Source organism: Streptomyces sp. CB01373, from assembly GCF_002803075.1.
Taxonomy (GTDB): Bacteria; Actinomycetota; Actinomycetes; order Streptomycetales; family Streptomycetaceae; genus Streptomyces.
The window spans coordinates 309,704-353,441 of record NZ_NNBK01000006.1 but is presented as its reverse complement, the minus strand read 5'-3'; the positions used below and the strand labels follow the sequence as shown (position 1 = coordinate 353,441).

Below are 43,738 nucleotides of genomic sequence, written 5' to 3'. Positions count from 1 at the left end.
TTTCTCGACCTGACTCCCAGTCAGCGGGGTTTGTCTTTGCGGCTGTTGGGCCGTTCCGACGAGTGAGACTTTAGCGGATTCCCTGCTCCCGTGCGAATCGGGGGCGGCGTCCTTTCGGGCGCGGAATCCTCATTCCATGAATACGCACACCGATGAAACGACAACAGACAGTACGACTGTCGTCGATCAAAGGGTGGTACCTAGGAAAGGTTGTCCGGGGACCGACCGGAGTCGGCTCTCACGTCGGGCAACTCGGAGAACGTTACGTAGCCCGGCGAGGTGTGTCAACTCACGGACGGACGGCCCCCCGGAGTCGTATCGTGGGGCCATGACTACGCGTACGTGCACCCATCTGTGGTGGGCCGCCTGACAGGCGGCCGTACTCACGTATGCATCCCACGGCCGCCGCCTCGGCGGCCGTTCTCGTATCTCCCTCCAGGACTCCGGGGGCCGGCCGACCGGGGACGGCGGCCTCGACCAGGAGGTGGAGTGTGGAGAGGACTCGGGTCTTCAGCGGGATCAAGCCGACGGGACACCTGACGCTGGGGAACTACCTGGGCGCCATGCGGCGCTGGGCCGAGGTGGACCAGCACCGGTCCCAGGCGCTGTTCTGCGTCGTCGACCTGCACGCGCTGACCGTGGACCACGACCCGGCGCGGGTGCGCAGACTCAGCAGGCAGGCGGCGACGCTGCTGCTGGCGGCGGGGCTCGATCCGGAACTGTGCACCCTGTTCGTACAGAGCCATGTGGACGAGCACGCCCGGCTGTCGTACCTGCTGGAGTGCGTGGCCACGGACGGCGAGATGCGGCGGATGATCCAGTACAAGGAGAAGGCCGCACGCGAGCAGCAGCGGGGCGGGAGCGTGCGACTGTCGCTGCTGACGTATCCGGTGCTGATGGCGGCGGACATCCTGGCGTACGGAACGGACGAGGTGCCGGTCGGTGACGACCAGACGCAGCACGTGGAGCTGACCCGTGATCTGGCGGTGCGGTTCAACCAGCGTTACGGGCACACGTTCGTGGTGCCGAAGGCGACGCCTCCGAAGGTGGCGGCGAGGGTGATGAACCTGCAGGACCCGTCGTCGAAGATGGGGAAGTCGGACGACTCCGGGCCGGGCATCGTCTATCTGCTCGACGAGCCGGAGGTCGTGGAGAAGAAGGTCATGCGGGCGGTGACCGACAGCGGGCGGGACGTCGTCTACAACCCGCAGGAGCGTCCCGGCATCGCCAACCTGCTGGAGATCCTGGCCGCCTGCCAGGGTGGGAACCCGGAGGCCCTGGGCGGTGTGTACGAGTCGTACGGCGCCTTGAAGAAGGACACCGCGGAGGCCGTGGTCGAACTCCTCAGGCCGGTACAGGCGAGGCACAGGGAACTGTGCGCGGATCCCGCCCATGTCGAAGGGGTGTTGCGGGCGGGCGCGGAGAAGGCCAGGGAGATGGCGCGGCCGAGAGTGGACGCGGCGTACCGGGCGATCGGGTTGCTGCCCGCCTGAGTGAGGGCGGCGGGGCGGGCGGCCTGCCTCGGCCGCCCGTTGCCGGAGTCAGTTGTTGCCGGAGGCCAGCTCGCGGCTGCGGTCGCGGGCGGCTTCCAGCGCGGCGATGAGCGCGGCGCGCACACCGTGGTTCTCCAGTTCGCGGATGGCGTTGATCGTCGTGCCGGCCGGCGAGGTGACGTTCTCACGGAGCTTCACGGGGGGCTCCCCGCTGTCGCGCAGCATCACCGCGGCGCCGATCGCGGACTGGACGATCAGCTCGTGGGCCTTGTCCCGGGGAAGGCCGAGGAAGATGCCGGCGTCGGTCATGGCCTCGACCAGGTAGAAGAAGTAGGCCGGGCCCGAGCCGGACAGGGCGGTGCACGCGTCCTGCTGGGACTCCGGGACGCGGAGCGTCTTGCCCACGGCGCCGAAGATCTCCTCGGCGTGGGCGAGGTGTTCGGCGGAGGCGTGGGTGCCGGCGGAGATGACGGACATGGCCTCGTCGACGAGGGCGGGGGTGTTCGTCATGACGCGGACGACCGGGGTGCCGGAGGCCAGACGCTCCTCGAAGAAGGAGGTGGGGATGCCCGCGGCGCCGCTGATGACCAGGCGGTCGGCGGGGACGTGCGGAGCGAGTTCGTCGAGGAGGGTGCCCATGTCCTGGGGCTTGACGGTGAGGATCAGGGTGTCGGCGCTCTTCGCTGCTTCCGTGTTGGTGACCGGGGTGACTCCGTGGCGGGCGCGGAGTTCTTCGGCCCGTTCCGGACGGCGGGCGGTGACCAGCAGGTCGGCGGGTGTCCAGCCGCCCCGGATCATTCCGCTGAGCAGGGCTTCGCCGATCTTTCCGGTGCCGAGAACTGCGACTTTCTGGCTCATGGGGTTCATCCTCGCACCGGTGGTCCGGGGCAGGGGCGGACTGTCCGGTTGGCGGGACACCCTCCACCCCCTAGGCGGTGCGCCGCCTGAGGGTGGCCGCTCCCAGGCCGAGGACGAGCAGGGCGCAGCCCGCGACGACCAGCGCGTCGCGTACGAAGGCCGTCGTCACGTCGGTGTGGCGCAGGACCTCGTTCATGGCGTCGACCGCGTAGGACATCGGCAGGACGTCGGAGACGGCCTCCAGGGCGGGGTGCATGTCGGACCGGGGCGTGAACAGGCCGCAGAGGAGGAGCTGGGGGAAGATCACCGCCGGCATGAACTGGACCGCCTGGAACTCGGAGGCGGCGAAGGCGGAGACGAAGAGGCCGAGGGCGGTGCCGAGCAGGGCGTCGAGAAGGGCGACCAGCAGGAGCAGCCAGGGTGAGCCGGTGACGTCCAGGCCGAGGAGCCAGACGGCCAGTCCCGTGGCCAGCGCGGACTGGACGATCGCGAGGGCACCGAAGGCGAGCGCGTAACCGGCGATGAGGTCGCCCTTGCCCAGCGGCATGGCGAGGAGGCGTTCGAGGGTGCCGGAGGTGCGTTCGCGCAGGGTGGCGATCGAGGTCACCAGGAACATGGTGATCAGCGGGAAGATGCCGAGGAGCGAGGCGCCGATGTTGTCGAAGGTGCGCGGGCTGCCGTCGAAGACGTAGCGCAGCAGGAGCAGCATCACGCAGGGGACCAGCAGCATCAGTGCGATGGTGCGCGGGTCGTGGCGGAGCTGGCGCAGGACCCGGGCCGCGGTGGCGGTGGTGCGGGCGGCGCTCAGGGCGCGGGGGCGGGGTGCGGTGGTCGTGCTCATCGTGCTGTCTCCTTGGCGCGGCCGGCCGCGGCCGCCTCGTCGACCAGGTGCAGGAAGGCCGCCTCGACGGTCTCGGTGCCGGTTCGGGTCCGGAGTGCTTCGGGGGTGTCGTCGGCGAGGATGCGGCCCTCGCGCATGAGCAGGAGGTGGTGGCAGCGCTCGGCTTCGTCCATGACGTGGGAGGAGACGAGGAGGGTGGCGCCCCGGGTGGCGGCGATGTCGTGGAAGAGGTTCCACAGGTCGCGGCGCAGCACGGGGTCCAGGCCGACGGTCGGTTCGTCGAGGACCAGCAGTTCGGGGGTGCCGAGGAGGGCGACCGCGAGGGAGACGCGGCTGCGCTGGCCGCCGGAGAGGTTGCCGGCGAGGGCGTCGGCGTGGCCGGTGAGGTCGACGTCGGCGATGGCCCGGCCGACGTTGTCCCGGCGGCGTTCGGCTGCCGCGCGGCCGGGGTCGAGGATCGCGGCGAAGTATTCGAGGTTCTGGCGGACGGTCAGGTCGTCGTACACGGAGGGGGCTTGGGTGACGTAGCCGATGCGGCTGCGGAGGGTGGCGTGGCCGGCGGGCAGGCCGAGGATCTCCAGGGTGCCGTCGACCTTGGCCTGGGTGCCGGCGATGGCGCGCATGAGGGTGGACTTGCCGCAGCCGGAGGGGCCGAGGAGGCCGGTGATGCGGCCGCGCGGGACGGTGAAGCCGAGGCCCCGCAGGACGGTGCGGGGGCCTCGGACGACGGTGAGGGCCTCGGCTCGGACGGCATCCGTTCCGGGGCCGGATGGTGGCCCCGAAGAAATATTCATCATGCGATGATTAATGCGCGCCGGAGAGGACGCCGTCAAGTGGGGTGAGGGGATGAGCCGCGTCAGGGTGTGGTGGCGACGAGGAGGAACACGTCGTAGATCTCCTCGACGATGCCGTCCGGGAAGGTCCGCAGCAGATGGTCACGCGCTTCGGCGAAGAAGGCGGTCCTGCGTTCCTCGGGGCAGACCAGGAAGGCCGAGTGGCTGCCGAGGTTGGCGAGGTGGGTGTCGACCGGGACCCGGCGGCTCCAGCGGACGTCGCGGCGGGTGAAGCTGAGGCGTTCGCTCGGGTCCGCCTTCAGACGGTCGGCGGCCGCCGTCTTCTCGGCCCGGGCGTCGACGCCGAAGAAGCGGCGGACGCGATCGCTCTCCTCCACGATCCACTCGACGTCGTCGGGCTCCGTGTTCCACCACAGCGCCAGGGCTCCGCCCGGACGCAGGACGCGCAGGGCCTCGGGGACCGACTGGGCCGGGTCGGTCCAGTGCCAGGCCTGGGCGTAGGTGAGGAAGTCGGCGCAGGAGTCGGCGAGGGGAAGGGCGTTGCCGTTGCCCCGCACGACGGGGATGTCCGGGAGGCCGCGGCGGAACTGGGCCGCCATGCCCTCGCCCGGCTCCACGGCCAGCACATCGGCGCCGCGCTCGTGCAGCCGGGCGGTCGAGATGCCGGTACCGGCACCGACGTCCGCGACGCGGGCGCCGGCGAGGGGACGGCCGGCGAGCTCCTCCAGCGCGTCGAAGAGGGCGGGCGGGTAGGAGGGGCGGTTCGCCGCGTACTGGGCGGCCGCGGCGTTGAAGGAGTGGGCTCGATCCGCGTGGGCGGGTATCCGGGCTGCGGTCATACGGCCATCCTCGGACCCCACGACCGGTCCGGGACAGAGGGATTTCGGCGGCGCGGACCGGTTCGCGGACCGAGCACCCCCTGCGGTCAGGAGCGGCGGCGCTTCCTCGAGGGGTTGCCCGAGCGGCGGGTGAGCCTGCGTTGGTGCTGCTCGCGGGCCTCTTCGTACTCCTGGCGGTGCAGTTTCTCGCCGGGGGCCTCGACGAGCGAGCGGAAGAAGTAGGCGAGGAGGGAGCCGATGAATCCGATGGCGAGCAGGCCGCGCAGGGAGGCCTGGCGGTCGGGGTCGGGCCGCTTACGGAAGCCGTCCCAGGTGTGGCGGAAGGCGAGCGCGCTGCACACCGCGAACATCACCACGACCAGGAGTTCCACGAAGGCGCCCGAGCCGGCGATCTGGAGCCCCTGGTAGGCGAAGCGAAGCACGAAACAGGAGACGGCGGCCGCGGCGAGTGAGCCGGCGGCGACGCCGGCACGGCGGGCCGCGTAGCCGTTGTCGTGATCCACCCAGGTGGTGCCGAAGAAACGCAGGGGCTCGGGGCGGGGCCCTGCGGAGCCCGCGGCGGTGCCCGGGGTGCCGTTGTCGTCGCTCACGCGTCGATTATCGCTCCGGGGTGCCCGCGGGCTCCGTCGGGGATCAGCCGCAGCGGCCGGTCACATAACCGTCGCTGCCCGTCTTCACATAGGTGTCCGAGACGTACTGGCCGGTTCCTATGTTGTTCCAGATGTTCGAGGTGCCGTAGTAGCCGGTCACCGTCGTACCCGGGGTCTGGCAGTAGATCGGCACGGAGGCGCCCGCGCTCAGCGTGCGGACGATGCCGTAGCCGGTGCCGGGGCCGCTGCGGACGTTGAGCTCGACACCCGGCGCGACCGGGTAGTAGTTCAGGGCCGCCGCGGCCGCGACGACCGTCGCCGCGTCGCCGCCGGCCTGCTCGATCAGCTCCCCGGACCTCTCCGTGGCACTCTCCACGACCCGTTCTCGCGCACGGTCGACAGACATGCGAAACCTCCCCCGTTGCACCCCATGACCGCCATGGGCCCCGGTTGATTCCCCGTTGACGCGTTGCGAAACACATGCACGTGAAACGCACGGGAAGACCCGCAAGCCGCCTCGGTCCGGTTCGGGTCATCGACTAGGCTCCGTGCGTCGCACGCGCGAACGAAACAGCACGGGGGGTGGTCCATGACGCCACAGCACCACACCGGCCCGGGCGCGGAAGCGGAACTTCCGGAGTACGCCGGTCACTACCGCCTCGAGTCGCGCCTGGGCTCCGGCGGCATGGGCGTCGTGCATCTGGCCCGCAGCACTTCCGGGCTGAGGCTCGCGGTGAAGGTCGTCCACGCCCAGTACGCCTGGGACCCCGAGTTCAGAGGACGGTTCCGGCAGGAGGTGGCGGCGGCCCGAAGAGTCAGCGGCGCCTTCACCGCGCCCGTCGTCGACGCCGACCCGGAGGCCGAACGGCCCTGGATGGCCACCCTGTTCATTCCCGGGCCCACGCTCTCGGACGAGGTGAAGGAGAACGGGCCGCTGCCTGGCGCCCAGTTGCGGCGGCTGATGGCGGGGCTCGCCGAGGCACTGCGCGACATCCACCGGGTGGGTGTCGTCCACCGCGATCTCAAGCCGAGCAACGTGCTGCTCGCCGAGGACGGCCCGAAGGTCATCGACTTCGGCATCTCCCGTCCGAAGGACAGCGAACTGCGCACCGAGACCGGCAAGTTGATCGGTACTCCGCCGTTCATGGCACCCGAGCAGTTCCGCCGGCCGCGGGAGGTCGGGCCGGCGGCGGACATCTTCGCGCTGGGCTCCGTGCTGGTGCATGCCTCGACCGGGCGGGGGCCGTTCGACTCCGACAGCCCGTACGTCGTCGCCTACCAGGTCGTGCACGACGAGCCCGATCTGAGCGACGTACCGGAGGACCTGGCGCCGCTCGTGCTGCGCTGTCTGGCCAAGGAGCCCGAGGACCGGCCCACCCCGGACGAGCTGATGCGGGAACTGCGCTCGGCGGCCGCCTCGTACGACACACAGGCGTTCATACCGGAGCGGCGGACGCCCGGGACCGGTACGCACTCCGGAACGGGCGGGAGCGGGCCGGACCCGGGAACGGGCGGAGCGGACGCGGCCGGTGACCGTGACGTGTCCCCGGACGAGTCGCGTTCCCGGGGAGCCGGGGAGGGGCCGGGGGACCGTACGGGGCGGGGATCCGGGCGGCTGACGGGGATCCTGACCGGGCGGCGCCCGCACTCGCGGCGGCTCGCCGTGGCCGCCGGGGCACTCGGGCTGGTCGTCGGCGGCGGACTCGCCACGGCCCAGCTCCTCGACGTCGGAATGCTGCCGCACAGCGCGGCGCCGGAGAGCACGCTGCCCGGAGCCACCTCGGCCGCGTTCTCCGAGTGGGTGGCCGAGCCCGTGGCCGGCGAGGGCGTCCCCCAGTGCTCGTACGGGGCCGGAAAGCTGATCTGCGCGCGGCCCGGACTGGTCTACGCCCTCGATCCGGCGGACGGAAACCTGCTGTGGCGGCACTCCGTGCCCAAGATGCTCACCGGCGTGCCGCCGGTCCTCGCGGGCGGCCTGGTGCAGCCTATGGCGGACCACGGCCGGCAACTGGAGGCGCTGGACCCCGGCTCGGGCAGGCCGCGCTGGCAGTCGGACGTTCCCGCGTACAGCGGAGTGCAGTGCGCCGGCGGCATGGTGCTGCTCACCGGCACCGACGGGCGGGTGCGGGCGGTCGACGCCGCGTCGGGCGAGACGACGTGGAACCGGCCGGTGCCCGGTCTTCCCCTGCCGCACTTCTTCGCGTTCGCCGGGGATCCGCTGGCGTACGCGGTGAGCACCTCGTCCGACGGGGCGACCACCCGGGTCGTCGCCGTGGACCCGGTGACGGGCGATGTGCGCTGGGAGGCCCGGCTGCCCGGAACGCTGGCGCCCGTCGGCAGCCGCGACGGCTCCCTCGTCCTGCTCTCCTCCGAGCCGGCCTTCGGGCGGACCGACGCCGTGGTCCGCTACACACCGCGGACCAGGACGTCGGTCCGGGTCGCGCTGTCCGTTCCCCTCGACTCGGCGCAGGCGAGCGTGCACGGCGACATGGTGCACCTGCTGGGCGCCGGTGGCGCGCTGGACGCGGTCGACCTGGCGGCGCGGAAGGTGCGGTGGCGGCTGGAGACGGCCGTGAGCTGGGGTTCGGCGCCGATCGCCGACGCCGGTCACGTGTACGTCCTCGCCGGGGACGGGCGGCTGCTTGCGGTCGGGGCCCGCACCGGGCAGCTCGTCGGCCAGACCCGGCCGCGGCTCGGCACGCGCTCGGACCGGGTCGCGGCGGACCTGCCCACACCCGTGATCGTCGAGGGCCGTGTCTACGCCGGCGCCCCCGACGGCACCGTCTTCGCCGTGGACGGCCACGACCCGTCGTCCTGGTGACCTGAAGAAGGGGCCGCCTCAGAGGAGGCGGCCCCGCGGTCCTCGTGGCCGGTGGCGTCAGCCCAGCTTCGACACGTCCCGCACGGCGCCCTTGTCGGCGCTGGTGGCCATCGCGGCGTAGGCCCGCAGCGCCGCCGACACCTTCCGGTCGCGGCCCTTCGGGGCGTACGCGCCGTTCAGTGCCCTCGCACGGCGGGACAGCTCCGAGTCGTCGACGAGCAGTTCGATGGAGCGGCCGGGGATGTCGATACGGATGCGGTCGCCGTCCTCGACGAGCGCGATCGTGCCGCCGGAGGCCGCCTCGGGCGAGGCGTGGCCGATGGACAGGCCCGAGGTACCGCCGGAGAAGCGGCCGTCCGTGATCAGCGCGCAGCTCTTGCCCAGGCCGCGGCCCTTCAGGTACGAGGTCGGGTAGAGCATCTCCTGCATGCCGGGGCCGCCCTTGGGGCCCTCGTAGCGGATGACGACGACGTCGCCCTCCTTGATCTGCTGGGTGAGGATCTTCTGGACGGCCTCCTCCTGCGACTCGCAGACGACCGCCGGGCCCTCGAAGGTCCAGATCGACTCGTCGACGCCCGCGGTCTTCACCACGCAGCCGTCCACGGCCAGGTTGCCCTTCAGCACCGCGAGGCCGCCGTCCTTGGAGTACGCGTGCTCGGCGGACCGGATGCAGCCCTCGGCGGCGTCGGTGTCCAGGGCCTCCCAGCGCTCGGACTGGGAGAAGGCCTCCGCCGAGCGCACGCAGCCGGGGGCCGCGTGCCACAGCTCGACCGCCTCGGGGGACGGGGAGCCGCCGCGCACGTCCCAGGTCTTGAGCCAGTCGGCCAGGGAGGGGCTGTGCACCGCGTGCACGTCCTCGTTCAGCAGGCCCGCGCGGTGCAGCTCGCCGAGCAGCGCGGGGATGCCGCCGGCGCGGTGCACGTCCTCCATGTAGTACGTGCGGTCCTTGGCGACGTTCGGTGCCACCTTGGCCAGGCACGGCACCCGGCGGGAGACGGCGTCGATCTGCTCCAGACCGAAGTCGACGCCGGCCTCCTGGGCCGCCGCCAGCAGGTGCAGGATCGTGTTGGTGGAGCCGCCCATCGCGATGTCCAGGGCCATCGCGTTCTCGAAGGCCGCGAAGGTGGCGACGTTGCGGGGCAGGACCGTCTCGTCGTCCTGGTCGTAGTGGCGGCGGGTGATGTCCATGACCGTGCGGGCCGCGTTCTCGTACAGGGCGCGGCGGGCGGTGTGGGTGGCGAGGACCGAGCCGTTGCCCGGCAGGGACAGGCCGATCGCCTCGGTCAGGCAGTTCATCGAGTTGGCGGTGAACATGCCGGAACAGGAACCGCAGGTCGGACAGGCGTTCTCCTCGATGCGGAGGATGTCCTCGTCGGAGACCTTGTCGTTGACGGCGTCGGAGATGGCGTCGACCAGGTCGAGCGTGCGGACGGTGCCGTCGACCAGGGTGGCCCGTCCGGACTCCATCGGGCCCCCGGAGACGAAGACCGTGGGGATGTTCAGGCGCAGGGCCGCCATGAGCATGCCCGGGGTGATCTTGTCGCAGTTGGAGATGCAGATCAGGGCGTCGGCGCAGTGGGCCTCGACCATGTACTCGACGCTGTCCGCGATCAGGTCGCGCGAGGGCAGCGAGTACAGCATGCCGCCGTGGCCCATCGCGATGCCGTCGTCGACGGCGATGGTGTTGAACTCGCGCGGGATGCCGCCCGCCTCCCGGACCGCGTCGCTGACGATCCGGCCGACCGGCTGGAGGTGGGTGTGCCCTGGGACGAACTCCGTGAAGCTGTTGGCGATCGCGATGATCGGCTTCCGGCCGATGTCCGCACCGGGTACACCGGAGGCGCGCATAAGGGCGCGGGCGCCCGCCATGTTGCGGCCGTGGGTGACTGTGCGGGACCTCAGCTCGGGCATCGTCGCTCGCTCCTTCGGGAAGTTCCGCCGGACAGCAGGAAGGCGCCGGCGGAGTTCTGGCTCAGTCGAGCCTACGCCGGTCATCCAGGGATCGGGACGGGCTGTCCGAAATGCGGGACGCGTGTCTCGGGGGCGGCCGGCCGGGTCTCACTCCCCCGTGAGATGCCGCTGCACCACCGGTGCCACCCGCGCGATGATCTGCTCCACGTCCGCCGACGCCAGCGGCTCCGCCTTGATCACGTACCGCAGGATCGCGCACCCCACCAGCTGCGCGGCCGCGAGCTCGGCGCGCAGCTCCGCGTCGGGCAGGTCGAACCGGCCTGCGATGCGCCGCAGCAGCTGCGAGACGATCAGACGGCGGAAGACGGCGGCCGCGGTGTCGTTGCTCAGTGCGGAGCGGACGATCGCCAGCAGCGGCGTGCGGGTGGCCGGTCTCTCCCAGATGCCGAAGAAGAACCGGGCGAAGCGCTCTCCGACACCGTCGAGCGGGCCGTCCACGAGCGCCTCCGGCGCGCTCAGCGCGGGTGCGAGGACGACCTCGATCGCCGCTTCGAACACCTGCTCCTTGGTGCCGAAGTAGTGGTGGACCAGGGCGGAGTCGACTCCGGCGGTCTTGGCGATGCCCCGCACCGAGGTCTTCTCGTAGCCGCGCTCGGAGAACTCCTCGCGGGCCGCGGTCAGGATGCGGTCGCGGGTGTCGGCGGCCTCCTCGCGGCGGGGGCGGCCACGGCGGCGGGCGGTGGCGCCGGTCATCGCCGGGGCACCTTCACCGCGGAGGCCAGGTGCAGCCGGGTGAAGGCCAGGGCCTCGGCGAGGTCGGCCTCGCGCTCGGCGCTGGACATGGCCCGGCGGGTGTTGACCTCGATGACGACATGGCCGTCGAAACCGCCGAAGGCGAGACGTTCCAGCAGTTCGGCACAGGGCTGGGAGCCACGGCCCGGCACCAGGTGCTCGTCCTTCGCCGACCCCCTGCCGTCGGCGAGGTGCACATGGCCGAGCCGGTCGCCCATGCGGTCGACCATCTGGAGCGTGTCGGTGCGGGCCGTCGACGCATGGCTGAGGTCGATCGTGAAGTGGCGGTAGTCGTCCTTGGTGACGTCCCAGCCGGGGGCGTACGCGAGCATCTCGCGGTCGCGGTAGCGCCAGGGGTACATGTTCTCCACCGCGAAGCGCACATCCGTCTCGCTCGCCATCCGCCAGACCCCTGCGACGAAGTCACGGGCGTACTGGCGCTGCCAGCGGAAGGGCGGGTGGACCACGACCGTGCTCGCGCCGAGCTTCTCCGCGGCCGCTCTGGCGCGCTGGAGCTTGGTCCAGGGGTCGGTCGACCACACCCGCTGGGTGATCAGCAGACAGGGGGCGTGCACGGCGAGGATCGGTATCCGGTGGTAGTCGCTGAGTCTGCGCAGCGCCTCGATGTCCTGGCTGACCGGGTCGGTCCACACCATGACCTCGACGCCGTCGTATCCGAGGCGTGCGGCGATCTCGAAGGCCGTCGCCGTCGACTCCGGGTAGACGGAGGCCGTCGAAAGAGCGACCTTCGCATCCGGAATGCGTACGGGTTCGGGTTCCACCACGAGGGACAGGTTACGGGGTGCGACGGACGGGGGCGGGGCCGTCGGCCGCCGTTGTGGCCTTCGTCATCCGTCGTGGCTCTCGTCAGCCCATGTGGTCGAGACGCCGGAGTATCACGCCCTCCCTGAGGGCCCACGGGCATATCTCCAGCCGTTCCACACCGAAGAGGTCCATCGCGCCCTCGGCGACCAGGGCGCCCGCCAGAAGCTGTCCGGCGCGGCCGTCGGAGACACCGGGGAGTTCACAGCGCTCGCCGGCCGTCATGCCGGACAGCCGCGGCACCCACGCCTCCAGGGACTCCCGCTTCAGCTCCCGCTGCACGTAGAGGCCCTCGGCCGAGCGGGGGGCGCCGGCCAGCCTGGCGAGCTGCTTGAAGGTCTTCGAGGTGGCGACGACGTGGTCGGGGGCGCCGAAGCGGCTGAACTCGCCGACCGTCCGCGCGATCTCGGTACGCACATGGCGGCGCAGCGCCCTGACGTCCTCCGTGGTGGGCGGGTCGCCGGGCAGCCAGCCGGCGGTGAGCCGGCCCGCGCCGAGCGGCAGCGACACGGCCGCGTCGGGCTCCTCGTCGATGCCGTACGCGATCTCCAGTGAGCCGCCGCCGATGTCCAGGACCAGCAGTTTCCCGGCCGACCAGCCGAACCAGCGGCGGGCGGCGAGGAAGGTGAGGCGGGCCTCCTCCGCGCCGCTGAGCACCTGGAGCCTGACCCCGGTCTCCTCCTGCACTCGGGCGAGGACGTCGTCGGCGTTGCCCGCGTCGCGCACGGCGGAGGTGGCGAACGGCAGCAGGTCCTCGACGCCCTTGTCCTCGGCGGCCTGGAGCGCTTCGCGGACCACGGCGACGAGGCTGTCGACGCCGTCGGAGCCGATCGCGCCGCTCGCGTCGAGCAGCTGGGCGAGGCGCAGTTCGGCCTTGTGCGAGTGCGCGGGCAGCGGGCGTGCGCCGGGGTGGGCGTCGACCACCAGCAGGTGCACCGTGTTCGAGCCCACGTCGAGGACACCGAGTCTCATGGACAGAAACGCTACTGCCATCTGGGATGCCATCCGTCGCCGGTGTCCTTCCTGCGTGAGGCGCCGCACGGGACGGTCCCGGCCCGGACGCCCGGCGACTTACCCTGGACGGGTGCCAAAGACGAAAAAGGCGAAGACCGATAAATCGGCGAACCCGGCGAACCCGGCGGAAGCGGTGAAGCCGAAGAAGCGGGGCGCGCAATCCGACGAGAAGGGCCTCGACTTCGCGCGCGCGTGGGTGGAGTTCCCGGACCCGGCGGACGACGAGCAGGTCTTCCGCTGCGATCTGACCTGGCTGACCTCTCGTTGGACCTGCGTCTTCGGAAGCGGCTGCCAGGGCATCCAGGCGGGCCGTGCGGACGACGGGTGCTGCAGCCTGGGCGCCCACTTCTCCGACGAGGACGACGAGAAGCGGGTCGCCGAGCACGTGGCGAGGCTCACACCGGACATCTGGCAGAACCATGCCGAGGGCAGGGAGAACGGCTGGGTGTCCGAGGACGAGGAGGGCTCCCGGCAGACGCGTCCCTTCCAGGGCTCGTGCATCTTCCAGAACCGGCCCGGCTTCTCGGGCGGCATGGGGTGCTCGCTGCACATCCTGGCTCTGAGAGAGGGCCGCGAGCCGCTGGAGACGAAGCCGGACGTGTGCTGGCAGCTGCCGATCCGGCGGACCTTCGAGTGGATCGACCGGCCCGACGACACCCGCGTGCTGCAGGTGTCGATCGGCGAGTACGACCGCAGGGGCTGGGGTCCGGGCGGCCACGACCTGCACTGGTGGTGCACCTCGGCGACGTCGGCGCACGGCGCGGGCGAGCCGGTGTACGTCTCCTACCGGGCGGAGCTGACCGAGCTGATGGGCGGGGCCGGCTACGACCGCCTGGTCGAACTGTGCGAGGAGCGTCTGGCCTCCGGCCTGCCGCTGCTGGCACCGCACCCGGCGGACCCGGCCGTGTGAGTCCGAGGGCGCGTATGCGTTTCCGTCCGAGGGCCGACGCCTGAGAGCCCGTCCGAGGACCAGCGCCTCAGTGCCCGTCCGAGGACCAGCGCCTCAGTGCCCGTCCGACGACCGGCGCCTGCATGCCCGTCCGACGACCGCGCCTCAGTGCCCGTCCGAAGACCGGCGCCTGGGTGCCCGTCCGAAGACCGGCGCCTGGGTGCCCGTTCAAAGGCCCGTGCCTGAACATCCCTACGGCGGCCGGTGCCTCAGGGCCCGTCCGGCGGCCCGTCGGCCACCGCGGCGGTGGCTCGCCGGAGGACGGCTGCCGTCGGAGGGCACGCCCAAGGTCCGTCGGCCGCGGCCACCTCGCCGGACGGCACGCCTGAGTTCCGTCGGCCGCGGCCACCTCGCCGGAAGGCGGGCTGCCGTCGGAAAGCCTGCCTCAGGGCCTTCGGCCGCCGTCACAGCGGCTCGCCGCAAGGCACCGTCGGCGGTCGGATCCGATCGCCGGGGGCAGCCCTGGGCTGCCCCTTACCGGCGGCCGCCGCCCGCCGAGGCCGGGGCCGGGCAGCCGCGTTCGCGCTTGCCGTGCCGGCCCGCGCCGTCGCACGCCGTGCCCTCACGCCGTCCCTCTCCCCGCCGGCCCTCGGAAGGGCTGGGCGGGTCGTCGCCCGCGGTCGACGGGGGCGGGGTGTCCGGGTCCGTCGGCGACGACTCGCCGGGCGTGGGCGTGGGATCGGGCGACTCCGGCGGGTCGGTCGGGGTGGGTGTGGGCTCGGAGGGCGCCGAAGGAGTCGGCGTGGGGCGCGGACCGGACGTGGGCGGGTCGGCCGGATGCCCGGCCCCGCGTCCGGAGGGGCTGGGCGCGGTGCCGTAGCCGTCGATGGAGACGACGGCACCGGCGGGCGCGATCGCCACCCGTGCGCTCCAGCGGCCGGAGGGCTCGCGCAGATGGTCGACGTGGACCTTGATCGTCAACGACTCGCCGGGCCGGAGGGTGCCCGAGGAGCGGCTCAGGTAGAGCCAGTGCGCCCCGGTGGACGCGGACCAGTCGACCGGGCCGGGCCCCGCGGCGGTGAGGGTGATCAGGGTGGTGTCGCCGGTGTTGTCCGCGCTCACCGTCAGACGGCCGTCCCTGTGGCCGGTGCCCGTGACGCTGATGACCTCCACGGAGACGTCGGGCCGGCCGCTGGTGTGGAAGCGGGTGTCGGGCCCGGCTCCCGCGTTGCCGGTGTTCTCGTAGCCTTTGCCGCCCTCGCCGCCCAGGACACCGGGGCCGTGCCCGTCGTGCGTGCCCGCGGCGGAGCCCCCGTGGCCATGCTCGGCCGGGCTGCCGCGGTAGGCGGCCCACAGGGCCAGCACCGGCGCGGCCACCACCGTCGCCACCACCGTGGTCGTGACGGCACGCGCGCGGAGACGGTCCCTGCGGGCCGCGTGGTCCTTGGGGTCCATCGGGAATCCGCGCCGGTCGAAGCGGGGAGCGGTGCTCCGCGCGCGCGGGTGGTGGGCCAGGGCCTTGACCAGGGCCGCGCGGGGTGCGGGCAGCACGGGCAGCTCGGCGGGGGTGACGGTGGCGCCGGGCCACTGACCGGACACGGCGCGCTCGGCGGTGCGGCGGCACCGCGGGCAGTCGTCGACGTGCCGCACGAGCTCGCCCCGCAGTGCCGTGCCGAGCACGAGCCGGCTGTCCCCGGTGAGCCGGGACACGCTCGGGCAGGTGCCGGTCTCCACGACGGCGAGCGCCGCGCGGGTGCGCTCCACCTCGCAGGCGGCCGCGGCGAGCAGTTCCCGCGTGGCGGCGGGGCCCATGCCGAGGACGGCGGCGACCTCGTGGGCGGCGAGGTGGTGGCGTACGGCGAGTTCGAGCGCCTCGCGCTGCTCCGGGGTGGTGCCGGCGGCCTCCGGCCAGGCGAGCTGGGCGAGTTCGCGGCGCCGCTCCCGCTGGACCTCGTCGGGCACCGGCGGCGGCACGGTCCGCCCGGCCGTGTGCCGGTCGCCGCCGGTGCGGCCCGCGGCGTGCGTGCCCGGACGTTTCTGCCTGGCCTCGGCCAGCTTGCGCAGGCACGCCCAGCGGGCCAGCGCGTACAGCCAGGCCCGGCGCTCGCCCGCGGTTCCGGGTCCGCGCTGCCCGCGCCGCTCGGCGAACGCCAGCGCGTCCCCGAGGGCGGCGGTCGCCGCCTCGTGGTCGCACAGCACGGACAGGCAGTAGGTGAACAGGCCGTCGAGGTAGGGCTCGTAACGCGCGGGCGGTCGCTGCGCCACGGCGTGCGCGGCAGCGCGATCACGCGCCTCGCGGTGCGCCCGGTGCGCACCGGGCGTGCGGGTCGAGGTGTCCGGGCTGCGGCTCATCACCTGTGCGACCGTAAGCCCCGCAGGATCGTCCCTCTGTGCACCTTGAGCACTTTTAATCCGTACGGGTGAAACGATCCCTCATAAGGGGAACGGAACCCAGGGTTCCAAGACCGGACCGAGCCCGCCGGGCTGTCAGTGGTTGCGGCTACGGTTTCCTTCATGGCTGCCCGTACCAAGACCACCAAGGACCGACCGTCCTACCGCTGCACGGAGTGCGGCTGGCAGACGGCCAAGTGGCTCGGCCGCTGCCCCGAGTGCCAGGCCTGGGGGACCGTCGAGGAGTACGGCGCGCCCGCGGTCCGTACGACGACGCCGGGCCGGGTCACCACCTCGGCCGTGCCCATCGGCCAGGTCGACGGCCGCCAGGCCACCGCCCGCTCCACCGGCGTGCCCGAACTCGACCGGGTCCTGGGCGGCGGGCTGGTCCCCGGTGCCGTCGTCCTCCTCGCCGGTGAACCCGGCGTCGGCAAGTCCACGCTGCTCCTCGACGTGGCGGCCAAGTCCGCCAGCGACGAGCACCGCACGCTGTACGTCACGGGCGAGGAGTCCGCGAGCCAGGTCCGCCTGCGCGCCGACCGCATCGGCGCCATCGACGACCACCTGTATCTGGCCGCCGAGACGGATCTGGCCGCCATCCTCGGCCACTTGGACGCGGTCAAGCCCTCCCTCCTCATCCTCGACTCGGTGCAGACGGTCGCCTCGCCCGAGATCGACGGCGCGCCCGGCGGCATGGCACAGGTGCGCGAGGTCGCGGGCGCCCTGATCCGCGCCTCCAAGGACCGCGGCATGTCCACGCTCCTGGTGGGCCATGTCACCAAGGACGGCGCCATCGCGGGCCCGCGCCTGCTGGAGCACCTGGTGGACGTGGTGCTGCACTTCGAGGGCGACCGGCACGCGCGCCTGCGCCTGGTCCGCGGCGTCAAGAACCGCTACGGCGCGACGGACGAGGTCGGCTGCTTCGAACTGCACGACGAGGGCATCACGGGCCTGGCCGACCCCAGCGGCCTGTTCCTGACCCGCCGGGCGGAGCCCGTCCCCGGCACCTGCCTGACGGTCACCCTGGAGGGCCGCCGCCCCCTGGTCGCTGAGGTGCAGGCACTCACCGTCGACTCCCAGATCCCCTCCCCGCGCCGTACGACGTCCGGTCTGGAGACCTCCCGGGTCTCGATGATGCTGGCCGTGCTGGAGCAGCGGGGCCGGATCAGCGCGCTCGGCAAGCGGGACATCTACTCGGCGACGGTCGGCGGGGTGAAGCTCTCCGAGCCGGCCGCCGACCTCGCGGTCGCCCTCGCGCTGGCGTCGGCGGCGAGCGACACCCCGCTGCCGAAGAACCTCGTCGCGATCGGCGAGGTGGGCCTGGCGGGCGAGGTCAGACGCGTCACCGGCGTGCAGCGCCGGCTCGCCGAGGCCCACCGCCTGGGCTTCACGCACGCCCTCGTACCGGGCGACCCGGGCAAGGTCCCGTCGGGAATGAAGGTCCTGGAAGTGGCCGACATAGGGGACGCGCTGCGGGTCCTGCCCCGCTCGCGTCGCCGGGACGCCCCACGGGAGCAGGAGGAGCGCCGGTAGACTTTGCCCTGGTCTCGCCCGTCCGTACGAACCGAGTGTGCGAAACGGCAGCGCCCGAAGAACCTGCGACCGGAGGAGTGCAGTGGCAGCCAACGACCGGGCAGCAGCTCCCGGAAAGTCCGGCGGGAGTTCCGGCACCGATGGCCTGATGCGCGCCTCCCTGAGCGCCGTGGCACCCGGTACGGCCCTGCGGGACGGCCTCGAACGGGTGCTCCGCGGCAACACCGGCGGACTCATCGTGCTCGGCTCCGACAAGACCGTGGAGTCGATGTGCACGGGCGGTTTCGTGCTGGATGTCGAGTTCACGGCGACCCGGCTGCGGGAGCTGTGCAAGCTGGACGGCGGCATCGTGATCTCGTCCGACCTGTCGAAGATCCTGCGGGCGGGCGTGCAGCTGGTCCCGGACCCGACGATCCCGACCGAGGAGACCGGCACCCGGCACCGCACTGCGGACCGGGTGAGCAAGCAGGTCGACTTCCCGGTGGTCTCGGTCTCGCAGTCCATGCGGCTGATCGCCCTCTACGTCGACGGCCAGCGCCGTGTCCTGGAGGACTCCGCGGCGATCCTCTCCCGCGCCAACCAGGCCCTGGCGACCCTGGAGCGCTACAAGCTCCGCCTGGACGAGGTGGCGGGCACGCTGTCGGCGCTGGAGATCGAGGACCTGGTGACGGTCCGGGACGTCTCGGCGGTCGCGCAGCGCCTGGAGATGGTGCGCCGCATCGCCACCGAGATCGCCGAGTACGTGGTGGAGCTGGGCACCGACGGCCGTCTCCTGGCCCTTCAGCTCGACGAGTTGATCGCGGGCGTGGAGCCGGAGCGCGAGCTGGTGGTGCGCGACTACGTCCCCGAGCCCACCGCCAAGCGCTCCCGCACCGTCGAGGAGGCCCTGGCCGAGCTGGACAAGCTCTCCCACGCCGAGCTGCTCGAACTGTCCACCGTCGCCCGCGCCCTGGGCTACACCGGCTCTCCGGAGACCCTCGACTCGGCGGTCTCCCCGCGCGGCTTCCGTCTGCTGGCCAAGGTGCCCCGGCTGCCCGGCGCCATCATCGACCGCCTGGTCGAGCACTTCGGCGGCCTGCAGAAGCTGCTCGCCGCGAGCGTCGACGACCTTCAGACGGTGGACGGCGTGGGCGAGGCGCGGGCGCGGAGCGTCCGCGAGGGCCTGTCGCGGCTGGCGGAGTCGTCGATCCTGGAGCGCTACGTCTGACCGGCACCGGCCTCGGCCGGCCGCCTCAGGCCTCTACGGCCGCCCTCGGCACGGTCCGCGCCGGTCCGTCCGGGCCCGCTCAGTCCTCCGACAGCACGAACGACGTCCGCAGCTTCGCGTACCCCGGCACCTTCGCCTCGACCAGGTAGGTGCCCGCCCGGGCCGACCCGGCCGGAGGCGTCGCGCACTGCGGGGCGCTCGGCTTGCGGTCCCACCGGACGGTGTAGGTGAAGCCGCTGCCCGCCGACACCCGGTACAGCCGGCTCCCGGCCGTCTTGGGGCAGTCGGCGGAGGACCAGTAGGCGGAGCTGCTCTCGGCCTGACTGACCGTCACCACAGCGGACTTGGGCCCGAGATCGACCTTGCAGTCGCCGCCGGAGGAGTTCGCGGCGACCAGCTCGAACTCCGGCGTCTGGCCGGGCCCGTAGGAGTTGCGCACGCTGCGCAGCGTCAACTTGACCGCGCCCGACGTGCAGTTGGGCAGCGAGCTGCCGGCCGGCAGCACGGCGCCCGGGCCGCCGCCGCTGGCGCCGCCCTCGTCCCCGCCGCCACCGGACCCGCCGGAACCGGCGCCGCCCCCGTCCCCGCTGCCACCGGAGCTGTCGGAACCGCCGGCGTCACCGGTGCCGCCCGTCCCCGAGCCCGATCCCGAGCCTGATCCCGAGTCCGACCCGTCGGAGTCACCGCCGCCGGACTCGTCCCTGCCGCCGGGGTGTTGGCTGATCGCGGGACCGGAGCCGGAGGGTCCCGGCGTGATGGTGGAGGCGGAGGGCCCCGGATGCTTGTCGTTCGGCCCGCCGCCGTCGGTCTTGCGGCCCCCGCCCCCCAGGGGGGCGATCCAGGCGATCAGCAGCGCCAGCAGGGCGACCACGGACAGCATGATGACCCGCCGTCGCCAGTAGATGGAGGCGGGAAGCGGACCGACCGGATTGCGCAGAGATCCCACGGCCCAAACTGTACGAGAGATCGTCGGCTTCCCCGGCCCCACCCGCCGGGCCGACGACAACTTTTCCGGATCATCATCACGACAACACCCGTACGCGCGGCCCTCTTTGGCCCCACCGTGACCCCGCGGGCACGGTCCGTGACGACACCGGCCCGCGCCGGGTCACACGGCCACCCATCCCCACGTGGCAGGATCGGAAGGCCATGACTGCGCCCACACTGCCCCCGCACAGCGGCCCCGACACCCCGGCCCACGCCGCCGGTGCCCGTCCGGGCACCGGCACGCCCACCGGTGCCGAGGCCTCCGGCACCGCCCTCGGCCCGACTCTGCACACCCAGGTCATCACCTGGTTCGACGACCACGCCCGCGACCTGCCCTGGCGACGCCCCGACGCCGGCGCCTGGGGCGTGATGGTCAGCGAGTTCATGCTCCAGCAGACGCCGGTGAGCCGTGTGCTGCCGGTCTACGAGCAGTGGCTCGACCGCTGGCCCCGGCCCGCCGACCTCGCCAAGGAGGCACCCGGCGAGGCCGTCCGCGCCTGGGGCCGGCTCGGCTACCCGCGCCGCGCCCTGCGCCTGCACGGCGCCGCGGTCGCCATAACGGAACGGCACGGCGGCGACGTACCGACCGAGCACGCCCAACTGCTCGCCCTGCCGGGCATCGGCGAGTACACGGCCGCGGCGGTCGCGTCCTTCGCCTACGGTCAGCGGCACGCCGTCCTGGACACCAACGTCCGCCGGGTGCTGGCCCGCGCGGTCACCGGCGTGCAGTACCCGCCGAACGCCACCACCGCCGCCGAACGGCGCCTGGCACGTGCCCTGCTGCCCGAGGACGAGGGGACGGCGGCCCGCTGGGCGGCCGCCTCCATGGAGCTCGGCGCGCTGGTGTGCACGGCGAAGAACGAGTCGTGCCCGCACTGCCCGATCGCCGGACACTGCGCCTGGCGGCTCGCGGGCAAGCCCGCACACGACGGGCCGCCGCGCCGCGGACAGACGTACGCGGGCACGGACCGACAGGTCCGCGGCAAGCTCCTCGCCGTGCTGCGCGAGGCCCACGCGCCCGTCCCGCAACCGGTGCTCGACCGGGTCTGGCACGAGCCCGTCCAGCGGGCCCGGGCCCTGGACGGGCTCGTCGCGGACGGCCTGGTGGAGCCGCTGCCGGGCGGGCTGTACCGACTGCCGCTGACCTGACCTCCCGTCATCCCACACCTGACACCCCGACACCTGGCACCTGCCACCTGACCGTTAGTCACTCCTCAAGCCCGCCCCGACTTCGGAGTGCGACGCGAGTGTTCGTGTCACACGCTCGCCCGTCACCCGACCTCCCAAATCGCCCCCAAAATGGACAAATCAAGGCGCGTTCTTAGCCCCGTCCTACTTCCGTTACACAACCGCCGCACAGCCGAGGGCTGCCCGCAGGCTGCTTCGGACAGCGCCGTGACAACGCCTCCGTACCTTCAGTTGCGTGCCGGACAGGCACCGGACGGCTGCCGACCACAGCCCGTCCGCTCAGGGTGTGGAGACCGGCGGCAGGCGGGCCGGGAAACGGGGATCGGAGGCGGTCGTAGATGGCGCAGGGTGAGGTGCTCGAGTTCGAGGAGTACGTGCGTACCCGGCAGGACGCGCTGCTGCGCAGTGCGCGCCGGCTGGTCCCGGACCCGGTCGAAGCCCAGGACCTGCTCCAGACGGCACTCGCACGGACCTACGGCCGCTGGGAGGGCATCGCCGACAAGCGGCTCGCGGACGCCTATCTGCGCCGCGTGATGATCAACACGCGTACCGAGTGGTGGCGGGCCCGGAAGCTGGAGGAGGTCCCCACCGAGCAGCTCCCGGACGCCCGCGTCGAGGACTCCACCGAGCAGCACGCCGACCGCGCGCTCCTCATGGACATCCTGAAGGTGCTCGCTCCCAAGCAGCGCAGTGTCGTGGTGCTGCGACACTGGGAGCAGATGTCCACGGAGGAGACGGCCGCCGCCCTCGGCATGTCGGCGGGTACGGTCAAGAGCACGCTGCACCGGGCGCTCGCCCGGCTCCGCGAGGAGCTGGAGGCCCGCGATCTGGACGCACGCGCGCTGGAGCGTGAGGAGCGGGAGCGTTGCGCGGCCTGACCGGCAGGGATGCGGGCCCCGGGCCCTCGCGGGCCCGGGACACCGTCAAGGCGGCGATCACGGCGACGGCCGTGTTCGCCGCCCTCGCCCTTTCGGCGTCCGCCTGCGGCACCGGGGGAACCGGCGCGCGCGACGAGGGCCCGGCCCACTCCGGCTCGGTCGCGGGCGCCGTCCCGTCCCCCTCCCCCGACCCCACCGGCCGGGCCCAGCGGATGGACCCCGTCCGGCTGATCAAGGACGACCCGCAGGTCTCGGCCGCGGTCAAACGCGGTCTCAAGCCGTGCGTGGCCGACGAGTACCCCGTCGACGTGTCGTACGGCGACCTGACCTCCGGATCGGCCGACGACATCGTCATCAACGTGCTGACCTGCGGAGACGCGGTGGGCGTCGGCGCCTATGTGTACCGCGAGCAGGGGGGCAGGTACGAGAACGTCTTCAAGGCCGAGGAGCCCCCGGTCTACGCCGAGATCGACCGCGGCGACCTGGTGGTGACCAAGCAGGTGTACGCGCGGGGGGACCCGGTGTCGAGTCCGTCCGGCGAGGACGTGATCACGTACCGCTGGTCGGCGGGCCGGTTCACCAAGGAGTTCAGCACGCGCAACGAGTACAGCAAGACCATCGGGGGCGGCGCGACGGTGGCCCCCGGCCGCTGATGCCGACGGTGGCATGGGGCCGGGCGGCGGGGTTGCGGACGCTGGACGGCGGGCGCGCGACAATGGCGAGGGCGTGCGTATCGGGGCCGCCGCTCCGGTCTCATGGCGCACACGCCGTCCCCTGGAGCGCATGACGTCTCCTGAAACACACGACGTCTTCTGAAACGCACGACGAGAAGCAGACGAGGACTGAGAGCACCCGAATGGCAGAACAGACCCACGTCCTGTTCGTCGAGGACGACGACGTGATCCGCGAGGCCACACAGCTCGCCCTGGAGCGGGTCGGCTTCGCGGTCACGGCGATGCCCGACGGGCTCTCGGGCCTGGAGGCGTTCCGGGCCAGTCGGCCGGACATCGCCCTGCTGGACGTCATGGTCCCCGGCCTCGACGGGGTCAGCCTGTGCCGCCGCATCCGCGACGAGTCGACCGTTCCGGTGATCATGCTGTCCGCGCGGGCGGACTCGATCGACGTGGTGCTCGGCCTGGAGGCGGGCGCCGACGACTACGTGACCAAGCCGTTCGACGGCGCCGTCCTGGTCGCCCGCATCCGCGCGGTGCTGCGCCGCTTCGGGCACGCCGGCGGCGTCCGGGCGGAAGCGGACCCCGCCCCGGTGGACGGCGGGGTGCTGAGCTTCGGCGACCTGGAGGTCGACACCGAGGGGATGGAGGTGCGCCGGGCCGGGCAGCCGGTGGCGCTCACGCCCACGGAGATGCGGCTGCTGCTGGAGTTCTCCTCGGCGCCGGGCACGGTGCTCTCCCGGGACAAGCTCCTGGAACGGGTGTGGGACTACGGCTGGGGCGGCGACACCCGTGTGGTCGACGTCCATGTGCAGCGGCTGCGTACGAAGATCGGCCAGGACCGGATCGAGACGGTCCGCGGTTTCGGCTACAAGCTCAAGGCCTGAGCGGGGCGGTCATGCCGGGGATCTCACGGCGCCTGCTCCCCCAGCGCCTGGAGCGGGCGGACATCCGTACGGGGCTGAGGTGGAAGCTCAGCGCGGCCATCGCGCTGGTCGGCGCGCTGGTGGCGGTCGCGCTCAGCCTGGTCGTGCACAACGCGGCCCGGGTGTCGATGCTGGACAGTGCGCGGGACCTGGCGGACGAGCGGGTCCAGATCGCCCAGCGCAACTTCGAGCTGTCGGGGCGGCCGAACTTCCCGGGCATCAGGATCGACGACCCCGAGCTGCCCTTCGAACTGCGGGAGAAGGTGGAGCAGGGGCGGCGGGCGACGTACGTCGCCGACCACACCGGAAGGCTGCCCGACATCTGGGCGGCCGTACCGGTCAAGGACGGCCATGTGCTGTCCCTGCACACGCACTTCACCGACCGCAGCACGAACATCCTCAACGACCTCGACCAGGCCCTGGTCATCGGATCCATCACGGTCGTCCTCGGCGGCAGCGCGCTGGGCGTGCTCATAGGGGGCCAGCTCTCCCGCCGGCTGCGCAAGGCGGCGACCGCGGCCAACCAGGTCGCCAAGGGCGAGACGGACGTACGGGTGCGGGACGCCATCGGGGGTGTCGTACGCGACGAGACCGACGACCTGGCGCGGGCGGTGGACGCGATGGCGGACGCGCTCCAGCAGAGGCTGGAGGCGGAGCGCCGGGTCACGGCGGACATCGCGCACGAGCTGCGCACCCCGGTGACCGGGCTGCTGACGGCGGCCGAGCTGCTGCCGCCCGGGCGGCCGACGGAACTGGTCCTGGACCGTGCGAAGGCCATGCGCACGCTGGTGGAGGACGTGCTGGAGGTCGCCCGGCTCGACGGCGCCTCGGAGCGGGCCGAACTCCAGGACATCGTGCTGGGCGAGTTCGTCACCCGGCGGGTGGCGGCGAAGGACCCGGACATCGAGGTGCGGGTGGTGCACGAGTCGGAGGTCACCACCGATCCGCGGCGGCTGGAGCGGGTGCTGTTCAACCTGCTCGCCAACGCCGCGCGGCACGGCAGGCCGCCGATCGAGGTGACCGTCGAGGGGCGGGTCATCCGGGTGCGCGACCACGGCCCCGGCTTCCCCGAGGACCTGCTCGCCGAAGGGCCGAGCCGGTTCCGCACCGGCAGCACGGACCGCGCCGGGCACGGCCACGGTCTCGGCCTGACCATCGCAGCTGGTCAGGCCCGCGTCCTCGGCGCCCGCCTGACCTTCCGCAACGTCCGCCCCGCGGGCGCCCCGGAACACATCCCGGCCGAGGGCGCGGTCGCCGTACTGTGGCTGCCGGAACACGCGCCGACCAACACGGGCAGCTACCCGACGCTCCCGCGGGGAAACTGAGCTCTCAGCTCCAGTCCTTGTCCAGGTCCAGGTCCCCCTCGCGCCGCTGGGTGAAGGAGAACCAGTTGCCCGAGTCGTCGCGGAAGAGCGCCTCGGTGCCGTAGGGGCGCTCCTGCGGTTCCTGGAGGAACTCCACCCCGCGGTCCTTGAGCCTCTTGTAGTCGCCGTGGATGTCGTCGGTGGCCAGCACTCCCGCGCCCAAGGCGCCCTTGGCGACCAGCTTCCTGACCATCTCGGCGGACTCGGGGTCCATCGCGGGCGGCCCGGGAACCATGAGGGTCAGCTCGACGTCGGGCTGGTCGGGGGCGCCGACGGTGAGCCAGCGCATCCCGCCGTCCCCCATGGTCATGTCCGTACGGATCTCCAGGCCGAGCTTCTGCGTGTAGAACTCCTTGGCCCGGTCCTGGTCGAGGACCCAGACGGTGGTGATGGCGATCCCCTTGATCATGGCTTTCTCCCGGCGGTTGCGAGGTGCTGTTTCCCTGCCACGGTAGGCAGCGCCGCGGTCAGCCCGCTTCTTCGGAATTGCTCCGCCGCTCCCGGGCCGAGCCGGGCCGGAAACCGCCGGCCCAGAGCATGGCGTAGCACCCGGGGATGAGCGCGGCCCCACGGCCGACGTGCCGTGCGCGGTACTCACTCGGGGTGAGCCCCGTCCAGGCCTTGAACCGGGTCGAGAACGTGCCCAGGCTGCTGAAGCCGACCAGGTTGCAGATCTCGGTCACCGACAGGTTCGCGGTGCGCAGCAGGTCCTCGGCCCGCTCGATGCGGCGGTGGGTCAGGTACTGGCCGGGCGTCTCGCCGTAGGCCTCCTTGAAGGCCCGTATGAAGTGGTAGCGCGAATACCCGGCGTGGGCCGCGACCGTGTCCAGGTCGAGGTCCGGGTCCGCCCAGTCCCGGTCCATGGCGTCCTTGGCCAGCCGTAGCTGCCGCATCCTGCCCGCCACCGCTTCCATACGCCGATGGTGGCACGGGGCACTGACAACCGGCCGGGGCTCGGGGACGGCACCCGGCGGCGGCTCGGGGGCAGCACGCGGGCACGCGGAAGGTCCCCGGCACCGTGTGGTGCCGGGGACCTTCCGTGATGGTTCAGACCGTCTCCGCGACGCCATCGGGGGCTGCCGCGCCGTCCTTGGACTCCGGCTCGGCCGCGGCCGGTCCCGCTCCCCTCAGGGGGACCTCCTTGACGAACACCGCCGCCAGGAGCGCGGCCACCGCCACCACGGAACCCAGCAGGAACGCCGAGTGCGTGCCGGCGGACACCGCGTGCTGGTAGGCCTCGCGGGCCTGGGCCGGCAGCTTGGCGAGGCTCGCCGCGTCGAGCTGCGCGGACTTCTCGGTGATCCCGCGGCCCAGGGCGCCGGCCCGCTCGGCCATCTCGTGCTGGACGCGGTTGTTGAACAGCGCGCCCATGATCGCGACGCCGAAGGAGGAGCCGAGCGTACGGAAGAGGGTGGTGGACGAGGAGGCCACGCCCATGTCCCTCAGCTCCACGCTGTTCTGCGCGACCAGCATGGTGATCTGCATCAGGCAGCCCATGCCCGCGCCCAGGACGGCCATGTAGAGGCCGGAGGTGAAGCGGGTGGTGCCGGTGTCCATGAGGGACAGCAGGTACAGCCCGGCGATCATCAGCACGCTGCCGACGACCGGGAAGACCTTGTACCGGCCGCTGCTGGTGGTGACCCGGCCCGCGATCAGCGACACGACCATCATCGCGGCCAGCATCGGCAGGAGCAGCAGACCGGAGTTGGTCGCGGAGGCGCCCTGCACCGACTGCTGGTAGAGAGGCAGGAAGAGCACCGCGCCGAACATCACGAAGCCGGTGATGAAGCCGATCAGCGACATCAGGCTGAAGTTGAGGCTGCGGAAGATGTGCAGCGGCAGGATCGGCTCGGCGGCCCTGGTCTGCCAGAGCACGAACCCGACGAGCGCGGCGACACCGATGGCGATCAGTTCCATGATCCGCGCGGAGGTCCAGGCGTATTCCGAACCACCCCAGGTGGTGACGAGCACGATGGAGCTGATGCCGACGGTCAGCAGCACGGCGCCCAGGTAGTCGATCCGCGCCTGGGAGCGCTTCTTCGGCAGGTGCAGTACGGCGCTGATCGCGACGAGCGCCACCGCGCCGAGAGGGAGGTTGATGTAGAAGGACCAGCGCCAGCCCCAGTTGTCGGTGATCGTGCCGCCGACCAGGGGGCCGCCGATCATCGCGAGCGCCATGACGCCGGCGATCATGCCCTGGTACTTGCCGCGCTCCCGCGGCGGTATCAGGTCGCCGATGATGGCCATCACGCCGACCATCAGACCGCCCGCGCCGAGACCCTGAATGGCGCGGAAGCCGATCAGCTCGCCCATGTTCTGGGCCATGCCGCTCAGCGCGGAGCCGATCAGGAAGATGACGATCGAGGTCATGAAGGCGCCCTTGCGCCCGTACATGTCGCCGAGCTTGCCCCACAGCGGGGTGGCGGCGGCGGTCGCCAGGGTGTAGGCGGTGACGACCCAGGACAGGTGCTGAAGGCCGCCGAGTTCACCGACGATCGTCGGCATCGCGGTGCCCACGATCATGTTGTCGAGCATCGCGAGCATCATCGCGATCATCAGGGCGAGCAGGACGACCCGCACGCTCCTGGGTTGCTTGCCGGCCTGGGCCGTCTGCGGCCCGTCCTTCACGGTGTCAGCCATCCGTCCTACTCCCCCAGCCGATTGGTACTTACTTGCCGACCGGCAAGTTGACTACACTCTGGAAAGTAGACCCTTAACTAGCCGGTCGTCAAGTAAGTTTTGCCGGCCGGCCGGCAGGCAAGGTGTCCAGGGAGCACGGAGGAGTACGAGGATGGATGTCACGATGGACGGCACCAGGCAGCAGCAGCGCCGCGGGAACACCCGCCAGCGCATCCAGGACGTGGCACTCGAACTCTTCGCCGAGCAGGGCTACGAGAAGACCTCGCTGCGCGAGATCGCCGAGCGCCTCGACGTCACCAAGGCCGCTCTGTACTACCACTTCAAGACGAAGGAAGAGATCCTCGTCAGCCTGTTCGAAAGCCTCACCCGGCCGATGGAGGACCTGATCGAGTGGGGCCGGCTTCAGCCCCACACGCTGGAGACCAAGCAGGAGATCGTCCGCCGCTACGACCAGGCGCTCGCCGGCGCGGCACCGCTGTTCCGCTTCATGCAGGAGAACCAGGCGACCGTACGGGAGCTGCGCATCGGGGACACCTTCAAGGACCGGATGCGCGGTCTGCGGGACATCATCATCGACCCGGGCGCGAGCCTGGCCGACCAGGTCCGCTGCGTCAGCGCCATCTTCACGCTGCACGCCGGGATGTTCGTCATGCAGGACATCGAAGGCGACCCCGAGGAGCGGCGCAAGGCCGTCCTGGAGGTCGCCATCGACCTGGTGACCCAGGCGCACCGGGGCACGCAGGAGGCCTGACACGACCGCCGCCCCGCTGTTGGCCAGCGGGGCGGCGGTTCGGTGCGGTGTCCGTCCGGTCAGACCGCCACGCCGTGCGAGCGCAGGTAGGCGAGCGGGTTGAGCGCGGAGCCGTAGTTCGGCGTGGTGCGGATCTCGAAGTGCAGGTGCGGGCCGGTGGAGTTGCCGGTGTTGCCGGACAGGGCTATGTGCTGACCGGCGCCCACGACCTGGCCGACCCTGACGTCGACGCGGGACAGGTGGGCGTACTGGGAGTACGTGCCGTTGGCGTGCTTGATGACGACGGCGTTGCCGTAGGCGGGGCCGTCGCCGGCGCCGTTGGAACCGGCCTTGACGACGGTGCCGCCGTGCGCGGCGACGACCTTGGTGCCGGTCGGCACGGCGAAGTCCTGGCCGCTGTGCTTGTGCGCCCAGTGACCGCCGGCCTGGTTGAAGCCGGCGCTGAGCGCGAACTGCTTCACCGGCGCGGTCCAGGCGACGGCCGACTGCGCGGCGGCGGGCGCCGTGTTGTCGGCGGCGGACGCTACTCCCGCACCCAGGGCGACGGAGACCCCCAGACCGGCGGCCAGAACGGCGGCGCGGGTACGGAGCTTGGTCGTACGGGCGGAGCGGGACGTGGCGCGCTGGAACATCAATACCTCTGGAGGTCGGGGACATGAGAACCACCCGGACGCATGTGCCTTCGCCGGGCGGGCCATCCCTTGGTAACCCCGCCGGTCACCGACGTTCAAACACCCCCACTACGACAGAAAATAGTAAGAGAGGGCAGTGTCGTACGTCTCTTGACGTCTTCCGCATTCAGTACAAATGCCACATATAGGGGCTCACGCACAGCATTCCACCGCCCTGAATATCCGCTTTTCGCCCCCTGTTTCCACTAAGCGCCGTAGTACGGCCCGGAGGGCTTGTGTGCCTTGTCACCGGGGAGCGGGGGTGGGCGCCCTTCCCTTGTGACGGAGGCCATGTGGCCCACGTCTCAGGGGGACACCCGGACACGCGGGCACGCGAGAGGGGCCGGTGCCCGAAGGCACCGGCCCCTCTCGGTTGTCGCTGAGGCTTACGCCTCCTTGCTCAGGTTCGGTCCGGATCCACCGGCCGCCTGCTCGATCGGCGGGACGTCCGGCAGCGCGGACTTCTCCTCACCGCGGAAGGTGAAGGTCTGGGACTCGCCCTCGCCCTCGGTGTCCACGACCACGATGTGACCGGGGCGCAGCTCGCCGAAGAGGATCTTCTCCGAGAGCGTGTCCTCGACCTCGCGCTGGATGGTCCGGCGCAGCGGCCGGGCGCCCAGAACGGGGTCGTAGCCCTTCTTGGACAGCAGCTCCTTGGCGGACTGGGAGAGCTCGATGCCCATGTCCCGGTCCTTCAGGCGCTCGTCCACCTTGCCGATCATCAGGTCGACGATCCGCAGGATGTCGGCCGGCGTCAGCTGCGGGAAGACCACCACGTCGTCGACGCGGTTGAGGAACTCGGGCCGGAAGTGCTGCTTGAGCTCGTCCGACACCTTGTTCTTCATGCGCTCGTAGTTGGTCTTCGTGTCGCCCGAGGCGGCGAAGCCCAGGTTGAAGCCCTTGGAGATGTCCCGGGTGCCGAGGTTGGTCGTCATGATGATGACCGTGTTCTTGAAGTCCACGACCCGGCCCTGGGAGTCGGTCAGGCGACCGTCCTCCAGGATCTGCAGCAGCGAGTTGAAGATGTCCGGGTGGGCCTTCTCGACCTCGTCGAACAGGACGACCGAGAACGGCTTGCGGCGCACCTTCTCGGTGAGCTGGCCGCCCTCCTCGTAGCCCACGTAGCCGGGGGGCGAACCGAAGAGGCGGGAGACCGTGTGCTTCTCGCTGAACTCCGACATGTCGAGGGAGATCAGCGCGTCCTCGTCGCCGAAGAGGAACTCGGCGAGCGCCTTGGACAGCTCGGTCTTACCGACACCGGACGGGCCGGCGAAGATGAACGAGCCACCCGGACGCTTCGGGTCCTTCAGACCGGCGCGCGTACGGCGGATCGCCTTGGAGAGCGCCTTGACGGCGTCCACCTGGCCGATGACCCGCTTGTGGAGCTCGTCCTCCATGCGGAGCAGGCGGCTGGACTCCTCCTCGGTCAGCTTGAAGACCGGGATGCCGGTGGCCGTGGCGAGGACCTCGGCGATCAGCTCGCCGTCGACCTCGGCGACGACGTCCATGTCGCCGGCCTTCCACTCCTTCTCGCGCTTGGCCTTGGCGGCCAGGAGCTGCTTCTCCTTGTCGCGCAGGGAAGCGGCCTTCTCGAAGTCCTGCGAGTCGATCGCGGACTCCTTGTCCCGGCGGACGCCGGCGATCTTCTCGTCGAACTCGCGCAGGTCCGGCGGCGCGGTCATCCGGCGGATGCGCATCCGGGAGCCGGCCTCGTCGATCAGGTCGATCGCCTTGTCCGGCAGGAAGCGGTCCGAGATGTACCGGTCGGCCAGGGTGGCGGCCTGGACCAGCGCCTCGTCGGTGATGGAGACGCGGTGGTGCGCCTCGTACCGGTCGCGCAGGCCCTTGAGGATCTCGATCGTGTGCGGCAGGGACGGCTCGGCGACCTGGATGGGCTGGAAGCGGCGCTCCAGGGCCGCGTCCTTCTCCAGGTGCTTGCGGTACTCGTCCAGGGTGGTGGCACCGATGGTCTGCAGCTCACCGCGGGCCAGCATCGGCTTGAGGATGCTCGCCGCGTCGATGGCGCCCTCGGCGGCACCCGCACCGACCAGCGTGTGCAGCTCGTCGATGAACAGGATGATGTCGCCGCGGGTGCGGATCTCCTTGAGCACCTTCTTCAGGCGCTCCTCGAAGTCACCGCGGTAGCGGGAGCCGGCGACCAGGGCCCCGAGGTCGAGGGTGTAGAGGTGCTTGTCCTTGAGGGTCTCGGGCACCTCGCCCTTGACGATGGCCTGGGCGAGGCCCTCGACGACGGCGGTCTTGCCGACGCCGGGCTCACCGATCAGCACCGGGTTGTTCTTGGTGCGGCGGGACAGCACCTGCATGACCCGCTCGATCTCCTTCTCGCGCCCGATGACCGGGTCGAGCTTGGACTCGCGAGCGGCCTGGGTGAGGTTCCGGCCGAACTGGTCGAGGACCAGGGACGTCGAGGGGGTGCCCTCGGCAGGGCCGCCGGCGGTGGCGGTCTCCTTGCCCTGGTAACCGGAGAGCAGCTGGATGACCTGCTGCCGCACCCGGTTGAGGTCTGCGCCCAGCTTGACCAGGACCTGGGCGGCGACGCCCTCGCCCTCACGGATCAGGCCGAGCAGGATGTGCTCCGTGCCGATGTAGTTGTGGCCGAGCTGAAGGGCCTCCCGGAGCGACAGCTCCAGAACCTTCTTGGCACGCGGGGTGAAGGGGATGTGGCCGGAGGGGGCCTGCTGGCCCTGGCCGATGATCTCCTCCACCTGCTGGCGGACCGCCTCGAGCGAAATCCCGAGGCTCTCAAGGGCCTTGGCGGCGACACCCTCACCCTCGTGGATCAGGCCCAGGAGGATGTGCTCAGTGCCGATGTAGTTGTGGTTGAGCATCCGGGCTTCTTCCTGAGCCAGGACGACAACCCGCCGCGCGCGGTCGGTGAACCTCTCGAACATCGTTAATCGCTCCTCAGAGCGGTCAGGCAGTGGGGGGGAACTTCCCCTCCCTGTCCTTCCGCAGCTTAGTCCCGCAAGCGGGGACCGCTCATTCCAACTGCCGACACCGGACCGAGAACCAACGCTGCCTCCTGACCCCGAACGCCGACAACTGCTCCAACCCGATAGTGCGAGACGATGTTCCCGCAGGCCAGGCAGTTACCCCAGTCGCCAGTACGCCGATGGCGAACGTGAGACTCCGCTGCCCGGGTGCCGTCTGCGTGTCGCCCCCTCCCACTAGGCATGTCTTACCCGCACCGACTGACAATGCATGCCGAGTGCCCGGGTTCCCTCAGCTATGGGCGAACAACCTTGCGCCCTTTCCCGCCCCCGCGGACCCCTCTTCTTCGGCACACTTCGCAAGCGAACCGGTACCGAGCGTGACTCCGGTGCGTTTCGGGTGGTTTCCCAGACATGGTCGGCAGCCCTTCCACGGTCCCCGTTCCGGTTCCTTCTCCCCGTCGGCCGCCGGCCCCCGGCGACCGGGAGCGGGACTGGGGGCATGGGCGGCACTGGTACGAGAACGAACTGGGCTGGGCCACGGTGCCCGGAGTGCCGCTGCGACTTGTCGTGGGCCGCCGTTTCGACGTGCTGGACGTGCCCGCCGAGGCCGGACGTGCGGCGCTGCGCCATCTGAGGCCCGGCTCTCCGGTGGCCGCGCGGGGGGACCGGATGGGGCTGCTGGTGGCCGCGGGAAGCGCGGAGGAGCTGCCGGGGCTGCTGGAGTGGCTGGAGTGGGGCCCGTCGGCGCTCGGCCTGGACGTGGTGGCGCTGGGCGCGGGCTCGCTGATGGACGCGCCGCCGCCTCCGGGCGCCGGTCCGCTCGGGCCGCGGCCGCTCAGCCCCGGCCGCTCCGGTTCGCGCTCGGCTTCACAGGGGGCCGCCGTGTGGCTGCGGCCCCCCGGGCCCGGGTGCGAGGTCGAGGCCTCGCTGCCGACGTTGTCGGCCATGGGGGGCCGTGGGGGCGCCCCCGATCTCGTACGCCTGGTGGACACGGTGGCGACACACGTCCACCGGATCCGGCTGCGGCGCGCGTGCGCCCAGCCGTTCCCGTTCCGCGAGGGGCAGACATCGGCCCCTGATCAGCCGTTGGCCTTCTCGTAGGCCTCGCGAATGGTCGCGGGGACCCGGCCGCGGTCGTTGACCTCGTAGCCGTTCTCCTTGGCCCAGGCGCGGATCTGCGCGGTGTCCTGGCTGCCGCCGGCAGCGGCACGCGCCTTTCCGCGTCCGCCCGAAGCACGGCCACCGGTACGCCGGCCGCTCTTGAGGTACGGCTCGAGAAGACCACGGAGCTTGTCCGCATTGGCAGTGGTGAGATCGATCTCGTAGGTCTTGCCGTCCAACGCGAACGTCACGGTCTCGTCCGCCTCGCCGCCGTCGAGGTCGTCGACAAGAAGGACCTGAACCTTCTGTGCCACCGGATTTCCTTTCATCGATAACGTGAGGACCGGGGATGGTCGGCGTCCGCCCGATTCGCCGTCCCCTGTTATATGCAGTACAGCAGTACGCCGGAAAGCAAACCGCTTTTGCGGGAAAAACACAAACCCCTGGGAGAGACCGGGCACTCACCCCGTCCGGAAACATGCGCGTTTCGGACATAGGGAACACGGGCATGCCGGCCCGCGGGAATGTCGATCACAGATGCAGAAGCATCCGGCTGTTGCCCAGGGTGTTCGGTTTCACTCGTTCGAGACCCAGGAACTCCGCGACGCCCTCGTCATAGGAACGCAGCAGCTCCGCGTAGACATCGGCGTCGACGGGCGTCTCGCCGATCTCCACGAAGCCGTGGTTGGTGAAGAAGTCCACTTCGAAGGTCAGACAGAATACGCGGCGAACGCCGAGCAGACGTGCCGTCTCCAGCAACTTCTCCAGCAGCCGATGCCCCACGCCGGCGCCCTTCAGACCCGGCTTCACCGCGAGAGTGCGCACTTCCGCCAGGTCTTCCCACATCACGTGCAGTGCGCCGCAGCCGACGACCTCGGCGTTGTCGTCCCGTTCGGCGACCCAGAACTCCTGGATGTCCTCGTAAAGCGTGACCGTCGCTTTGTCGAGCAGGATGCGCCCGCGAACGTAGGCGTCCAGCAGTCCGCGCACTGCGGGGACATCGCCGGTCCGGGCCCGTCGGACGGTGATGGATTTTGCGGTCTCTTCGGGGCGTTCTACGGACATGAGCGGACGCTATCGCCCGTGGTCGTCCCGCGCCGAACCGGGGTTCTCGTCACGGGTATCCGGGGCTTCGCCGGTATCCGGAGCTCGGGCGGTATCCGGGACTTCACCGGTGACTTCGGATGCGCCGGTTCCCCCGATGGCGCCTTCGGCGGTGCCTTCGACGATGCGTACGGCATCCCGCAGGGCCTGCCGCTGTTCGTCGCTCATCATCCCGAAGAAGGCGACGAGAGCGGCGGCGGCGTTGTCGCTCTGGGACCAGGCGTCGTTCATCAGTGCGGCGGCGTAGGCGGCACGGGTGGAGACGGCCTCATATCGATAGGCCCGGCCCTCGGCTTCGCGGCGCACCCAGCCCTTGTGATGGAGATTGTCCAAAACGGTCATCACCGTGGTGTACGCGATCGACCTCTCCCGCTGAAGGTCTTCCAGGACTTCTCGAACGGTCACCGGGCGGTTCCACTTCCACACCCGCGTCATGACCGCGTCTTCGAGTTCTCCAAGAGGTCGAGGCACAACTCAGCACCCTAGTAGGAGATCCCGGCAATGGCGTGCTGAACTACACCATCAGTGTCAAACGCGAACAAAAAGGGCGTACGACCCCGTGGTGAAGTTCTCTCACACGGGGTCGTACGTCGTTTCAGGCGTCGGTGGGCGCACCGGCCGCGGTGGCCTGGGAGCCGCTCTGGGCGCGCGCGAGGGCGGCGTCCACGGCCGCGTCCTCCTTGGCCTTGGCGGCCCCGCCCTGGGTCTTCACGATCACCCTGACCAGAGCGATGAAGAACGCGGCCATGACGACCGGGGGAACGAGTGCGGAGACGTAGTCCATGGGATCCAGAGTAGCCACGGCGGCGGGACAAACAGGGGCGGGGTGGCCCGGAGCGTCACACCACCGCGAGCCGCTGCTGCGGCTTCCGCCGCGGGAAGACCTCGCCCGGCGTGGGCACGGGCCGCCGCACCGGCTTCGGCGCGGGCGCCGTCCCTGGCTGCGCCGGCGCGGGCCGCTCCCCCGGCTTCGCGGCGGGCTTCTGGGCGGGCTTCTCGTCCCCGCCCTCCTCCTGCATCGCCCCCTGTCCGCCCGCGACGGCCCGAAACGCGCCGCGACAGGCCGGGACGACCGCCGAAACGCCCCCGGGGCGGAAGGGGCCGGCCGGGGCGGGCGCTTCGGCGGGGGCCGGGCGGGCGGGCGGGACGGGGTGGACGGTGCGAGGGGGCGTCACGGGGGGTGCGAGCGTCCCGCAGTGGCGCAGGAGGGCCGCCGCGGTCGGGTTGCCGCTCAGGGCGGCCAGCGCGGACAGGTCGTCGGCGGTGGGGCGGTGACCCGCGCCCAGGCACTCGGCGAGCAGCGCCAGGTAGCCGGTGACCGTGCCGGGGAGGGCGGCGCGATAGCGGGCGAGGTCGGCCACCAGGAACGCGCGCAGCCGGGCACCCTCGTGCAGGGCCTCGTCGAGTGACTCGGCGAGCCGGCGACAGTCCCGCACGTCTTCGGCGCTGGCGGGACGGGGCTGAAGGGCGAGGGCGAGGGCGCGGCGGAGCACGAGCAGCTCCTCCGCGCCGAACGCCATGCCGCCGCGGGTTCCGTATGGCGTAGGCATAGGCCGACGATACGCGCTAATCAGACAAATTCGACATAAGGCGCGAGCGTGGCGCGCGGGGTGTCTCCACCCCGCTCAGCGACCCGGGCTCACAGGCGCGAGACGTTCCGCTCGTAGACCAGCCGCAGGCCGATGAGGGTCAGCCACGGCTCGTGCTCGTCGATCAGGGAGGACTCGCCGAGCACCATCGGCGCCAGCCCGCCCGTCGCGATCACCGTCACGTCGTCCGGATCGTCGGCCAGCTCGCGGGCCATCCGGCTGACCACGCCGTCGACCTGTCCGGCGAACCCGTAGATGATGCCCGCCTGCATCGCCTCGACCGTGTTCTTGCCGATCACGCTGCGCGGCCGGGCCACCTCGATCTTCCGCAGCTGCGCCGCCCTGACGCCCAGCGCCTCGACGGAGATCTCGATACCGGGCGCGATGACCCCGCCGACGTACTCCCCGCGCGCGCTGATCGCGTCGAACGTCGTCGCCGTGCCGAAGTCGACGACGATCGCCGGGCCCCCGTACAGCTCGTTCGCCGCCACCGCGTTGATGATGCGGTCGGCGCCGACCTCCTTGGGGTTGTCGAAGAGGATCGGCACGCCCGTCTTGACGCCGGGTTCGACGAGCACGGCGGGCACGTCGCCGTAGTGGCGCCGCGTCACCTCGCGCAGCTCCTGGAGCACCGACGGCACGGTCGCGCAGATCGCGATGCCGTCGATGCCCTCGCCCAGTTCGTCGCCGAGCAGCGGGTGCATGCCCATCAGTCCCCGGAGCAGCACCGCCAGCTCGTCGGCCGTGCGGCGCGCGTCGGTGGAGATGCGCCAGTGCTCGACGATGTCCTCCCCGTCGAACAGGCCCAGCACGGTGTGCGTGTTGCCGACGTCGATCGTCAGGAGCATGGCCGTCACTCCGCCTCGCGCAGGTCCAGGCCGATGTCCAGGATCGGCGAGGAGTGGGTCAGGGCCCCGACGGCCAGGAAGTCGACGCCCGTGCCGGCGTACGCCCTGGCGTTGTCCAGGGTCAGCCGGCCCGACGCCTCCAGCAGGGCCCGGCCGCCGACGATGGCCACGGCCTCCTCGCACTCGCCGGGCGTGAAGTTGTCGAGCAGGATCAGATCGGCGCCGGCGTCCACGACCTCGCGCAGCTGGTGCAGGGTGTCGACCTCGACCTCGATCGGCACGTCCGGGAAGGCCTCCCGTACGGCCTTGAAGGCCTGCCCCACGCCGCCGGCCGCGACCACGTGGTTGTCCTTGACGAGGGCCGCGTCCGACAGCGACATGCGGTGGTTCACGCCGCCGCCGCACCGGACTGCGAACTTCTCCAGCGACCTGAGGCCCGGCGTGGTCTTGCGGGTGTCGCGCACGCGCGCATTGGTGCCCTCCAGGGCGTCCGCCCAGGCGCGCGTGGCGGTCGCGATGCCGGACAGACGGCACAGCAGGTTGAGCGCGCTGCGCTCGCCGGTCAGCAGGTCACGCGTGCGCGTGGTGACCGACAGCAGCTTCTGCCCGGCCTCGACGCGGTCGCCGTCCTCGACGTGCCGCTCGACCTCGAACTCGTCCGTGCAGATCACCGAGAGCACCGCCTCGGCAACCCTGAGGCCGGCCACCACGCCCGCCTCGCGCGCGGTGAAGTCGCCGGTGGCCACGGCGTCCTCGGGGATGGTCGCGACCGTCGTCACGTCCACGCCGCCGTCCAGGTCCTCCTGGATGGCGACATTGGCGATGTCCTCGACCTCGACCGGGTCGAGTCCGGCGTCGGCCAGGAGCTGGGCGAGCGCGGGGTCGAGCCCGCACTCCAGGTACTCCTCGTCGGTGTCCGCGCCGCAGGCACAGCCGTCGCCGCAGCCGCCGTTCGAGGCGAGGGGAAGTTCTTCGCTGCTCACTTGTGTCACTGCTCCAGAGGACGCGGGGCCGGGGCCCCGGGGCGGGTCGGGGGGAACTCTGCGGTGTCCGTGGTGTGCACGGCGGGGGTGCTGTCCGGGTTCAGCCGTACGACGATGTGGCGGCGCCAGTGGGTGTCGTCCCGCTCGGCGTGGTCCTCGCGCCAGTGGCAGCCGCGGGTCTCCTCGCGCAGGCGGGCGGCGGCGACCAGGACACCGGCCACGCACAGGAGGTTCGTGGCCTCCCAGGTGTCGACGCCCGGCTCCGCCGTCTTGCCGTTCTCGTCCAGGTCCGCGCGGGCCTCGGCGTGCAGCCGCTCCAGCCGCCCGGCGGCCCGGGCCAGCGACGCGGCGGACCGCAGCACGCCCGCTCCTTCGGTCATGATCCGCTGGATCGCGAACCGGGTCTCGGGGGCGAGCAGGGGCTGGGCGGGCGTCTCCGGGCACGGGACGGGTTCCGGCACGCGCGCGTGCAGGCCGCCGGCCGCGTGCTCCCGGGCGATGTCGGCGGCGATGCGCTCGGCGTAGACCAGGCCCTCCAGGAGGGAGTTGGAGGCGAGGCGGTTGGCGCCGTGCACGCCGGTGCAGGCCACCTCTCCGCACGCGTACAGGCCCGGCACGGTCGTCCGGCCGTGCGAGTCGGTGCGCACGCCTCCGGAGGCGTAGTGGGCGGCCGGCGCGACCGGGACGGGCTCGGTGACGGGATCGATGCCGTGGGCCCGGCAGGCGGCCAGGATCGTCGGGAAGCGGCGCTCCCACATGTCGGCGCCGAAGTGCCGGGCGTCGAGGAACATGTGCTCGGTGCCCTGCTCCAGCATCCGCCGCGTGATGCCCTTGGCGACGATGTCCCGGGGCGCGAGTTCGGCCAGTTCGTGCTGTCCGGTCATGAAGCGCACGCCGTCGCCGTCGACCAGGTGGGCGCCCTCGCCGCGCACCGCCTCGGAGACCAGGGGCTGCTGGCCCTCGGCGTCCGCGCCGAGGAAGAGCACCGTCGGGTGGAACTGCACGAACTCCAGGTCGGAGACCTCGGCACCCGCGCGCAGGGCGAGCGCCACGCCGTCGCCCGTGGAGACGGACGGGTTGGTGGTCGCGGAGAAGACCTGGCCCATGCCGCCGGTCGCGAGGACCACCGCGGGCGCGTGCACGGCGCCCACGCCGTCGTGCTGGCCCTCGCCCATGACGTGCAGGCTCACGCCCGCGGTGCGGCCCTCGGCGTCGAGGAGCAGGTCGAGGACGAGCGCGTTCTCGACCGTGTGCACGCCACGCGCGTGTACCGCCTCGACGAGGGCGCGGGAGATCTCCGCGCCGGTCGCGTCGCCGCCCGCGTGCGCGATCCGGCGGCGGTGGTGGCCGCCCTCACGGGTGAGCTCGATGCCGCCCTCGTCGTCGGTGTCGAAGTGCGCGCCCGTGGAGATCAGCCGCCGTACGGCGTCGGGGCCCTCGGTGACGAGGATCCGTACGGCCTCCTCGTCGCACAGGCCGGCGCCGGCCACCAGGGTGTCGTCCAGGTGCTGGCCGGGGGTGTCGCCCTCGCCGAGGGCCGCGGCCACGCCGCCCTGGGCCCAGCGGGTGGAGCCGTCGTCGAGGCGGGCCTTGGTGACGACGACGGTCGTCAGTCCGGCCGCCTCGCAGCGCAGCGCTGCGGTGAGGCCGGCGACGCCGGAGCCGATGACCACGACGTCCGCCGCGATGGACCATCCGGGCGCGGGCGCGTGCAGTCGTATGCCTGTGCTGGTCACGAGGCGGCTCCCAGGGTTCCGAAGGTGAGCGGGAGGTTGTCGATCAGCCGGGTCGCCCCGACCCGCGCGGCGACGGCGAGGACGGCCTCGCCGGTGAAGTCGTCCCCGACCTCGGTGAAGTCGGCCGGGTCCACCAGGGCCAGGTAGTCGAGTTCCAGCGGCGGGTCGAAGCGCGCGGCCTCGTCCAGGACCAGCTGGGCGGCCGCGCGGACGGCCGCGGCGGCGCCCGGAGTGGCCTTGGCGACGGCCGGAGTGGCCTTGGCGACGGCCGCCGCGTCGGCCGCCGCGCGGGACTCCCCGAGGGCGCTCAGGGCCTCGGCACGCGCACGCGTGGAGGGCACTTCGCGGGCCCGGGCGCACAGCGCCTCCTGGGCGGCGTGCCGGTCGCGGCCCGCGAACAGGGCCTGGGAGAGGGCCAGCGCGGTGTGCCGCTCCTGCGGGGAGAGGTAGCGGTTGCGGCTGGACAGGGCCAGCCCGTCGTCCTCGCGCACGGTCGGTACGGCGACGATCTCCACCCCTGTGTTGAGATCGCGCACCATGCGGCGGATCAGGGCGAGCTGCTGGGCGTCCTTCTGCCCGTACAGGGCCAGGTCGGGACGGGTGAGGTGCAGCAGCTTGGCGACGACGGTGAGCATGCCGTCGAAGTGCCCGGGCCTGAAGGCACCCTCCAGGCGCTCGCCCATGGGGCCCGCGGTGATCCTGACCTGCGGTTCGCCGTCGGGGTAGACCTCTTCGGCGGACGGCGCGAACACGGCGTCGGCGCCCGCCTGCTCGGCCACCTTGAGGTCGGCGTCCAGGGTGCGCGGGTAGCGGTCGAGGTCTTCGCCCGCGCCGAACTGGAGCGGGTTGACGAAGACGGTGACGATCACGAAGCCCTCGTCGCCGACGTGCTCGCGGGCCGCGCGGATCAGGGTGGCGTGGCCCTCGTGCAGGGCGCCCATGGTCATCACGACGGCGGTGCGGCCCCGGCCGGCGCGCTGGTCGCGCACGCAGGTCAGGTCGTTCACCGTGGGGGCGAGTTCGAGCATGCGACGGCTCATCGGTCTTCCCCGTTCTCGGGCAGGTTCGGGCCGCCGGCGAGTACCTCCAGCAGGTCCTCGGCCAGTTCGGGCTTGAGCAGGCCGTGGGCGAGCGCGCGGTCGGCGGTGGCGCGGGCCATCGCCAGGTAGCCGGCGACGGTCTGCGGGGCGTGCCGGCGCAGTTCGGCGACGTGGGCCGCGACCGTGCCGGCGTCGCCGCGCGCGACCGGGCCGGTCAGGGCCGCGTCGCCGGACCGCAGGGCGTTGTCCAGGGCGGCGCCGAGCAGCGGGCCGAGCATCCGGTCGGGGGCCTCGACGCCCGCCTCGCGCAGCAGCTCCATGGACTGGGCGACCAGCGTGACCAGGTGGTTGGCGCCGAGGGCGAGGGCCGCGTGGTACAGCGGGCGGGTCTCCTCGGCGATCCACTCCGGCTCGCCGCCCATCTCGATGACCAGGGCCTCGGCGGCCAGCCGCAGCTCCTCGGGGGCGGTGACGCCGAAGGAGCAGCCGGCCAGCCGCTGCACGTCCACGGGGGTGCCGGTGAACGTCATCGCCGGGTGCAGGGCCAGTGGCAGCGCGCCCACGCGCAGGGCGGGGTCCAGCACCTTCGCGCCGTACCGCCCGGAGGTGTGCACGAGCAGCTGCCCGGGCCGTACGGCGCCGGTCTCGGCGAGGCCCGCGACCAGTCCGGGCAGGGTGTCGTCGGGGACGGTCAGCAGCACCAGGTCGGACCGTTCGAGCACATCGGCGGGCGGCAGCACGGGCACGTCGGGGAGCATCAGCCCGGCCCGCCGCCTGGAGCTGTCGGAGACCGCGGAGACGGCCACCGGGCGGTGCCCGGCGAGCTGGAGGGACGCGGCGAGCGCGGGACCCACCCGGCCGGCGCCGACGACGCCGACGGCGAGCCGCGCGGGGCGGTCCCTGGGGTCTGGTTGCTGGCTACTACTCACGCGACGGTGACCTTCCCGTTCCAGTCCGCTCGGGGTACCGGACGATTTCTCGTCATGTTAACGCGATCGGTTCCGGCGGCGGTCCGGTCGCCCACAGGCTGTGGGCGGCGGAGCGGGAAATGCGGGTGCCCGTCGTGCCCCGGACGCGCGATGATCCGGGGCATGAGTGATACGGCGGAGCAGGACGCACGGAACGCACGGCTCGACGAGCGGGCGGCGGACGACGAGCAGGCGACGGACGGGGAGCAGGTCCCGGAAGGGGAGCGGCTCAAGCAGCTCCGCAAGCGGCGCGTGGCCGCGTGCCGGAGCGCGGAGCGCGCGCTGGGGCGCCCGGCGCACCTGGGGACGCTGAGGGAGCGGCTGGCGCTGCTGGACGGGGTCCGGGAGGTGTACGACCTCGACGAGGCGTCGGACATGTACGGCAACGGGGTCGTGGAGGCCCTGGAGGAGAAGGTCGCCGGCCTGCTCGGCAAGGAGGCCGCGGCCTTCTTCCCCACCGGCACGATGGCCCAGCAGGTGGCCCTGCGCTGCTGGGCGGGCCGCACCGGCGACCCGGCGGTCGCGCTGCACGCGATGTCCCATCCCGAGGTGCACGAGCGGCACGCCTTCAGCCAGGTCGCCGGGCTGCGGCCGGTGCGGGTGACGAGCGAGCCGCGCCAGCCGACCGCCGAGGAGGTGCGCGACCTCGACGAGCCCTTCGGGACGCTGATGCTCGAACTGCCCCTCAGGGACGCCGGTTTCCTGCTGCCCACGTGGGAGGAGCTCCTCGAACTCGTGGACGCGGCACGCGCGCGGGACGCGGTGGTGCACTTCGACGGCGCGCGCCTGTGGGAGACCACCGTGCACTTCGGCCGGCCGCTGGAGGAGATCGCGGACCTGGCCGACAGCGTGTACGTGTCGTTCTACAAGTCCCTCGCCGGTTACGGCGGCGCCGCGCTCGCCGGGCCGAAGGAGCTGGTGGAGGAGGCCAAGACCTGGCGGCACCGGTACGGCGGCAACGTCTTCCAGCAGTTCCCCACGGCGCTGTCGGCACTGGCGGGGCTGGAGCGGGAGCTGCCCCGGCTGCCCGAGTACGTGCGGCACGCGCGCGTGGTGGCCGCCGCGCTGCGCGAGGGGTTCGCCGCGGCCGGGCTGCCCTGGAGCCGCGTCCACCCGGCTGAGCCGCACACCCACGAGTTCCAGGTCTGGCTGCCGTACGACGCCGAGACGGTCGCCGGGGCCGCGATCCGGACCGCCGAGGAGACGGGCACGATGCTCTTCACCGGCGGCTGGGACTCCCCGGTCCCGCGCCTGGCCCGCACCGAGGTCTCCGTCCGGGCCGAGGGCCTGACCTGGACCGCGGACGACGTACGAGCAGCGGTGGCGGACTTCGCCGCCCGCCTCCCCAAGGAGACCGACGGGTAGCCCACCGCGTGCGGCGGTCGCGGGCGGCCGGCGGTGGGTTGTCAGCGGGGCCGGGCACCATGGGGGTATGAGTGTGCGGATCGACATCGCCGGGCTGCGGCCGGAGAGGGTGGCCGTCGTGGCCGCGCCGCTGGCCGAGCTCGGCATGGCGCTGCACGCGCTGTCCGAGCCGGGGCACCACCCCGGTCTTCAGGGCTGGGTGACCGGTGTCACCGCCCGGCTCGACTCGCACCTGGCCGACCGGATGTGCGAGGCGGACTTCCTGTGGCGCACGACGTTCTCCGACCTCTTCCTGCCGTGCGCGGGCGTGCCCGGCGGCTCCACGCTCCCGGGCGCGACCCTCGCCGACGACCTGGACGTCCTCGACAAGCTGTCCGACGAGCAGTTCGTGGACGCCGCCCTGGAGTTCACCTGCGCGCTGCCGTACAGCCTGCCGGGCCCCGGTGCGCTCGCCGACGCCGGGCTGCGCCGCCGTGCCGTGGAGCTGGCCGCCGCGCGCGGGCCGCAGCAGGTGCGCTTCACCGAGCGGCTGCTGGCCGACCCGCCCCGCATCAGGGCCTGGCTGCGGCAGTTCCTCGAGGACTGCGACGAGGCGTTCTTCGCGCGGACCTGGTCCCGGCTGCATCACCAGCTCGCGGCCGACACCCGGCACAAGACCGAGCTGCTGCGCCGCAAGGGCCTGGCCGAGGCCCTGTCGGCGGCGTCCCCGGCGGTGGCGCTCGACGAGGGGGCCGCGCGGATCACCGTCGACAAGCTGGGCGATGGCCGCACGGCCACGGCGGAGGGCGGCCTGCTGCTCGTACCGACGAGCCTCGGCTGGCCCCACCTGATGGTGCTGCACCGGTACGGCTGGCAGCCGGTGCTGCACTATCCGGTCGGCTCCCCGGAGCTCGCCGCCCCGCCCTCGGTGGAGCAGCTCACCCTGCGGATGACCGCCCTGTCCCATCCGGTGCGGATGCGGCTGTGCCGCAGTCTGGCCCGCAGCGCGTGCACCACCAGTGAGCTGGCCCAGGTGCACGGCATGACCGCGCCGGAGATATCCCGGCACCTGGGCGTGCTGAAGAAGGCGGGCCTGGTCACCACCCGGCGCCGCGGACGGTACGTGCTGCACCAGCTGGACGTCACCACGGTCGCCCGGCTGGGCAGCGACTTCCTCGAGGGAGTACTCCGCTAGTGCCC

Annotated in this window: 42 protein-coding genes (1 of these 42 only partly in view); 14 read left to right on the top strand and 28 right to left on the bottom strand. The window is 72.0% G+C overall.

Features of this window, described 5'->3' with window-relative positions; translation table 11 throughout:
* Positions 1-491: 491 nt before the first annotated feature.
* Positions 492-1,493, top strand: a complete 1,002-nt coding sequence (trpS, locus tag CG719_RS12150; protein WP_100568572.1) for a tryptophan--tRNA ligase — start codon at positions 492-494, stop codon at positions 1,491-1,493.
* 48 nt (positions 1,494-1,541) lie between these two features.
* Here the strand turns inward: trpS and proC are convergent, their stop codons facing one another.
* From proC to CG719_RS12120, 6 genes are all read right to left on the bottom strand, one after another.
* On the bottom strand, positions 1,542-2,351 hold the full coding sequence (gene proC, locus CG719_RS12145; protein WP_100568571.1) for a pyrroline-5-carboxylate reductase: 810 nt from the start codon (positions 2,349-2,351) through the stop codon (positions 1,542-1,544).
* A gap of 70 nt (positions 2,352-2,421) precedes the next feature.
* Positions 2,422-3,192 (bottom strand): ABC transporter permease, encoded by a 771-nt coding sequence (locus CG719_RS12140; protein WP_100568570.1) that lies wholly within the window; start codon positions 3,190-3,192, stop codon positions 2,422-2,424.
* Positions 3,189-3,989 (bottom strand): ABC transporter ATP-binding protein, encoded by an 801-nt coding sequence (locus CG719_RS12135; protein WP_100568569.1) that lies wholly within the window; start codon positions 3,987-3,989, stop codon positions 3,189-3,191. The genes CG719_RS12140 and CG719_RS12135 overlap by 4 nt, the downstream gene beginning before the upstream one ends.
* Positions 3,990-4,048: 59 nt before the next feature.
* Positions 4,049-4,825, bottom strand: coding sequence for a class I SAM-dependent methyltransferase (locus CG719_RS12130; RefSeq protein WP_100568568.1), 777 nt, complete (start codon positions 4,823-4,825; stop codon positions 4,049-4,051).
* A gap of 86 nt (positions 4,826-4,911) precedes the next feature.
* Entirely contained in the window at positions 4,912-5,415 is a 504-nt protein-coding gene (locus CG719_RS12125; RefSeq protein WP_100568567.1) for a hypothetical protein, read from the bottom strand.
* A 43-nt stretch (positions 5,416-5,458) separates the two neighbouring features.
* The gene (locus tag CG719_RS12120) at positions 5,459-5,821 is read right to left on the bottom strand and encodes an SH3 domain-containing protein (RefSeq protein WP_107488225.1); all 363 of its coding nucleotides are present in this window, start codon (positions 5,819-5,821) and stop codon (positions 5,459-5,461) included.
* A gap of 183 nt (positions 5,822-6,004) precedes the next feature.
* On the opposite strand from CG719_RS12120, the gene CG719_RS12115 reads away from it, so the two are divergent.
* Positions 6,005-8,236 carry a serine/threonine-protein kinase gene (locus tag CG719_RS12115; RefSeq protein ID WP_100568566.1) on the top strand — a complete coding sequence of 744 codons (2,232 nt, stop codon included), beginning with the start codon at positions 6,005-6,007 and terminating at the stop codon, positions 8,234-8,236.
* A gap of 57 nt (positions 8,237-8,293) precedes the next feature.
* Here CG719_RS12115 and ilvD read toward each other — a convergent pair whose 3' ends face one another.
* The 4 genes from ilvD to CG719_RS12095 all read right to left on the bottom strand — a co-directional run bounded on the left by ilvD (position 8,294) and on the right by CG719_RS12095 (position 12,733).
* Entirely contained in the window at positions 8,294-10,147 is a 1,854-nt protein-coding gene (ilvD, locus tag CG719_RS12110) for a dihydroxy-acid dehydratase (RefSeq protein ID WP_100568565.1), read from the bottom strand.
* A gap of 147 nt (positions 10,148-10,294) precedes the next feature.
* Positions 10,295-10,900 (bottom strand): TetR/AcrR family transcriptional regulator, encoded by a 606-nt coding sequence (locus CG719_RS12105; RefSeq protein WP_100568564.1) that lies wholly within the window; start codon positions 10,898-10,900, stop codon positions 10,295-10,297.
* Positions 10,897-11,724 carry a sugar phosphate isomerase/epimerase family protein gene (locus tag CG719_RS12100; protein WP_100568563.1) on the bottom strand — a complete coding sequence of 276 codons (828 nt, stop codon included), beginning with the start codon at positions 11,722-11,724 and terminating at the stop codon, positions 10,897-10,899. Before CG719_RS12100 ends, CG719_RS12105 begins: the two co-directional genes overlap by 4 nt.
* Positions 11,725-11,806: 82 nt before the next feature.
* Positions 11,807-12,733, bottom strand: a complete 927-nt coding sequence (locus CG719_RS12095) for a Ppx/GppA phosphatase family protein (RefSeq protein ID WP_100568562.1) — start codon at positions 12,731-12,733, stop codon at positions 11,807-11,809.
* Positions 12,734-12,845: 112 nt separating this feature from the next.
* Here CG719_RS12095 and CG719_RS12090 point away from each other — a divergent pair, with 112 nt between their 5' ends.
* Positions 12,846-13,685 (top strand): hypothetical protein, encoded by an 840-nt coding sequence (locus tag CG719_RS12090; RefSeq protein ID WP_100568561.1) that lies wholly within the window; start codon positions 12,846-12,848, stop codon positions 13,683-13,685.
* Between the two features lie 513 nt (positions 13,686-14,198).
* On the opposite strand, the gene CG719_RS12085 is transcribed toward CG719_RS12090, so the two are convergent.
* A complete protein-coding gene (locus CG719_RS12085) occupies positions 14,199-16,016 on the bottom strand; it encodes a BACON domain-containing protein (RefSeq protein WP_234375523.1) in 1,818 nt (605 codons plus the stop codon).
* A gap of 162 nt (positions 16,017-16,178) precedes the next feature.
* Between CG719_RS12085 and radA the strand changes: the two genes are divergently transcribed.
* Together radA and disA are read left to right on the top strand one after the other, a co-directional pair.
* On the top strand, positions 16,179-17,588 hold the full coding sequence (radA, locus tag CG719_RS12080) for a DNA repair protein RadA (protein WP_100568560.1): 1,410 nt from the start codon (positions 16,179-16,181) through the stop codon (positions 17,586-17,588).
* An 82-nt stretch (positions 17,589-17,670) separates the two neighbouring features.
* The gene (gene disA / locus CG719_RS12075; RefSeq protein ID WP_100568559.1) at positions 17,671-18,795 is read left to right on the top strand and encodes a DNA integrity scanning diadenylate cyclase DisA; all 1,125 of its coding nucleotides are present in this window, start codon (positions 17,671-17,673) and stop codon (positions 18,793-18,795) included.
* Positions 18,796-18,874: 79 nt separating this feature from the next.
* On the opposite strand, the gene CG719_RS12070 is transcribed toward disA, so the two are convergent.
* Entirely contained in the window at positions 18,875-19,741 is an 867-nt protein-coding gene (locus CG719_RS12070; RefSeq protein WP_100568558.1) for a hypothetical protein, read from the bottom strand.
* A gap of 203 nt (positions 19,742-19,944) precedes the next feature.
* On the opposite strand from CG719_RS12070, the gene CG719_RS12065 reads away from it, so the two are divergent.
* The 5 genes from CG719_RS12065 to cseC all read left to right on the top strand — a co-directional run bounded on the left by CG719_RS12065 (position 19,945) and on the right by cseC (position 24,770).
* The gene (locus CG719_RS12065; protein WP_100568557.1) at positions 19,945-20,931 is read left to right on the top strand and encodes an A/G-specific adenine glycosylase; all 987 of its coding nucleotides are present in this window, start codon (positions 19,945-19,947) and stop codon (positions 20,929-20,931) included.
* A 377-nt stretch (positions 20,932-21,308) separates the two neighbouring features.
* Positions 21,309-21,848: a SigE family RNA polymerase sigma factor gene (locus CG719_RS12060; protein ID WP_100568556.1), complete on the top strand. Its 540-nt coding sequence runs from the start codon at positions 21,309-21,311 to the stop codon at positions 21,846-21,848.
* Positions 21,836-22,501, top strand: coding sequence for a hypothetical protein (locus CG719_RS12055; RefSeq protein ID WP_100568555.1), 666 nt, complete (start codon positions 21,836-21,838; stop codon positions 22,499-22,501). Before CG719_RS12060 ends, CG719_RS12055 begins: the two co-directional genes overlap by 13 nt.
* Positions 22,502-22,704: 203 nt before the next feature.
* Positions 22,705-23,406, top strand: coding sequence for a two-component system response regulator CseB (gene cseB / locus CG719_RS12050; protein WP_100568554.1), 702 nt, complete (start codon positions 22,705-22,707; stop codon positions 23,404-23,406).
* Between the two features lie 11 nt (positions 23,407-23,417).
* Positions 23,418-24,770, top strand: coding sequence for a two-component system sensor histidine kinase CseC (gene cseC, locus CG719_RS12045; RefSeq protein ID WP_100568553.1), 1,353 nt, complete (start codon positions 23,418-23,420; stop codon positions 24,768-24,770).
* Between the two features lie 4 nt (positions 24,771-24,774).
* Here cseC and CG719_RS12040 read toward each other — a convergent pair whose 3' ends face one another.
* The 3 genes from CG719_RS12040 to CG719_RS12030 all read right to left on the bottom strand — a co-directional run bounded on the left by CG719_RS12040 (position 24,775) and on the right by CG719_RS12030 (position 27,449).
* A complete protein-coding gene (locus tag CG719_RS12040) occupies positions 24,775-25,218 on the bottom strand; it encodes a VOC family protein (RefSeq protein WP_100568552.1) in 444 nt (147 codons plus the stop codon).
* Positions 25,219-25,276: 58 nt separating this feature from the next.
* A complete protein-coding gene (locus CG719_RS12035; protein WP_376493334.1) occupies positions 25,277-25,723 on the bottom strand; it encodes a helix-turn-helix transcriptional regulator in 447 nt (148 codons plus the stop codon).
* A gap of 133 nt (positions 25,724-25,856) precedes the next feature.
* Positions 25,857-27,449, bottom strand: coding sequence for an MDR family MFS transporter (locus CG719_RS12030; protein WP_100568550.1), 1,593 nt, complete (start codon positions 27,447-27,449; stop codon positions 25,857-25,859).
* Between the two features lie 151 nt (positions 27,450-27,600).
* Here CG719_RS12030 and CG719_RS12025 point away from each other — a divergent pair, with 151 nt between their 5' ends.
* The gene (locus CG719_RS12025; RefSeq protein ID WP_199836607.1) at positions 27,601-28,200 is read left to right on the top strand and encodes a TetR/AcrR family transcriptional regulator; all 600 of its coding nucleotides are present in this window, start codon (positions 27,601-27,603) and stop codon (positions 28,198-28,200) included.
* A gap of 59 nt (positions 28,201-28,259) precedes the next feature.
* Here the strand turns inward: CG719_RS12025 and CG719_RS12020 are convergent, their stop codons facing one another.
* Positions 28,260-28,832, bottom strand: a complete 573-nt coding sequence (locus CG719_RS12020; RefSeq protein WP_100568549.1) for a M23 family metallopeptidase — start codon at positions 28,830-28,832, stop codon at positions 28,260-28,262.
* A gap of 425 nt (positions 28,833-29,257) precedes the next feature.
* The gene (locus CG719_RS12015) at positions 29,258-31,783 is read right to left on the bottom strand and encodes an ATP-dependent Clp protease ATP-binding subunit (RefSeq protein ID WP_100568548.1); all 2,526 of its coding nucleotides are present in this window, start codon (positions 31,781-31,783) and stop codon (positions 29,258-29,260) included.
* A gap of 453 nt (positions 31,784-32,236) precedes the next feature.
* Between CG719_RS12015 and CG719_RS12005 the strand changes: the two genes are divergently transcribed.
* Positions 32,237-32,926, top strand: a complete 690-nt coding sequence (locus CG719_RS12005) for an SCO3374 family protein (RefSeq protein WP_100568547.1) — start codon at positions 32,237-32,239, stop codon at positions 32,924-32,926.
* On the opposite strand, the gene CG719_RS12000 is transcribed toward CG719_RS12005, so the two are convergent.
* From CG719_RS12000 to CG719_RS11955, 10 genes are all read right to left on the bottom strand, one after another.
* A complete protein-coding gene (locus tag CG719_RS12000) occupies positions 32,905-33,240 on the bottom strand; it encodes a histone-like nucleoid-structuring protein Lsr2 (RefSeq protein WP_100568546.1) in 336 nt (111 codons plus the stop codon). The genes CG719_RS12005 and CG719_RS12000 overlap by 22 nt on opposite strands.
* 217 nt (positions 33,241-33,457) lie before the next feature.
* Positions 33,458-33,991, bottom strand: coding sequence for an amino-acid N-acetyltransferase (locus CG719_RS11995; protein WP_100568545.1), 534 nt, complete (start codon positions 33,989-33,991; stop codon positions 33,458-33,460).
* A 9-nt stretch (positions 33,992-34,000) separates the two neighbouring features.
* Entirely contained in the window at positions 34,001-34,465 is a 465-nt protein-coding gene (locus CG719_RS11990; protein ID WP_234375522.1) for a BlaI/MecI/CopY family transcriptional regulator, read from the bottom strand.
* A gap of 160 nt (positions 34,466-34,625) precedes the next feature.
* A complete protein-coding gene (locus CG719_RS11985) occupies positions 34,626-34,814 on the bottom strand; it encodes a hypothetical protein (RefSeq protein WP_100568543.1) in 189 nt (62 codons plus the stop codon).
* Between the two features lie 55 nt (positions 34,815-34,869).
* Complete coding sequence (locus CG719_RS11980; RefSeq protein ID WP_100568542.1) at positions 34,870-35,580, bottom strand: hypothetical protein; 711 nt, start codon at positions 35,578-35,580, stop codon at positions 34,870-34,872.
* Between the two features lie 89 nt (positions 35,581-35,669).
* A complete protein-coding gene (locus CG719_RS11975) occupies positions 35,670-36,467 on the bottom strand; it encodes a type III pantothenate kinase (protein ID WP_100568541.1) in 798 nt (265 codons plus the stop codon).
* Positions 36,468-36,472: 5 nt separating this feature from the next.
* Entirely contained in the window at positions 36,473-37,450 is a 978-nt protein-coding gene (gene nadC, locus CG719_RS11970) for a carboxylating nicotinate-nucleotide diphosphorylase (RefSeq protein ID WP_100568540.1), read from the bottom strand.
* A gap of 5 nt (positions 37,451-37,455) precedes the next feature.
* On the bottom strand, positions 37,456-39,186 hold the full coding sequence (locus CG719_RS11965) for an L-aspartate oxidase (protein WP_100568539.1): 1,731 nt from the start codon (positions 39,184-39,186) through the stop codon (positions 37,456-37,458).
* Positions 39,183-40,214, bottom strand: coding sequence for a pantoate--beta-alanine ligase (gene panC, locus CG719_RS11960; protein ID WP_100568538.1), 1,032 nt, complete (start codon positions 40,212-40,214; stop codon positions 39,183-39,185). The genes CG719_RS11965 and panC overlap by 4 nt, the downstream gene beginning before the upstream one ends.
* 8 nt (positions 40,215-40,222) lie before the next feature.
* Entirely contained in the window at positions 40,223-41,155 is a 933-nt protein-coding gene (locus CG719_RS11955; RefSeq protein WP_100568537.1) for a Rossmann-like and DUF2520 domain-containing protein, read from the bottom strand.
* 162 nt (positions 41,156-41,317) lie between these two features.
* On the opposite strand from CG719_RS11955, the gene CG719_RS11950 reads away from it, so the two are divergent.
* Both CG719_RS11950 and CG719_RS11945 read left to right on the top strand, forming a co-directional pair.
* Positions 41,318-42,559, top strand: coding sequence for a threonine aldolase family protein (locus CG719_RS11950; RefSeq protein ID WP_100568602.1), 1,242 nt, complete (start codon positions 41,318-41,320; stop codon positions 42,557-42,559).
* A gap of 67 nt (positions 42,560-42,626) precedes the next feature.
* Entirely contained in the window at positions 42,627-43,733 is a 1,107-nt protein-coding gene (locus tag CG719_RS11945; protein ID WP_100568536.1) for a DUF5937 family protein, read from the top strand.
* 4 nt (positions 43,734-43,737) lie between these two features.
* Here CG719_RS11945 and CG719_RS11940 read toward each other — a convergent pair whose 3' ends face one another.
* Position 43,738, bottom strand: a 1-nt sliver of a protein-coding gene (locus CG719_RS11940; RefSeq protein WP_100568535.1) for an AAA family ATPase. Its footprint extends 671 nt past the window's final position; a 1-nt sliver of its 672-nt coding sequence is all that appears in the window; its start codon lies off the right edge, out of view — the gene reads right to left on this strand; only part of the stop codon is in view: it crosses the right edge, with 1 base visible at position 43,738.

Bases quoted from the DNA above. Each gene is read 5' to 3' on its own strand.
- proC (WP_100568571.1), bottom strand. From the start codon at position 2,351: ATGAGCCAGAAAGTCGCAGTTCTCGGCACCGGAAAGATCGGCGAAGCC.
- CG719_RS12140 (WP_100568570.1), bottom strand. From the start codon at position 3,192: ATGAGCACGACCACCGCACCCCGCCCCCGCGCCCTGAGCGCCGCCCGC.
- CG719_RS12135 (WP_100568569.1), bottom strand. From the start codon at position 3,989: ATGATGAATATTTCTTCGGGGCCACCATCCGGCCCCGGAACGGATGCC.
- CG719_RS12130 (WP_100568568.1), bottom strand. From the start codon at position 4,825: ATGACCGCAGCCCGGATACCCGCCCACGCGGATCGAGCCCACTCCTTC.
- CG719_RS12120 (WP_107488225.1), bottom strand. From the start codon at position 5,821: ATGTCTGTCGACCGTGCGCGAGAACGGGTCGTGGAGAGTGCCACGGAG.
- CG719_RS12115 (WP_100568566.1), top strand. From the start codon at position 6,005: ATGACGCCACAGCACCACACCGGCCCGGGCGCGGAAGCGGAACTTCCG.
- ilvD (WP_100568565.1), bottom strand. From the start codon at position 10,147: ATGCCCGAGCTGAGGTCCCGCACAGTCACCCACGGCCGCAACATGGCG.
- CG719_RS12105 (WP_100568564.1), bottom strand. From the start codon at position 10,900: ATGACCGGCGCCACCGCCCGCCGCCGTGGCCGCCCCCGCCGCGAGGAG.
- CG719_RS12095 (WP_100568562.1), bottom strand. From the start codon at position 12,733: ATGAGACTCGGTGTCCTCGACGTGGGCTCGAACACGGTGCACCTGCTG.
- CG719_RS12085 (WP_234375523.1), bottom strand. From the start codon at position 16,016: ATGAGCCGCAGCCCGGACACCTCGACCCGCACGCCCGGTGCGCACCGG.
- radA (WP_100568560.1), top strand. From the start codon at position 16,179: ATGGCTGCCCGTACCAAGACCACCAAGGACCGACCGTCCTACCGCTGC.
- CG719_RS12065 (WP_100568557.1), top strand. From the start codon at position 19,945: ATGACTGCGCCCACACTGCCCCCGCACAGCGGCCCCGACACCCCGGCC.
- CG719_RS12060 (WP_100568556.1), top strand. From the start codon at position 21,309: ATGGCGCAGGGTGAGGTGCTCGAGTTCGAGGAGTACGTGCGTACCCGG.
- cseB (WP_100568554.1), top strand. From the start codon at position 22,705: ATGGCAGAACAGACCCACGTCCTGTTCGTCGAGGACGACGACGTGATC.
- cseC (WP_100568553.1), top strand. From the start codon at position 23,418: ATGCCGGGGATCTCACGGCGCCTGCTCCCCCAGCGCCTGGAGCGGGCG.
- CG719_RS12040 (WP_100568552.1), bottom strand. From the start codon at position 25,218: ATGATCAAGGGGATCGCCATCACCACCGTCTGGGTCCTCGACCAGGAC.
- CG719_RS12035 (WP_376493334.1), bottom strand. From the start codon at position 25,723: ATGGAAGCGGTGGCGGGCAGGATGCGGCAGCTACGGCTGGCCAAGGAC.
- CG719_RS12030 (WP_100568550.1), bottom strand. From the start codon at position 27,449: ATGGCTGACACCGTGAAGGACGGGCCGCAGACGGCCCAGGCCGGCAAG.
- CG719_RS12025 (WP_199836607.1), top strand. From the start codon at position 27,601: ATGGATGTCACGATGGACGGCACCAGGCAGCAGCAGCGCCGCGGGAAC.
- CG719_RS12020 (WP_100568549.1), bottom strand. From the start codon at position 28,832: ATGTTCCAGCGCGCCACGTCCCGCTCCGCCCGTACGACCAAGCTCCGT.
- CG719_RS12015 (WP_100568548.1), bottom strand. From the start codon at position 31,783: ATGTTCGAGAGGTTCACCGACCGCGCGCGGCGGGTTGTCGTCCTGGCT.
- CG719_RS12005 (WP_100568547.1), top strand. From the start codon at position 32,237: ATGGTCGGCAGCCCTTCCACGGTCCCCGTTCCGGTTCCTTCTCCCCGT.
- CG719_RS11995 (WP_100568545.1), bottom strand. From the start codon at position 33,991: ATGTCCGTAGAACGCCCCGAAGAGACCGCAAAATCCATCACCGTCCGA.
- CG719_RS11990 (WP_234375522.1), bottom strand. From the start codon at position 34,465: ATGACGCGGGTGTGGAAGTGGAACCGCCCGGTGACCGTTCGAGAAGTC.
- CG719_RS11985 (WP_100568543.1), bottom strand. From the start codon at position 34,814: ATGGACTACGTCTCCGCACTCGTTCCCCCGGTCGTCATGGCCGCGTTC.
- CG719_RS11980 (WP_100568542.1), bottom strand. From the start codon at position 35,580: ATGCCTACGCCATACGGAACCCGCGGCGGCATGGCGTTCGGCGCGGAG.
- CG719_RS11975 (WP_100568541.1), bottom strand. From the start codon at position 36,467: ATGCTCCTGACGATCGACGTCGGCAACACGCACACCGTGCTGGGCCTG.
- panC (WP_100568538.1), bottom strand. From the start codon at position 40,214: ATGCTCGAACTCGCCCCCACGGTGAACGACCTGACCTGCGTGCGCGAC.
- CG719_RS11950 (WP_100568602.1), top strand. From the start codon at position 41,318: ATGAGTGATACGGCGGAGCAGGACGCACGGAACGCACGGCTCGACGAG.
- CG719_RS11945 (WP_100568536.1), top strand. From the start codon at position 42,627: ATGAGTGTGCGGATCGACATCGCCGGGCTGCGGCCGGAGAGGGTGGCC.